The sequence below is a fragment of the Planctomycetaceae bacterium genome (assembly GCA_039680605.1).
Classification (GTDB): Bacteria; Planctomycetota; Phycisphaerae; order SM23-33; family SM23-33; genus JAJFUU01.
Genome location: JBDKTA010000045.1, coordinates 57,672 through 112,155, shown reverse-complemented (window position 1 = coordinate 112,155; position 54,484 = coordinate 57,672). Strand labels below are relative to the sequence as shown.

Annotated in this window: 40 protein-coding genes and 1 tRNA gene (1 of these 41 running past the window's edge); 27 read left to right on the top strand and 14 right to left on the bottom strand. The window is 65.1% G+C overall.

From position 1 onward, the window contains the following. Nucleotides 1-239: 239 nt before the first annotated feature. From hisI to ABFD92_14165, 4 genes are all read left to right on the top strand, one after another. Nucleotides 240-641 carry a phosphoribosyl-AMP cyclohydrolase gene (gene hisI, locus ABFD92_14180; GenBank protein ID MEN6505686.1) on the top strand — a complete coding sequence of 134 codons (402 nt, stop codon included), beginning with the start codon at nt 240-242 and terminating at the stop codon, nt 639-641. 8 nt (nt 642-649) lie between these two features. Further along, nucleotides 650-2,434: a potassium transporter TrkG gene (locus ABFD92_14175; GenBank protein ID MEN6505685.1), complete on the top strand. Its 1,785-nt coding sequence runs from the start codon at nt 650-652 to the stop codon at nt 2,432-2,434. 62 nt (nt 2,435-2,496) lie between these two features. Then, nucleotides 2,497-4,332: a potassium transporter TrkG gene (locus ABFD92_14170; protein ID MEN6505684.1), complete on the top strand. Its 1,836-nt coding sequence runs from the start codon at nt 2,497-2,499 to the stop codon at nt 4,330-4,332. A 4-nt stretch (nt 4,333-4,336) separates the two neighbouring features. Next, entirely contained in the window at nt 4,337-5,014 is a 678-nt protein-coding gene (locus ABFD92_14165) for a TrkA family potassium uptake protein (GenBank protein MEN6505683.1), read from the top strand. 75 nt (nt 5,015-5,089) lie between these two features. On the opposite strand, the gene rpiB is transcribed toward ABFD92_14165, so the two are convergent. After that, nucleotides 5,090-5,581, bottom strand: a complete 492-nt coding sequence (gene rpiB, locus ABFD92_14160) for a ribose 5-phosphate isomerase B (GenBank protein MEN6505682.1) — start codon at nt 5,579-5,581, stop codon at nt 5,090-5,092. Next, nucleotides 5,578-6,696: an L-threonylcarbamoyladenylate synthase gene (locus ABFD92_14155; protein MEN6505681.1), complete on the bottom strand. Its 1,119-nt coding sequence runs from the start codon at nt 6,694-6,696 to the stop codon at nt 5,578-5,580. Before ABFD92_14155 ends, rpiB begins: the two co-directional genes overlap by 4 nt. Before the next feature lie 70 nt (nt 6,697-6,766). On the opposite strand from ABFD92_14155, the gene ABFD92_14150 reads away from it, so the two are divergent. The 6 genes from ABFD92_14150 to purN are packed head-to-tail and all read left to right on the top strand — an operon-like array spanning nt 6,767 to nt 11,568. Then, entirely contained in the window at nt 6,767-7,384 is a 618-nt protein-coding gene (locus ABFD92_14150; GenBank protein ID MEN6505680.1) for an HAD family phosphatase, read from the top strand. Next, nucleotides 7,381-8,589, top strand: coding sequence for an ABC transporter permease (locus ABFD92_14145; GenBank protein MEN6505679.1), 1,209 nt, complete (start codon nt 7,381-7,383; stop codon nt 8,587-8,589). The genes ABFD92_14150 and ABFD92_14145 overlap by 4 nt, the downstream gene beginning before the upstream one ends. Further along, nucleotides 8,586-9,263 (top strand): ABC transporter ATP-binding protein, encoded by a 678-nt coding sequence (locus tag ABFD92_14140; protein ID MEN6505678.1) that lies wholly within the window; start codon nt 8,586-8,588, stop codon nt 9,261-9,263. Before ABFD92_14145 ends, ABFD92_14140 begins: the two co-directional genes overlap by 4 nt. Then, the gene (locus tag ABFD92_14135) at nt 9,238-10,050 is read left to right on the top strand and encodes a hypothetical protein (protein MEN6505677.1); all 813 of its coding nucleotides are present in this window, start codon (nt 9,238-9,240) and stop codon (nt 10,048-10,050) included. The genes ABFD92_14140 and ABFD92_14135 overlap by 26 nt, the downstream gene beginning before the upstream one ends. Beyond that, a complete protein-coding gene (locus tag ABFD92_14130; protein MEN6505676.1) occupies nt 10,050-10,877 on the top strand; it encodes a hypothetical protein in 828 nt (275 codons plus the stop codon). Before ABFD92_14135 ends, ABFD92_14130 begins: the two co-directional genes overlap by 1 nt. A gap of 52 nt (nt 10,878-10,929) precedes the next feature. Beyond that, the gene (gene purN, locus ABFD92_14125) at nt 10,930-11,568 is read left to right on the top strand and encodes a phosphoribosylglycinamide formyltransferase (GenBank protein ID MEN6505675.1); all 639 of its coding nucleotides are present in this window, start codon (nt 10,930-10,932) and stop codon (nt 11,566-11,568) included. On the opposite strand, the gene ABFD92_14120 is transcribed toward purN, so the two are convergent. Together ABFD92_14120 and ABFD92_14115 are read right to left on the bottom strand one after the other, a co-directional pair. Further along, on the bottom strand, nt 11,569-12,039 hold the full coding sequence (locus ABFD92_14120) for an SWIM zinc finger family protein (protein ID MEN6505674.1): 471 nt from the start codon (nt 12,037-12,039) through the stop codon (nt 11,569-11,571). A gap of 417 nt (nt 12,040-12,456) precedes the next feature. Next, entirely contained in the window at nt 12,457-15,198 is a 2,742-nt protein-coding gene (locus ABFD92_14115) for a DEAD/DEAH box helicase (GenBank protein MEN6505673.1), read from the bottom strand. A 264-nt stretch (nt 15,199-15,462) separates the two neighbouring features. Here ABFD92_14115 and ABFD92_14110 point away from each other — a divergent pair, with 264 nt between their 5' ends. From ABFD92_14110 to ABFD92_14090, 5 genes are all read left to right on the top strand, one after another. Next, complete coding sequence (locus tag ABFD92_14110) at nt 15,463-17,070, top strand: thiamine pyrophosphate-dependent enzyme (protein MEN6505672.1); 1,608 nt, start codon at nt 15,463-15,465, stop codon at nt 17,068-17,070. Further along, a complete protein-coding gene (locus tag ABFD92_14105) occupies nt 17,067-17,537 on the top strand; it encodes a 2-oxoacid:acceptor oxidoreductase family protein (GenBank protein ID MEN6505671.1) in 471 nt (156 codons plus the stop codon). The genes ABFD92_14110 and ABFD92_14105 overlap by 4 nt, the downstream gene beginning before the upstream one ends. Before the next feature lie 140 nt (nt 17,538-17,677). Further along, nucleotides 17,678-18,994 (top strand): phenylacetate--CoA ligase, encoded by a 1,317-nt coding sequence (locus tag ABFD92_14100; protein ID MEN6505670.1) that lies wholly within the window; start codon nt 17,678-17,680, stop codon nt 18,992-18,994. 11 nt (nt 18,995-19,005) lie between these two features. Continuing rightward, nucleotides 19,006-19,449 carry an ACT domain-containing protein gene (locus ABFD92_14095; GenBank protein MEN6505669.1) on the top strand — a complete coding sequence of 148 codons (444 nt, stop codon included), beginning with the start codon at nt 19,006-19,008 and terminating at the stop codon, nt 19,447-19,449. A 188-nt stretch (nt 19,450-19,637) separates the two neighbouring features. Next, nucleotides 19,638-20,393 carry an SDR family oxidoreductase gene (locus tag ABFD92_14090; GenBank protein ID MEN6505668.1) on the top strand — a complete coding sequence of 252 codons (756 nt, stop codon included), beginning with the start codon at nt 19,638-19,640 and terminating at the stop codon, nt 20,391-20,393. A 13-nt stretch (nt 20,394-20,406) separates the two neighbouring features. Here ABFD92_14090 and ABFD92_14085 read toward each other — a convergent pair whose 3' ends face one another. After that, nucleotides 20,407-21,582, bottom strand: a complete 1,176-nt coding sequence (locus tag ABFD92_14085; protein MEN6505667.1) for a substrate-binding domain-containing protein — start codon at nt 21,580-21,582, stop codon at nt 20,407-20,409. 225 nt (nt 21,583-21,807) lie between these two features. Between ABFD92_14085 and ABFD92_14080 the strand changes: the two genes are divergently transcribed. From ABFD92_14080 to ABFD92_14060, 5 genes are all read left to right on the top strand, one after another. After that, nucleotides 21,808-23,229: an autotransporter-associated beta strand repeat-containing protein gene (locus ABFD92_14080; protein MEN6505666.1), complete on the top strand. Its 1,422-nt coding sequence runs from the start codon at nt 21,808-21,810 to the stop codon at nt 23,227-23,229. Nucleotides 23,230-23,420: 191 nt separating this feature from the next. Next, entirely contained in the window at nt 23,421-26,747 is a 3,327-nt protein-coding gene (locus ABFD92_14075; GenBank protein ID MEN6505665.1) for a PQQ-binding-like beta-propeller repeat protein, read from the top strand. A 40-nt stretch (nt 26,748-26,787) separates the two neighbouring features. After that, nucleotides 26,788-28,347, top strand: a complete 1,560-nt coding sequence (gene guaA, locus ABFD92_14070; GenBank protein ID MEN6505664.1) for a glutamine-hydrolyzing GMP synthase — start codon at nt 26,788-26,790, stop codon at nt 28,345-28,347. Nucleotides 28,348-28,492: 145 nt separating this feature from the next. Further along, the gene (locus ABFD92_14065; protein MEN6505663.1) at nt 28,493-28,666 is read left to right on the top strand and encodes a hypothetical protein; all 174 of its coding nucleotides are present in this window, start codon (nt 28,493-28,495) and stop codon (nt 28,664-28,666) included. A 23-nt stretch (nt 28,667-28,689) separates the two neighbouring features. Further along, the gene (locus ABFD92_14060; protein MEN6505662.1) at nt 28,690-29,466 is read left to right on the top strand and encodes a YdcF family protein; all 777 of its coding nucleotides are present in this window, start codon (nt 28,690-28,692) and stop codon (nt 29,464-29,466) included. A 6-nt stretch (nt 29,467-29,472) separates the two neighbouring features. On the opposite strand, the gene ABFD92_14055 is transcribed toward ABFD92_14060, so the two are convergent. From ABFD92_14055 to ABFD92_14045, 3 genes are all read right to left on the bottom strand, one after another. Further along, nucleotides 29,473-30,372, bottom strand: a complete 900-nt coding sequence (locus ABFD92_14055; GenBank protein MEN6505661.1) for a DUF58 domain-containing protein — start codon at nt 30,370-30,372, stop codon at nt 29,473-29,475. Between the two features lie 163 nt (nt 30,373-30,535). Next, nucleotides 30,536-34,093 carry a carbamoyl-phosphate synthase large subunit gene (carB, locus tag ABFD92_14050; protein ID MEN6505660.1) on the bottom strand — a complete coding sequence of 1,186 codons (3,558 nt, stop codon included), beginning with the start codon at nt 34,091-34,093 and terminating at the stop codon, nt 30,536-30,538. A 220-nt stretch (nt 34,094-34,313) separates the two neighbouring features. Then, nucleotides 34,314-36,047, bottom strand: coding sequence for a cation:proton antiporter (locus ABFD92_14045; GenBank protein ID MEN6505659.1), 1,734 nt, complete (start codon nt 36,045-36,047; stop codon nt 34,314-34,316). A 102-nt stretch (nt 36,048-36,149) separates the two neighbouring features. Between ABFD92_14045 and ABFD92_14040 the strand changes: the two genes are divergently transcribed. Beyond that, nucleotides 36,150-37,655, top strand: coding sequence for a PAS domain S-box protein (locus ABFD92_14040; protein ID MEN6505658.1), 1,506 nt, complete (start codon nt 36,150-36,152; stop codon nt 37,653-37,655). A 120-nt stretch (nt 37,656-37,775) separates the two neighbouring features. Here ABFD92_14040 and ABFD92_14035 read toward each other — a convergent pair whose 3' ends face one another. The 4 genes from ABFD92_14035 to nifJ all read right to left on the bottom strand — a co-directional run bounded on the left by ABFD92_14035 (nt 37,776) and on the right by nifJ (nt 43,915). Continuing rightward, a complete protein-coding gene (locus tag ABFD92_14035; GenBank protein MEN6505657.1) occupies nt 37,776-39,359 on the bottom strand; it encodes an MFS transporter in 1,584 nt (527 codons plus the stop codon). Nucleotides 39,360-39,580: 221 nt separating this feature from the next. Then, entirely contained in the window at nt 39,581-40,015 is a 435-nt protein-coding gene (locus ABFD92_14030) for a PIN domain-containing protein (protein ID MEN6505656.1), read from the bottom strand. After that, a complete protein-coding gene (locus tag ABFD92_14025) occupies nt 39,991-40,233 on the bottom strand; it encodes an AbrB/MazE/SpoVT family DNA-binding domain-containing protein (protein ID MEN6505655.1) in 243 nt (80 codons plus the stop codon). The genes ABFD92_14030 and ABFD92_14025 overlap by 25 nt, the downstream gene beginning before the upstream one ends. A 130-nt stretch (nt 40,234-40,363) precedes the next feature. Further along, nucleotides 40,364-43,915, bottom strand: a complete 3,552-nt coding sequence (gene nifJ, locus ABFD92_14020; protein ID MEN6505654.1) for a pyruvate:ferredoxin (flavodoxin) oxidoreductase — start codon at nt 43,913-43,915, stop codon at nt 40,364-40,366. A 388-nt stretch (nt 43,916-44,303) separates the two neighbouring features. Here nifJ and ABFD92_14015 point away from each other — a divergent pair, with 388 nt between their 5' ends. From ABFD92_14015 to ABFD92_13995, 5 genes are all read left to right on the top strand, one after another. Then, nucleotides 44,304-45,722, top strand: coding sequence for a sulfatase (locus ABFD92_14015; protein ID MEN6505653.1), 1,419 nt, complete (start codon nt 44,304-44,306; stop codon nt 45,720-45,722). An 8-nt stretch (nt 45,723-45,730) separates the two neighbouring features. Next, nucleotides 45,731-46,354, top strand: coding sequence for a hypothetical protein (locus ABFD92_14010; GenBank protein MEN6505652.1), 624 nt, complete (start codon nt 45,731-45,733; stop codon nt 46,352-46,354). A 230-nt stretch (nt 46,355-46,584) separates the two neighbouring features. After that, on the top strand, nt 46,585-47,799 hold the full coding sequence (locus ABFD92_14005; GenBank protein ID MEN6505651.1) for a hypothetical protein: 1,215 nt from the start codon (nt 46,585-46,587) through the stop codon (nt 47,797-47,799). A gap of 4 nt (nt 47,800-47,803) precedes the next feature. Further along, a complete protein-coding gene (locus ABFD92_14000) occupies nt 47,804-49,957 on the top strand; it encodes a hypothetical protein (GenBank protein ID MEN6505650.1) in 2,154 nt (717 codons plus the stop codon). Further along, nucleotides 49,954-51,162: an STN domain-containing protein gene (locus ABFD92_13995; GenBank protein MEN6505649.1), complete on the top strand. Its 1,209-nt coding sequence runs from the start codon at nt 49,954-49,956 to the stop codon at nt 51,160-51,162. The genes ABFD92_14000 and ABFD92_13995 overlap by 4 nt, the downstream gene beginning before the upstream one ends. A gap of 69 nt (nt 51,163-51,231) precedes the next feature. Here ABFD92_13995 and ABFD92_13990 read toward each other — a convergent pair. Together ABFD92_13990 and ABFD92_13985 are read right to left on the bottom strand one after the other, a co-directional pair. After that, nucleotides 51,232-51,314: transfer RNA gene (locus ABFD92_13990), tRNA-Leu, on the bottom strand. A 105-nt stretch (nt 51,315-51,419) separates the two neighbouring features. Beyond that, a complete protein-coding gene (locus ABFD92_13985) occupies nt 51,420-52,511 on the bottom strand; it encodes an ATP-dependent 6-phosphofructokinase (protein ID MEN6505648.1) in 1,092 nt (363 codons plus the stop codon). A gap of 171 nt (nt 52,512-52,682) precedes the next feature. Here ABFD92_13985 and ABFD92_13980 point away from each other — a divergent pair, with 171 nt between their 5' ends. Continuing rightward, nucleotides 52,683-54,484 carry the 5' portion of a sugar-binding domain-containing protein gene (locus ABFD92_13980; protein ID MEN6505647.1) on the top strand. 1,069 nt of this gene lie beyond the right edge of the window, so only the first 1,802 of its 2,871 coding nucleotides appear in the window; its start codon is at nt 52,683-52,685; the stop codon falls past the right edge of the window.

Here is a 54,484-nt window from a genome sequence, read left to right as displayed (position 1 = left end):
ACCTGCCGTCGAGGATGAAGATCATGCCCCCGCCGCTGACTGCTTCGTAGCGATGTAGTGAAGACTTTCAGGGCGCTGCCCTTGATAATAAAGCACTTACGTCGCCAACTGCGGAAGTTGGGCTAACCCGGAAACTTCACGCACCGCAGTATCCCGAATCAGCCCAGTCGGAGGGCGAGCGGATGTTGCAGGCGGCGCATCGCCACGATAGCATGCATGTTTAACAGAAGGAGTCTGCTGTGACAGAACTGGAAAAAACCGTCAATGCCCTCAAGTATGACGCCTCAGGTCTGATTCCGGCCGTCATCGTCGACGCCCAGACCAAGACCGTCCTGATGGTGGCGTACATGAACAACGCATCGCTGCTGGATACCATTCGGACCGGCAAGACGCATTTCTGGTCTCGCAGCCGCCAGAAGTACTGGATGAAGGGCGAAAGCTCCGGTCACACGCAGCAGGTACACGCGGTTTACACCGACTGCGACCTGGACACGCTGGTGATCGAGGTCACGCAGACCGGGGCCGCCTGCCACGAAGGGTACCTCTCGTGCTTCTTCCGCCGCCTCAACGACCAGGGTGGATGGGACATCATCGGTGAGAAGCTCTTCGATCCGGAAAAGGTCTACAAGGACAAGAAGTAGCCGCCTCCATGAGCCCGCGCACCATACCTTCGCAGTCCGCCCCGCCGGCCCGCCCCGCCGCCCTGACGGCGGTGACGGCGCTGGCGGCGGTCGTCGCCGCCGCGGTGCTGGTGCTGCGCTACGCGTTGCGCCCGCCGCTTCCAGTGGATGAATTTGCGCTCTTTTCGGCCGCCGTAGCGGCCCTGGGCGTGTTCGTCTTCGACCGCCTGCTGCGCGTAGTGCTGACGAGCGACCACGCCACCGCCCTGCGAGAAAACAGCATCGACCTGCTGTTGATCGTGGCGGCCGCCGCAGCGGCCATCATTGTCAGTCTGCGCGGCGAGGACTTCTGGCCGGTCCTGGCGCTGTCCCTGCTGTACGTGATCATCACGCAGGCGGGCCTGCTGGCCTCGTGGACCATCCGCCGCCTGGGCCAGGGCCGCGCCTCGCCCGCGGCCACGCTGGTAACGATCTTCCTGGCGGCGATCGTCGCCGGAGCGGGCCTGCTGATGCTGCCGGCCGCCACGGGCGAAAAGTCGAGGTTCTTCTTCAGCGACGCGTTGTTCACGGCCGCCAGCGCATTCTGCGACGTCGGCCTGGTTGTCAAAGACACCGGCGTCGACTTCACGCCGCTGGGCCAGGGGGTGATCCTGGTGCTGGTTCAGGGCGGCGGTCTGACAATGATGTTCTTTGCGACGCTGCTGGTGATGCGGGTCATCGCGCCGCAGCGGGTGGCCGGTTCGCGGGACCTGCGCCGCCTGGGCGCCTCGGTCGTGCTGGTGGCATTGGCGCTGGAGGCGCTGGGGGTCGTGCTGTTATATCCGATGTTCGCCGCCCGCCAGGGCGCCCACCTGCCCACCGAAGGTCAGGCCCTGTGGGACAGCATCTATTGCAGCGTCTGCGCGTTCTGCAATGCCGGATTTTCGACGTATCGCGACAACCTGACGGCCGGCGTGGCCGAGGGCTGGCAGCAGCCGCTTCGGTCGCACTGGCAAGTGCCCGGCGTGATTGCGCCGCTGGCGGTGCTGGGCGGGCTGGGCCTGCCGGTGCTGCTGGACCTGGGGCGATGGGTGCGAGGCGGTTTGCGGGGCAAACTGGCGATGCACAGCCAACTGGTGATCGCCGTCAGCGTGCTGCTGCTGATCGGGGGCGCGTGCGGGCTGCTGCTGATCCAGCGAGCCGACACCGCCGGCCAGTCGGTTGGGCGCCACGCGGGCTTCAACACCGCCGGCGCCTCCGAGAGCGACTGGAACACCCTGACGCCGCCCCAGCGCCTGGCGTACTCGGTGTTTGAAAGTGCCACGGCGCGCACGGGCGGGTTGACCGTCCTGAACGTCTCACAACTCAGCGACGCCGGCAAGTTCTGGCTGTGCGGGATGATGACCATCGGCGGCAGCCCCGGCGGAACGGCCGGGGGCATGAAGACGGTCACGCTGGCGGTGCTGCTGGCGGCGGCATGGGGATATCTGCGGCGGCGCGATGATCGGGCGGTTCTCGACGGGGCGGCGGCGCCACTGCTGTCGGCAGCCCTGCTGGCGGCGATCTTCTTTGTCCTGCTGATCGTCGCGACGACGATCCTGCTGTGCATGGTCCAGCCGAAGGGCCAGTTGTTTATCGACCTGCTCTTCGAGGCCTGCAGCGCCTGCACGAGCACGGGGCTGTCCGCCGGGCTGACCGGTCCCTCGACAGGGATCAACGAGTCCGGAAAGCTCATCCTAACCGCGGCCATGATCGCCGGTCGGATCGGCCTGCTGACGATCCTGCTGCGTCGCATCGGCGCGACCCAGAAACCTGAACCACTCGCTATCGCCTGAACGCCTGCCGACGAGGCAACGCGCTGTTGCCTCCGACCGCCATGTCGGCTAGCATTCCTCTTATGAATCGCCCATCACTCGCTGCCCCCGTCCCGCAGCGCCACGGCGCGATCCTGCTGGGGCTGAACATCGTGCTTGCGTTGGCCGCCGCGGGCGCCGTGGCGGTGCTGGTGCTGGAATATGGATTCCGCCCGCCGCTTCCGGTCGGGCGTGATCTGCTTCACCTGTGGGGCATGGTCATCGTGGCGATCTTCGTTTTCGACCGCCTGGCCCGCCTGTTCCTGGCACGCAATCGCCGCGCCTACCTGCGCGAAAAGATGCTCGATTTCATCCTGATGGGATTTGCCGCGGCCGGGATGCTCGTGGCGGCATGGTTAGGCAACTCGCCGCGGGCGATCGTATCGGCCGGCACATTGTACCTGGTGATCACGCAGGTTTACCTTCTGGCGTCGCTGCTGGCGCGCGGGGCGAGCCTGAACCTCCGCTTCGCCGCCAGCGGGATCGCCCCGCCGGTGCTGCTGGCGGGCAGTTTTCTGGGCCTGTCGCTGCTGGGGTCGGGTCTGCTGATGCTGCCGACGGCCCGGGCCGAAACTGCCGCTCCCCTGTCCTACATAGATGCGTTGTTCACCTCCGTCAGCGCCACGTGCGTGACGGGGCTGATCGTCAAAGACACCGGGACGGACTTCAGCCCCTTCGGCCAGGGGGTGATCCTGGCGTTGATCCAGACCGGGGCGCTGGGCATCATGCTTTTTGGAACGGTGCTGGGCCTGGTGGGCCGGCGAGGCCTCTCCCTTCGCAGCAGCGGCGTGCTGGGCGAGATGCTCTCCAGCAGCGACGTCGGCCGCCTTCGCAAGATGGCTCTGTTCGTGGTGCTGGTGACCCTGGCGATCGAGTGCGTCGGGGCGGCGGTGCTGTATCCGATGTTTTCCGCAGCCCACGGCGGCGGCGCGCCCGCCGCGGGTAAAGCCCTCTGGGACAGCGTCTTCCACAGCGTGTCGGCTTTCTGCAATGCGGGGTTTTCGCTGTACAGCGACAGCCTGCGGACGGGGGTTTCGCAAGGCTGGGCCCTGCCTCTGCGGGCCCATTGGCAGGTGCTGGGGGTGCTGGCGCCGCTGATCGTGCTGGGCGGGCTGGGCTTTCCGGTGCTGATGGACGTGTCCCGCTGGCTGCGCGACCGCGCGGGCAGGCTCATGAGCCGCCCGACGCGCGCGGGAGCCCGGGCACGCCTGACGCTGCACTCGCGCCTGATCCTGGCGACCACCGCCGTCCTGCTGCTGGGCGGCGCGGGCGTGCTGCTGCTGGTGCAGCATGACTGGGACGGCGCCGGACCGCTCGGTCGCGTCGGCGCCGCACTGTTCCAGAGCGTCTCGGCGCGCACGGCCGGCTTCAACACCATCGACATGGCCAAGCTCAACAACGCCGGAAAGTTCTGGATGAGCGCGCTGATGATCGTCGGCGGAAGCCCCGCCAGCGCCGCCGGCGGCATGAAAACGGCCACCGTCGCAATGCTGTTCGTGGCCGTCTACTGCGCCATGCGCCGCCGGGAAGAGCTCGAAGTGTTCCACCGCAGCATCCCGGCCCAACTGCTGCGCCGCGCCATCACCGCCGCCACGTTGTACATGACGCTGGTGGGCCTGGTGACGCTGCTGCTGTGCGTCGCTCAGCCGGCGTCGCAGTTCGTCGACCTGCTCTTTGAGGCCTGCAGCGCCTGCGGAACGGTCGGTCTGACCACCGGCGTTTCAGGACCCGGCGCGCCTTTGACCGAGGCGGGCAAGGGCATTCTCATCGCGGCCATGTTCGTCGGACGCGTTGGGCTGCTGACGCTGCTGCTGGCGCTGACGAGCGGCCTGAGGCACGCGGACTACTCTTACCCGGAAGAAAACGTTATTATCGGATGACATCATGGAACGATTCGCCATCATCGGACTGGGACTGTTCGGCAAGAGCCTGGCCACCCGCCTGGCTGAGGCGGGGGCCGAAGTCATCGCCATCGACAAGAGCCGCGACCTGGTCGACGACGTGCGAGACATTGTCGCCGTCGCCGTCAGCCTCGACAGCACCGACGAGCAGGCGCTGATCGCCCAGGGCGTCGACAAAGTCGACGTGGCCGTCGTGGGCATCGGGACGCACTTCGAGTCCAGCGCCCTGACCACCGTCATCCTCAAACAACTGGGCGTGCCCCGCGTCATCAGCCGCGCCACCTCGCGCATCCGCGCCGATATCCTCACCCGCATCGGCGCCGACGGCGTCATCAGTCCCGAGGAAGAATCCGCCGAACGCTGGGCCGGGCGACTGCTGGCCCCGTCGGTGCTCGAACGCTTCGCCATCGCCGAAGGCTTCAGCCTCGCCCAGGTGACCGCCCCCAGGGATTTCTGGAACAAGACGCTGGCGGAACTGGATTTGTCCAAGAAGCACAAGGTGCTGGCCGTGGCGATACGCCGCACCACGCCCGGCGAGGGCGACGCCGTCGCCCGCGAAACCGTCATCTCCGCCCCCGGGCCCGACACGGCCATCCGCGAAGGCGACCTGATGGTCGTCATCGGTCCCGACGCCGCCATCGCCGCACTGCCGCAGTCCTGAGCTGAGCAATTCTCCAAGAAGAAACAACCGACGACGAGGACGAGGCCCCGCACTCCCCGTCCCCGGGCTCTTAGATTACGCCTCGCCCTGCAGACCGTTGTTGGGGTCGTACTGGGTGGGGTCTTTGCCTTCTTCGATCATTCCCAGCTTGCGCACGCGGCGTTCATGGCGACCGCCGCCTTCGAACTGCGTCTCGAGCCAGGCGATCACGATCCGGCGGATGAGTTCGTCGCCGAGCACGTCGCTGGCCAGGCAGAGGATATTGGCGTCGTTATGCCGCCGCGACATCTGGGCGGTCAGTTCGTCATGGCACAGGGCGGCGCGGATGCCGTGGATCTTGTTGGCCGAGATGGTCATGCCGATGCCGCTTCCGCAAACGAGAATCCCGCGCTCGACCTGGTGCTGGGCCACAGCGACGGCCGCCGGATACGCCAGATCGGTATAGTCGCAGGGTTTGGAGCTGTTGGTTCCCATGTCGATGACGTCGTGCCCGAGTTCGGACAGCAGGACTGCGACCATCTCTTTGACGGCATGACCGCGATGATCGGCGGCGATGGCGATTTTCATAGTTGTCCTTTTTCCAGGCGCTGGGCCAACGCCCGGGCAATTTGCCGCGCCGCCTGGCGGTATGTACCGGACCCACCGCCCAGTGGGTCGGAAACCGGCTGGTCTTCGTCCAGCAATTCGGTGCGGCTCACGGCAGACGGGGCGATGCGGCGAACCTCGTCCACGTGCATAGGCGACATGCACAGAAGTATATCGGCCGACGAGGCCAGCTCGCCAGTCAAACTTGTGCTTCGATGGGCGGAGATGTCGGCGCCGAGTTCGGCGGCGGCGTCGATCGCCTCGGGCGTCGCCCTCGCGCCATCGGGCGCCACGATGCCCGCCGAGAGCACGCGATAGCCGCGGCGCGGGAGTTCCTCGCAGCGGCAGCCGAGCTTTGCGGCCAGCATCATCCTGGCCAGGCCCTCGGCGATGGGACTTCGGCAGGTGTTGCCCGTGCAGATGAACAGGATCGTTCGGCTGGTCAGTTCGGCCAGCGTCGCCTCGTCCACGACGCCCTCTCGCAACATTTTCCATCCGCCGGCGGATGAGAACTGCACGATGGTGCTATCCTTGGCGTAGCGAGTGGGCCCGGAGTCGATCAGCAGGTCGATTCTTCCGTCGAGGGTCTCCAGCGCGTCCTGGGCCGTGGTGGCCGACCGCCCGCCGGCCAGGTTCGCGCTCGAGGCCACCACCGGCTCAGCCGCAAGCGAGAGCATCCGCCGCGACAGCGCTGAACTCGGGCAGCGCAGGCCAATCGTCCCTTCGCTGCACAGGACGTCGTAGAGCCCGCGTTCCTGCAGGGAGCCATCGGCCAGACGAGACCCCGCCGGCAGCACGAGCGTAACGGGACCCGGCCAGGCGCGGTCGATCAGTCGCTGGGCGTCGGGCGGCACGTCGGTGACGTACCGCCGCAGGTCCTGGGGCGAGCCCATGTGGACGCTGAAGGGGCGCTTGGGGCGGTCCTTGAGAATGCGAAGGCGCTCCATCGCGTCGGGCAGCGTCGCCAGGGCGGCCACCCCGTAGACGGTCTCGGTGGCAAAGCCCACCAGCCCGCCGGCCTGAAGCACCTGCACGCCTTGCAGGGCGGCCTGGTCGATCTGAGCGTGGCTGTCGTGATGGATGATGTCCGTCTTCATGACCCAGGGCATTGTAGCTTGAGAATCTATCATGTTAAACACTCGTTCCAGCGGGTAAATTGGACAGACGATGAACGGCGCGAGCAACATGGCCTGCCAAGGCGTGATCTTCGACATGGACGGCACGATCGTCGAGCCGCTGCTCGATTTCGACGCCATCCGCGCGCGGCTGGATATCGCGGCCGAGGAGGGAATCATCGAGGCCATCGCCGCCATGCCCGCCCCCCGTCGCCAGCACGCCACGGACTGGCTGGAGGCACAGGAGCTGGACGTTGCCCGCAGAGCCCGTCTGATGCCCGGGGCCGCCGTGACGCTGGCAAGGATTCGCGCCGCGGGGCTCAAGACCGCCCTGCTGACCCGCAACACCGCCGCGGCGATGCGCACCGTCCTGGGGCGCTTCCCCGACCTGGCGTTCGACCTGACGATGTCGCGCGAGGACGCAAAGATCAAGCCCGAGCCCGACGGGATTCTGCTGGCCTGCCGTAACCTCGGCATCGATCCGCACTACACTATCTGCGTGGGCGATTTCCTCTATGACCTGATCGCCGCCAAGGCCGCCGGGGCCGTGGCGGTCCTGCTGGCCCCGGACCGCCGTCCCGATTTCGCCCATCGGGCCGACCACGTCATCGCCAGCCTGGCCGAACTGCCCGCCCTGCTGGGCTCGAACTCCGTGGTGGGACGCACATGATCTACCTGCCCCTGGCCAACATCCTGCACCACTCGCTGCGCAGCGTCCTGTCGGCGCTGGGCATCGGCGTGGGCGTGTGCATGCTGATCGCCCTGGCGGGGCTGGCCAGCGGCACCGTCGGCGAAGTTGCCGACCGATGGGAATCCGTCGATGCCGATCTGATCGTCTTCCCCAGAGGCTGGGGCGACAACGCCGTGAACAAGTCCGGCTCGGCCCTGAGCGACAAGCTGGTCAGCCTCATCCTCGCCTCTCATGGCGACATTGTCGAGCGGGCCGTTCCAGTCTTCACCGACAACGTCAAGTTCGGCCGCCAGAACCAGATGGTCGCCGGCGTGGACCCGCACCAGTGGGACATGCTGTCCGGCGGGCGGCGGTTGTCGGCAGGGCGCCTCTTCGACCGCGACAACCGCTTCGCCGCGTGGATCGAGCAGCAGCTCCTGACTGAGCGCGCGGAGGAGTTGAGCATCGAACCGGCCGACCTGTCATCGCCGCAGCACAACGGGCTGGAGATCGTAATTGACGAGCGTCTGGCGGCCGTCGAGGGCTACCGGGTGGGCGATGTCGTCTCGGGCGCCAATCATCAATGGACGGTCACGGGGATCGTGCCGGCCGGGGCGATGACGCGGGTCTTCATGCCCCGCCGCACGGCGCAGTACCTTTTCGGCAGCGGCAACATTTCTCGCAGCACGCTGATCTTCATCAAGCTCAAGCGCGGCGTCAACGCGGGGCCGGCGGCGCGGGCCATCGAGGCCACTGTCGAGAACGACGTCAAGGGCATCAGCGAATACCGCGGCATGCTGCTGCGCACGTGGAAGATGATGTTCACGTACATCAACATCGTCAACGGGATCGCTGTGGCAATCGCATTCCTGTTCACCATGATCACGCTGTACACGATGGTGCTCCAGCAGCGGCGCGAGATCGCCATCCTCAAATCCTGCGGCGCGGGGTGGGCGTTTATCCTGCGACAGGTGCTGGGCGAGGCGATGCTGCTTGCGGCCGGCGGAGCGATCATCGGCATCGCCCTGAGCTTTGCCGTCAAGCTGGCCATCGAGCGATTCCTCCCGCTGATGACGATCACCATCACCTGGCAGTGGATCGCTATTGCCCTGGTCGCCGCGGCGGCCGGCGCGGCCATCAGCGCCCTGTACCCCGCCTGGCGGGCGGCACGCGTGGACATGATCGAGGCCTTGGCACTGGAATGAGCACGGGCGACTACATCCTGGAAGGGCGCGGGCTGCGCAAGAGCTTCGGCAAAGGCGCCGCCCGAACCGACGTGCTGCGCGGGCTGGACCTGGACGTGCGACGCGGGGAGTTCATCGCCGTCATGGGACCCTCCGGTTGCGGAAAGAGCACCCTGCTGCACGTGCTGGGGCTGATGGCCGTGCCCGACGAGGGCACGGTGCTGCTGGACGGGCTGCCCGTGCCGACCGCCAACGCCGCCCGCACACTACGCCGCCGGCAGGATATCGGGTTTGTTTTCCAGCGGTTCAACCTGCTGGGAACGCTCTCGGCGGCGGACAACATCGCCATCTCGCTCAAGGTGCGCGGGATCGCCCGCGACGGGCGGGCGGCGGAACTGTTCGAGGCCCTGGACATCTCGCACGTCGCGAGGCGAAAGCCTTCGCAGATGTCGATCGGCGAGCAGCAGCGCGTCGCCGTCGCCAGAGCCCTGGCGCACCGCCCCAAGCTGCTGCTGGCCGACGAACCGACGGGCAACCTCGACTCGGCCAACGCTGAGGCGCTGCTGAAACTCTTCCAGACGATCAACCGCCAACAGAACCAGACCATCGTGATGATCACGCACTCGGCAGAGGCGGCCGCCGCGGCCGACCGCGTCGTGGGGATGAAAGATGGACGCATCATTGAAACTCCCTGACGGGACCGCCCATCCGCCGGTGCTGGGGTGGTTCGTCTTCTACGCCATGTGGGTGGCCGCACTGTTCGCCTTGGTGGCGCTGGTGGCCTGTCACGCGCAATGGTCCTGGCCAGGATGGCCCGGCGGTTCGTGGGTGCAGATCAAAACCTGGGCCGCGACGCAGTTCCGCGCCATGGACTGGGACCTCAAGCTGGCCATCTACTTGCTGTACGTGTCGGTGGCCTGCACGTTCGTTCCGCTGAACGTCAACATCATCGCCTCGTTGCTGGCGATGCAGCAGGCGGGACTCGCCCCGGCTGTCCTGGGGCCGCAACACGACGCGTACGCCCTGCCCCTGGTGGTGACGGTGCTGCTGGTAAGCGTTCTCGGCGCCGTGGGCTCGACGGTTGCCAACCTGACTGACTACCATATTTACATGCTCATCTTCCGCAGCAGGCGCGTCGCGAGAATCCGCTCCACGCGGTTGTACGAAAAGGCTTCGCGATGGTTCGCCAAGTCGCCCTTTGGACTGCTGGTGCTGTTCAATATCGCACCGATCCCCATCGACGTGGCGCGCATCCTTGCCGTCGCCGACGCCTACCCGCGCGTGCCCTTCGCAGTCAGCAACTTCGTCGGGCGGTTTATCCGCTACGCCGTCATCGCCGCCGTGACCTTCGTTCTCGGCAAGGAACTCGGGTGGATCGCGCCTGTAAGCCTTTTGGCGGCCGCGGTCGTAATGGTATTATTAAAGCTGATGAAGTCGCTGCTGTGGCGGCCCGCCCGCCGAATAACCCGGGAGACCCTCTGATGATCAATCGCATTGCAATCGTGTCGCTGGCATTGGCGCTGATCGCCGCCTTCGCCGCCTCGCCGCGCCCCTCCGCCGCCCAGCAGGCCGCCGCGGGACCCGCCTCGGCCCCGGCGACGCGCGCCACCGATCCGCGAGCCATGGCCGTTCTCCAGATGCTGGAGAAAGCCGACTACACTGCCCTCGAATGCGACCTGAACTACACCGTTCTCAACCGCAAGCTCGGCGACACCGAGGTCCGAACCGGCAACGTGCTGTATCAGAAGGAAAGCGGCGATAAGGGCGCGATGTTCCGCGTGAACTTCCGCACCTTGGCGCAAGGCAAGGGCCCTGCCGCCAAGGAAGAAGTCGACTACGCCTTCGATGGCAGATGGTTCTGCCTCGCGCGCGGACGAACCAAGACGATCAACTGCGTCGAAGTCGTCGCCGAGGGCGAAAAGCCCCAACCGCTGAAACTGGGCAAGAGCCCCTTCCCCATGCCGTTCGGTCAGCAGGCCGCCGACGTGGTGAAGCTTTTCGACGCTACCACCCGCGAACTGCGCACCGGCGAACCGGCAGGCACCATATACCTGCGCCTGATGCCCCGGGCGGACCAGGCCAAGAACCTCTCCTTCACGCGCCTGGAGATGTGGATCGACCCGGCTCGCAACCTGCCGGTGAAGATCGTTTCGCTCGATCACGCCCGCAATGAGGTGACGGCCCTGTTCAACAACATCAAGATCCTCGACACGCCCATCAAGGACAGCACCTTCCGTATCGGGCGCCGCGCCGGGTGGAACTACACCGAAGAGACCCTCAAGGACGCCCAGAAAAAGGAACCGAAGTAGTTCCCGCGCCACGCCGCTTGCAGCGCAGCATCGTTTGCTGTTTAATCCTGTCGTGAATACGCGACAGGACAGTTCAAACCGCATCCGCATCGGAGTGCTTCTCTCCGGCGGCGGGCGGACGCTGACGAACATTCTCGACCGCATCGGCCGCGGCGAACTCAACGCCCAGGTTGTCGTCGTCATCGCCAGCCGCCCGTGCAACGGCATCGCCCTGGGCGAGCAGTCGAAGATCCCCACGCACCTGATCCCCTACAAGCAGATGCCCGATGTGCAGGCGTACTCCGACGAAATCTGCAAGCTACTCGACGCCGCCAACGTCGACCTTGTCGTCCAAGCCGGCTTCCTCTCACTCTGGCACGTGCCGCCGCACTACCAGGGGCGCGTCATGAACATCCACCCCGCCCTGCTGCCGTCCTTCGGCGGCCACGGAATGTACGGCCACCACGTGCATGAAGCGGTGCTGGCCGCCGGGTGCAAAGTCTCCGGCTGCACCGTGCATTTCGTGACCAACGAGTACGATCGCGGCCCCATCATCGTGCAGAAATGCGTGCCCGTCGAAGAAGGCGACACTCCAGACGCCCTGGCCGCGCGGGTCTTCGAAGCCGAATGCCAGGCGTATCCCAAGGCTATCTCGCTCTTCGCCCAAGGCCGCCTGACCATCGACGCCAGCGTGGTGCATATCCGCGACTGACTAGTCCTTCCGTGCCTTCCGCTTGGCCTTCACTCGCTTCTTCGTGACCTTGGTACGGCTCGTCGCCTTCTTGCTCTTGCGTTTTCCATCTTCAACCTTCCCTTTGACAACGGACGGCACGGGCGAAGGTTGCGATCCATCAATCTCGATGCCGAATACATCGGACAGGTCCGCGTCGGCAATCGTTTTGCTTCCCGAGTCCGCCGCGGATGCCAGCGATTGGCCCGCGGCCGCCTGTTCGACCAGTTCCAGGTGGTCCACGTTACGTAGGACAAACAACAGTTCCGGCTTCTTGTCCAGACGAGCCCCCACGCCGTAGAGAACAGCCGCTACATGCTTGCACATGTCCGCCCAGTCGGGGCACGAGCACTGCAGCGATATCTCCGGCGGGTCGGGGAACAAGCCGTTGTCGCGGTGGGTGATGATCTCCATGACGCCTTGAGAAAGCCGCCCCTGGAGCAGTTCCAGCACCGAAGCGATCTTTCCCGCGCACAGGGCGCTAGGGTCTGCCAGCGGGGCTTGCTCAGCGGCTTGATCTTGACGTCGATGGTGTAGAGGCTCGATCCGCTGACCTTCGCCGTGACATGTCCGGGTTTAATTTCCAGATGCACAACGGACCCATTGCGCACGTAGGTGCGCCCGCGCGGGAGGCGGTTCGCGTAGTCGCTGTACGACTCGAGGTTCTCGCACCACGCCTTGCCCCAGAAGGTGGTGGCAATCTTCCGCCCTTCAATAACCACCGGCGCGATTACATGGCCTTTCTTGGCGAGCTTGGCCATTTCCCGCCTGGCATTGGCGCGCCGGCGAGCGACGGGTACGTAAGGGGCAAAGCCGTAGTAACTCACCATAACTCCTTTCAATGGATCGGCGGATTATACCTCTTGGGCGTCAGACCTCGGAAGTCTTTGATATATCCAACGCGACGAACCGCAGCAATTCGTCATTGCTCATCTCGGTCAACATCCGCTCGGCGCCGCCCTTGCCCAGCAGGTCGTTGGCCAGGCTGACCTTGCTCTCGATCAACTCGTCGATCTTCTCCTCCACAGTTCCGCGGCAGATGAACTTGTGGACCAGGACGTTGCGCTTCTGCCCGATGCGGAACGCGCGATCCGTCGCCTGGTTCTCCACCGCCGGGTTCCACCAGCGGTCGAAATGAATCACGTGCGTCGCGGCTGTCAGGTTCAGGCCGACCCCGCCGGCTTTGAGTGACAGCACGAAGAACGGCGGACCATCCTCCTGCTGGAAGGCATCCACCATCTCGCGACGCCTGGCCACGGGCGTCTGGCCGTGCAGCACCAGCCCCTCTCGCCCGAAGACGCCCTGCAGATGCCCCGCCAACGGGTCGGCGATCTCGCGAAACTGCGTAAAGATCAGGGCCTTCTCCTGCCGCTGGGCCAGTTCCTGACAGATGTCCGCCAGGCGCTGGAACTTGCCGCTGTCGGCCGCCGCGTAGGCGTTGTCGCCCAGCCACTGCGAGGGGTGGTTGCAGATCTGCTTAAGCCGCATCAGGAACGACAGCACGGCCCCCTTGCGGGCGATTCCCGCGCTGATCTCCAGCAACGTCGAAAGCTCCTTGACCGACTGCTCATAGATCGCCGCCTGCCGCGGGCTCAGGCCACAGTACATCTTCATCTCGGTCTTGTCCGGCAGGTCGGCGATGACGCTCTTGTCGGTCTTGAGTCGCCTGAGGATGTATGGCTGAACAAGCGATCGCAGCGGCGCGTAGGAATTGCGCTGCCGCTGCTCGAGGGCTTTGGCGTATTGCCCGAACTCCTTTGCGGAACCCAACAAGCCCGAGTTGAGAAAGTCAAACAGCGACCACAGGTCCCCCAAGCGGTTCTCCACCGGCGTACCGGTCAAGGCGATTCGCGCCGCGGCTTTAAGTTCCTTGACAGCCCGCGTCTGCCGCGTGCCGGAGTTCTTGATCGCCTGGGCTTCGTCGAGGATGACCAGGTTCCACTGCCGCCGCAGCAGCCACTCCAGGCGGGCGGCCATGCCGTACGTGGTGATGACCAGGTCCTGGCGGTCCAGCGCCGCGCCGGGGTCGCTCATGCAGTCCGGCTGTTCGCTGGGGTGGGCAACCCACGCCTCCAGCGAGGGAGCGAATCGCTCGATCTCGGTCCGCCAGTTGGCGATCAGCGACGCCGGAACCACCAGCACGCTGGGGGACAAGGGCTCGCCGCTCTGCCGCCGCGAGCGGACCTCCAGCAGCAGCGCCAGCACCTGCACCGTCTTGCCCAGCCCCATGTCGTCAGCCAGGCACGCGCCAAGCTTGAGTTGCGACAGGAACTCGAGCCAGCGCATCCCGACGTGCTGGTAAGGTCGCAGCGTGGCTTTGAGGTCGCGCGGGGCGCCGCCATCAAGGCGCTGCGGATTGCGAAGAGCCTCCAGCGTCTCGGCCAGCCACGCTCCGGCGGTCACGCGGCTCCACTGCTCCAGCGACTGTTGGGGCGCGTCTTCGGCGCCGTCGCCGGCGCCCACGCCCGACAGCAACCGCATGCCCTCAAAGAACGTCAACCCGCCGTCGCGCACCCGCTGCTCGATGCCTTTCCAGTGTTCCAGTGCGGCGGAAAGCTTCGCCCGATCCACTTCCACCCACTGCCCCTTGAGCCGCACGAGGCCTTCCTCGTCCGCAAGCAGCGCCTGGATATCCTCCTCGCTGAGCGACTGCCCGTCGAGGCAGACGTCAACGCTGTAGTCCAGCAGCGCATCGGCGTTCAGCGCCGCTGTCTTGGCCTTGCCGATGGTCGCGTTGACAACCGGGCGGGGCGGGCGTTTGGCTTTCCACCAGTCAGGCACGCGCACGACCAAACCGGCGTCTTCCATCGCCGGAATCTCCTGCAGGAAAGCGTGCGCTTGACGCGGCGTCCAGGCCAGCGGGCGGTAGATGTCGCCGGAATCCACCAGCGCTTTCACAAGGGCGATCTTCTCGCTGGCCGCCTGGATCGGCGACAGCAGCGCGATCAGCGCCTGGCGGTTCTTCGCCCCGGCGTACTCCTGCAGCGCTTTAGCCATCGGAAGATGCTGAAGCCGACCCTGTGCCGAGAGATGGCTGACATAACTGGCCATGAAAGCGAACGGGTGCTGCTCGTCGCGCTTGTTCTCGGCCAGGTGGAACGTCACGCGACCCACCAGCCGCCACAGCGGGTTCTTCTGCCGAAGGTACGCCTGCGCCCCGCCCGGGAAGAGACGAATCTCGCCGCGCACGAACTCGTCCAGTTCCGTCCACCACGCCGCCAACGCCTCCCCCGAGACATATTCCAGCCCCGTCATCGGCGGGGCCTGCAGACGCCGAAACGCCAGCGCCTCGGCCGGCGGCGCCGCCACCGGCGGCAGTTCCGCAGACGTGTCAAGCCCCGACGCGCGGCACAGGCAGGCCAAGTAGTCGCGAGCCAGATCACGGGCATAGCTCAGCGATGCAGGCAGTGGTGTCTGGAGTTCCGCCGTCGCCAAATGCAGCAGTCCCTGTGGAGCCCCGGCCACAAATGCCGCCTCCACCCGCGAGGCGACGGCCGCCGGCAGCGCCGGCGCCGCGTCGCTTTCGGCAGCAACTTCCACATGCGGGCGCCCCAGCGGCGAAACCGCCAAGGCAATGCGCAGCGCCGGATTATCCGCATCAACCGCAGACACTCATGCTCCCTCGAACCGGAGCAGTATACGGGGTCTTCATCGCCCAGCGGCAACGAATCCTGTCCGTGCGCGTCGCTGCAAGGCATCCGTCGCATCGAGGCGGCGTTGTTGTTTTATGCCGCCCCATGTTGCGCCCCCGACTATTTAGATGCGATTACCCTGATTCCGCCTCAGTCACGTTGATTTTTGTCTGCCAATCCGCTATGTCTTGAGAACGGATCCCGCGATGTCAGCGGGCTTTTCTTTTGACGGAAGTGGCGAACGATGGCCGATGCGGAACGGTTATTGCTCAGCGGCAACGAGGCGATCGCCCTGGCGGCTTGCGACAGCGGCTTTGCGCTGGGAGCGGGCTATCCCGGAACGCCTTCGACTGAAATCCTCGAGCGATTCGCTGAACTGGGCGGCAAGGCACAGTGGTCGCCGAATGAGAAGGTGGCCTTGGAAGTCGTCCTCGGCAGCGCCTATTGCGGGGCTCGGTCGCTGGCGACCATGAAGCATGTCGGGCTCAATGTGGCCGCCGACGTGCTTTTCACGGCCGCCTACACCGGGGTCAGCGGGGCGCTGGTAGTCGTCTCGGCGGACGACCCGGGCATGTGGTCCAGCCAGAACGAGCAGGACAACCGCCGCTACGCCGTCGCCGCGGGCGTGCCGATGCTTGAGCCGGCCGATTCGCAGGAAGCGTACGACTTTCTCTTCGCGGCCGCCGAGGTCTCCGAGCGATGGCGCCTGCCGGTGATCCTGCGCCTGACGACGCGTGTCTGCCATTCCAAGACTGTCGTGCGCCCCGGCGCACGGATCGCGCCCCAGCCGCCCACATACGAGCGCGACTATCGCTCGCGAGTGATGATCCCGCTGCATGCACGTCCGGCGCATCGGCGGCTGCGGGCCAAACTCGTCGAGATCGACGCCTGGAACGAAACCTCACCGCTGAACCGCCGCGTCGTCGGCGAGACATCGCTGGGCATCATCACCTCGGGCATCAGCTTCATGCACGCCCGCGAGGCGGCGCCGCAGGCGTCGATCCTCAAGATCGCCATGACCCATCCCCTGCCGATGAAAATGATCCGCGATTTCGCCGCCTCGGTCGATCGCTGCGTGGTGATCGAGGAAGGCGACCCGGTTCTGGCCGACGCGATCCTCGCAGCCGGTATCGCCATCGAAGCCAAGAGCGAGATGTACCGCTTCGGCGAGCTCAACGTCCCACGCGTGCGGCGGATCCTGGCCGGCGACAACTCGCCCGAGCCGCAGCCGGCCAAGGGTAAACCGCCCGAACTCTGCAAAGGCTGCCCGCACCGCACGGTCTTCGAGACGCTCAAGAAGCTCGACTGCCTCGTCAGCGGCGACATCGGCTGTTACACGCTGGCCGCCCTGCCTCCGCTGGAGGCAATGGACAGCATGATCTGCATGGGCGCGGCCATCGGCGTGGGGCTTGGGATGCGACACGTGCTGCCTGCCCACCAAGCCAAGCGCATCGTCAGCGTCATCGGCGACAGCACGTTTGTACACAGCGGAATAACCGGCCTGGTGGAGATGATCTACAATCCACCGGCGAGCGGCCACGTGCTGATCATTCTCGATAACGGCATCACGGCGATGACCGGTCTCCAGGAGCACCCCGGCACGGGGCGAACACTCGACCACAAAGCCACCGGCCGCGTCGTGTACGAAGACCTCGCCCGCAGTCTGGGTGTGAAGCAGGTTCACGTGATCGACCCGATCAAGGATCCTCAGCGGCTCGAGGACGTGCTGCGGCAGTGCCTGGCCGGCGACGAGCTTTCCGTGATCGTCGCGCGGCGACCTTGCCTGCTGGCGGCCAAGAAGATCGAGCAGTGGTCGGCCGACAACGCGGCGGCAAAGGCGGTGCAGCCATGACGGCCGCAGTGACGAACGTCGTGCTTGCGGGCCTGGGCGGCCAAGGCGTGATCAAGGCCTCGGACATCCTGGCTCAGGCTGCCTTCGACGCCGGGTTCGACGTCAAGAAGAGCGAGATTCACGGGATGAGCCAGCGCGGCGGGTTCGTTGCAAGCGACGTGCGATTCGGCGAGCAGGTGCTCAGCCCGATGATCCCCGCCGGCGAGGCGGACATCCTGGTCCTGATGGCCGTCGACCAGCTCGAAGCGGCGCGCCCGTGCCTCAAGGCCGGCGGCCAGTTGATCATGGGCGCCGAGATCGACATCAAGGGCATGCCCCCGCGGTGCCTGAACGTGGCCGTGCTCGGGGCCTTGAGCTCGGCGCTGGAGATCCCGCGCAAGAGTTGGCACGCGGCCATCGAGGCGCTGCTGCCGGCGAAGTCTCATGAAGAAAACCTGCGGGCGTTCGAAGCCGGCCGGCGAGTATGACGTGTCGCGAACGTCTCGTCCGCGCGTGCCGCGGGCGTCTCGCCCGCGTAGCGTGAAATATACGACTGACCGGGAGGCGAGGGCAAGATGCCCTCGCTACGCGCGGGCGAGACGCCCGCGACACGATCAGAGGATGATTCATGATTCGAGGCAATGAGAACATCAGCGTGCCGGACTACCTGCCGGCGGAGGAATTGCGGCAGCTTCAGTTTTCGCGCCTCCAGGCGATCGTTCGGCGGGCGTACGACCGCGTGCCGCTGTTCCACCAGCGGATGCAGGAGCGCGGTCTCACGCCCCACAGCATCGCGCGGATAGAAGACATCGCCCACCTGCCCTTCTCGGTCAAGGCGGACCTGCGCGACACGTATCCCTTCGGTCTCTTCGCCAGTGCGATGGAGGATATCGTGCGCCTGCACGCCTCCAGCGGCACGACGGGTAAGCCCATCGTCGTGGCCTATACGCAGGAAGACGTGAATGTCTGGACGAGCGTCATCGCTCGGACTCTGGCGGCGTGCGGCTGCCATCGCGGCGATATCGTGCAGAACAGTTACGGTTACGGCCTGTTCACCGGCGGGCTGGGTCTGCACTACGGCGCCGAGGCGTTGGGGGCGACGGTGATCCCCATGTCCGGCGGCAACACCGAGCGTCAGATCATGCTGATGAAGGACTTCGGCGTGACGGCGATCTGCTGCACGCCCAGCTACTTCGTACACCTGGTCGAGCGGGCGGCGGCAATGGGGATAGACGTTCGTAATTTGCCCCTGCGCACGGGCATCTTCGGCGCCGAGCCCTGGTCCGACGCGATGCGCCGCCAGATCGAGCTCACCGGCGGTATCAAGGCGTACGACATCTACGGCCTCTCCGAGATCGTCGGCCCGGGCGTGGGCATCGAGTGCCCCTGCCAGAACGGGCTGCACATTTTCGAGGACCACTTCTATCCCGAGATCGTTGACCCGCAAACGTGCCAGCCGCTGCCGGACGGCGCCGAGGGCGAACTGGTGCTGACGACGCTGAGCAAGCAGGCCATGCCGATGATCCGCTACCGCACGCGCGATATCACGGCGATCATCCCTCAGCCCTGCCTCTGTGGGCGCACGATCCGTCGCATACGCCGCATCGGCCGGCGCAGCGACGACATGATCATCATCCGCGGCGTGAACGTCTTTCCCTCGCAGATCGAGGCGGCGCTGCTGGCGGTGTCGCCCTCGCTGCTGCACTACCAGATCCACCTCACCCGCGAGGGCGGGTTGGACCAGATGCAGGTGAATGTCGAGCTCACCGGCGACCTGTTCAGCGACGAGGTGCGGGCGGTGGAAGAACTCGCCGCGCGCATCGACCGTTCCATCGAGAGCGCGCTCGGCCTGCGCGTCGGCGTACGGCTGGTCGAACCGCATTCCATCCAGCGAAGCGAAGGCAAGGCCAAACGCGTTTTCGACAACCGTCAATTGCCAGCCTGAAAGGTGATGCCATGAAAGTCATGCAGCTTTCGGTCTTTCTCGAAAACAAGCCCGGCGAGTTGAGCCGGCCGTGCAAGGCGCTCTCTCAGGCGGGCGTCAACCTGCTGTCGGTCTGCCTGGCGGACACCGCCCAGTTCGGCATCCTGCGGATGATCGTGCCCGACCCCGACACGGCCAAGGCCGCCCTCGAAGCGGCGGGATACGTCGTGAATCTCGCGCAGGTAATCGCCGTGGATATGTCCGACCGCCCGGGCTCACTGACAGCCATCACGACGATGCTCGGCCAGGCCTCGATCAACATCGAGTATCTCTATGCATTCTGCTCGCGCATCGCCGGAAACGCGGTGCTCGTCATGCGGTTCGAAGACCCCGACGCGGCCATCAGCGTCCTGCAGTCCCACAGCGTACGGGTCCTCAAGGCCAAGGAACTGCTCGACCGCGTACAGGAACATTAATATGGAGTGTGCCAATATGGACTGCGGCAGCCTTAGCTGCCGCTTTGGAAGTTGTTCGAATATCCTCAAGACGCCATGAAATTGCAGTCCACAGGCAATGCTGATTCATCACCATATTCCAACCCTGGTGCGCACCCCAAAACTCTTAAAGCGGCAGCTAAGGCTGCCGCACTCCAAAGGAACAGCCCATGATCCCGATTGATCTCTCAGGCCATACAGCCGTCGTCACCGGCGCCAGCGGACAGCTCGGCCGCGCCATGGTGCGGACACTCGCCCGCGCCGGGGCGGATGTGGCGGTCTGCTATCTCAACAACCGTTCCAAAGCCGACGAACTCGCCGCGCAGGTCCAGGCCATGGGCCGCCGCAGCATCGTGGTACAAGTGGACGTGACAGCCGCCGATGCCATCAATGCATTGCGCGATCGAGTGGCCGCCGAGCTCGCCTCGGCCGACATCATCGTCAACAATGCGGTGATCCAGTACCCCTGGAAGAGCATCCTCGATCAGCCCTCGGCCGACTTCGAAAGCCAGTTCCGCTCCTGTGTGATGCACAACGTGCTGATGGCCCAGGCGTTCGTACCCGGGATGGTCGCCCGCAAGTGGGGCCGCGTGATCGGGATCAACACCGAGTGTGCCATGCAGTGCGCCGCCGGCCAAGGCGCTTACGCCTCAGCCAAGCGCGGGATGGACGGCGTGCTGCGCGTGCTGGCGCGCGAGGTGGGCCAGCATGGCATCACCGTCAATGAGATCGCCCCCGGCTGGACGATCAGCGAAGACCAGGCCGATGGCTCGCCGCAGGCCTACCGCGACACGCTGCCCCTGCGCCGCCGGGGGAGCGACCAGGAGATCGCCAACGTGGTGGCCTTCGTTGCCAGCGACCTGGCATCCTACATCACCGGCGCCTATATCCCCGTCTGCGGCGGCAACATCATGCCGGCAATCTGAGCCCGCAGATCGCCTAGCCGCCATCGCCTCCGGGATTCTGCTTTCGCCAGGCGCGGGGGGACAGGCCCGTGCGTCCGCGCAGCGTCGAGCGCAGGTGCTCTTCGTCGCGATAGCCGCACAGCGTGGCGATCTCCTTGACCTTGCGGCGGCTGTTGCCCAGCAGATCCATGGCAGCGGTCAGGCGTTTGTGGCGTATCTGCCAGCCGATGGGCGTCCCCAAGTGCTGCTTGAAAGCGTTGTTCAAGGATGAAACGGAAATGCCGGCGAAGGCGGCCACCTCCGTCACCGACAGTCGCGAGTTGGTGATGTTCTGCCAGATGTACCTCAGCGCCTTGGCGACGGTCACGTCGGGGACAGCCAGGATGTCCGTACTCTGGCGATGCACCACGCCCAGCGGCTCGATCAGCAATGGTCCCTTTGGCGCCGCCCGGCCGCTCATCAGGTCGTCCAGCACTTTTGCCGATTCGTACCCGTGGCGATAGTCATCCAATCGGACGCTCGATATCGGCACCGGCGCCAGTTCGCAGCTCATCTCATCGTTTCCGGCCCCGATCACCGCCACCTGCTCGGGAACCGCCAGGCCGACCAACCGGCACGCTCGCATGACGTAGGCGGCGTCACTGTCGCCAAAACCCATGATTCCCAGCGGCTTGGGCAGTTGGATAAGCCGGCGGCCCAGATCGGCAAGATTGTCGGCCGAGTGCGAATGCATTTCCAGGACTATCGGCACAGCTCCGCCCTGGCGGGCAGCCCGGCAGAACCCCCTGTAGCGTTCCTTGGCCAGCAGACGCTCCATCGCGGCGGCAAAGGCCACGTGGCGGAACCCTCGCTCGACCAGCGCGGCGGCGCCCAACCGTCCAATGGCGTCGTCATCAGGCAAGACCGTCAGCACGCGCGGAAGATGCACCGGCGACAGGCTGACCGTCGGGACCTTTGCACGCCGCATCAACTCCGCAAGGCTCGCAGGCATGTTGAACAGCAGCGTCAACATGCCATCGACCGGGTTGTCCGGCGAGGGAATCACGGCCTCGGGCGGGGTGCCCCACCAGACGACAAAGGGCGATTCAATCCACCATCCGGCCTGGCGGGCGTATTCCATAGTCCCCCGGGTGATCTGGGGTCTGGACCAGTTCAGCAGCACCAGGACCCGCCGGCCGGGGGTGCGTGTGATGTCTTTTTCGTGAGACATTGTCCGTTCTCCTGAATACTCCGAGGTGTTCTTGAACGCGAATAGACATTCTACTATCGGCCATCTCTGCCGTAAAGGTTTGTTACAGAATATCCACGGTTTTAATGATGAATATGTGGATTGTACATTTTCAGACCCGTGATACAGTGACAGGGTATCAGGGCGCAACGGGAGCATCGGCTCCCACGGGCGGGTCCAATCCAGTCAAGAAAGGAAGAGTGTCTTATGAAGTGGACGTTGATGACGGCGTTAGCGGTTGTGGCGATAGCGGGCTTTGTTCCGGCCGCCAGTGCCGCAGATTATTACCTCCGCTCGGGAACCGCGAGCCTCACGGGCTCGGGCACGTGGGAGTACTACAACGGCAGCAGTTGGGTCAGCGGCACGTTTACGCCGTCTGCCGGCAACAATTACTTTGTTGATAGCGGCGCCACGATCAGCGGCGCCGGGACGTTCGCGGGCAGCTCCCTGCAGATCAACGCCGGCGGCAAGCTGAGCATGACTGGCAGCGCCGTAGTTACCGCCCTGACACTTAACGGCGGGACGCTGGCAGGATACGCCAGTGCGGCCAGCACGTTCACAGGGACAGTCACCCTCACAGGCAGTTCGTTCATTGAGGGTGGAAACTACCTGGTATTGGCTCCCGCCACAATGATCCAGGGCAATAGCGCCTATTCTCTGACCTACGCGTCAGGCAAGATCGACATCCAGTCAAACTATGGCGGCAACGGGTGGATTGATGAAAACGAAGCCGTTGTCTACAGCGGCGACACGATCATCAGCGCCGGCGCCACCGTGACTGGTTTTCGTTACCGCGTCACCACCTTCGGTTCTCAGAAGGGCGACCTGACAGTCGATGGCACCCTGGATATGGGCCTGAACGTCTACGCAAAAGACCAGAACATCAACGGCCTGTATGGCAGTGGCACGATTACCGGTAACGCAACCGGCAGAGACGGCGCCCCTGGGCTGACGGTGGGCTACGGCGATGCCGACGGGAACTTCTCGGGCAACATCATCGCTACGGCTGGGCAGACCGGCAAACTAGGCCTGACGAAGATCGGAAGCGGCACGCAGATCCTCAGCGGCACCAATACCTACACCGGCGCGACGACCGTCACGCTTGGCGCGCTGCTGATCAACGGCGACTCCAGCGGGGCTGTCGGCGTCGTCACCGTTAACTCCGGCGCCACCCTGGGCGGCAGCGGGATTATCGGCGGGGCCACGACCATCCTCAGCGGCGGCAAGCTCTCGCCCGGCGCCTCCGCCGGAACGTTGACCATCGACGACAGCCTGAATATCTCCGGCGCCCTGGGCGGCGCGGCCGGGTCACTGCTCTTCGACCTGGGCGACATGGTCACCCTGACCGGCACGAACGTGCTGACCATCGGCAGCGGCCTGCTGAACTGGGACGACTTCGTCTTCACCGGCACGGTCACCGGGCCGCGCACCTACACGCTCTTTGATACCGGCGCTGCCATCAGCGGCACGCTGGGGACGAATCTAAGCGGGAAGATCGGCAGCTTCGATGGCACCCTGAGCATGAGCGAATCAGGCCAGGACATCCTGCTGACGGTGATCCCCGAGCCGGCGACGATGAGCCTGCTGGTGCTGGGCGGCCTGGCGGCCCTGATCCGCCGCAGGAGATAACGATTTTGTAATGAGTGCAGCCGCTTCACCCGACCGCCGCGTTCTCGCAGATCGCGGCGGTCTTTTTATGCGCCGCGGCCCGCATACCCAGCGTTTGTCTTGGCCATGCTCGGCCGGCGCAAATAGTTCAGACGATTCCGGCGTCACCACGCGAAATGCGTGTTCAACAGATGGGCCCGTGGGGTCCATCCATGATCACCCGACGAACATTGCTGGTGCTGATCGCCTGTGCGGCGCTGCTGGGCCTGGGCGGCAAGCGAGGGCGGCAGTTGCCCGTCGACGCCGAGATGACCCCCTGCGGAAAGCTCGACCCGCTCCCGCGCGACTTCGAGCTGCGGACGCGATGTGAGGCCCTGTTCCGTAGTGACAGCCCCGCCACCAAGGAGCTCCTGCGGCCGGAGGATATCCAGAAGATTCTCGATCTGGGCACCGCGTCGGGTTATGCCTTCGACAAATCGCCCTCGCACTACCTCGCATGCACGCTGGCGATGGACGAGTTGCTGGCGAGGCTGCCCGCCGAGTTCGTGACGCCGCTGCGCGAGTCGCAGGACAAAGCGGCGTTGCGACACGTGGAAGACCTTCGCCACGGCGGCGACGCCGCAGCCATCGCCCGCCTCGCCCGCCGATACCCTTACGCCGCCTGCGTCCACGAACTGCTGCTGGAGAGTGCCGAAAGGGACCTGCGCCGCGGCGGCACCGCCCCCGCCGGGGCAGCGCTCCATGACGTGCTTGTTCACGCACCGCCTGGAGCGCTTCGCGATCACGCTCAGGCGGCGGCGTGGTTAGCTTTGGCCCAGGAAGACACGCCGCAGGCCCGGGCGGCCCTGGAAGAGCAACTCGCTGCAGCGGCCGGACCGCCCATGACTTGGCGCGGCAGAAGCGCTGCACCGCAAGAGATCCTCAAGGAGTTGCTGGTCGGGCTGAGCTCTCAGCCGCCGCGGGCGATGGCAAGCCTGCCGCGAAAACCCCTGCGCCTGCCCGCCTCGTGGCCCAGCGAGCAGCGCAAGGGCGACGGCCCCTTGCTCGACAGCATGCTTCACGTGCCTTGGCCGGTGATGGGGATCACTTCAATCGGCGGCGCACCGGTGCTGGTGGGGCGCGGCGTCATCGCCCGCTGGCGCGATGACAGCGCCGGGCCGGTGTGGACTCGCCCTACGTGCATCGAGGACAAGACCTGGGATCCCCTGGCCGCTGCGCGATTCCTCAAGAGCAATCCCGCGGCGGACCTGAGCCTACGTCCGGTGATGACCAGCCTCGCCGTGTCGGCCTCGCCGAATGGAAAGGCCTTGTATTGCCTGACGTCTCAGCCGCCGGCCGTTGCGGGGCTGGACGCCCAAACCGGCAACACGCTCTGGAGCACGGACCAGCGCGCGGACTGGAAGGACCTATCGCCGATGTCGCACCCGGCGATTTGCGAGGGACGGTTATACGTTCTTGCCGTGCCGGCCAATTTGCCGCCGGACGCGGGCGCCGGCCCGCTCAAGGAGGTCGGCGCGCCGGTTCTGTGGCATCTGGTATGCCTGGACGGCCGCGACGGGCGGCTGATCTGGAAGCAGCCGCTGGCCTGGCAGCCGTACACGCTGCTGGACCTGGCCCGAGCAACACCGCCGGTGACGATCAGCCAGGGTAGCGTCTACTGCAATACGAACATGGGCGTGATCGCCCGCTGCGATATCCGCGACGGCGCCCTGCTGTGGCTGCGGGGCTACGCCTGCACGGTCTCGGTGGCCATGCTCTCGCCGAACTTCAGCCGCGAGGGCTCCTCGCCCATCGTCGCGGGCAAGACGATCCTCGTTGCCCCGCGTGACTGCAGCGGCATCCTGGCGTTCCACCGCGACAGCGGCCAGGAACTCTGGGATAGCGACGAACCATCGCAGCGTCTCGTTGGGACATCCGCCGGAGTATTGATTGCCGCGGCGGATCAGAGCCTCGCCGGCGTCGAAATCGCCACGGGCAACACCCTCTGGAAGCGGAGCTTTCCCGCCGGTGGCGCCACGCGCGCAACCATCGCGGCCGGTGAAGTGCTCCTCCTGGAAGGCAGCCCCGCCACGGCGAACCTCCAGATGCACCGCATCGCCGCCGCATCGGGCAAGAACATCGAACAGGCCGCCCCGCCCGGTGCGGGCGCGGATGAAATCCTGCTCCTGCGCGACGGCACGCTGGCCGAATTGCATCTGGCGCCGGCGATGGAACCCGCGACGGCGATGGCCTCGCGCCCGGCCGGACAGCCGGGCAATGTTTATGAAGAGGTCATGCTGCTGCCCATGGCGCGCCCGGATGTCATGTGGCCCACTGCCCCGGGCGAGGGCCAATTCGTCGTCTGGTGCGGGCGGCGCCTGGCACGCATCGCCGCCGGACCGAACTGGAATGTCGCATGGCAGCGGGTCTTGCCCCGTCAGCTATGGCGCGTGGCGCTGCAGGGGAACCTCGTCGTCACGGCCGCCGGAAGCAGTCTGAACGCCTTTAGCGCTGCCGACGGGTCTGTGAAATGGTGCGTCAATCTGCCATTCGTCCCCAGTGCCGTCGGCAGCAACGGCGATATCTCCTTTGCCGCCGGCGCCGGCGCAGCCGCGTGCGTTGACGCGGCGGGCAAACTGCTCTGGAGCGGTTTGCCGGCGGAAGGCTCGCGAGTGCAAGGCCCGCCCGCCCACGCAACCCTCAAGGGGGGCGGTCAGCAGGCATCGCTGCACCTGATCTTCCAGGCGGCCTCCTTCCCCGATGGCGGGACGTTTCCGGCAGAGATGGTTCTCGATGCCCGCACCGGTCAACTGCGTGAGTTCAAGCGTTTCCTCCCGCAGGAGCCGGGCTGGCCGCCGCACATCGTCTTCGACGGCGAGACGATCCGCTGGGTCGGCCGCGACGGCCGCGCGCACGTCACCTCGCCCGCCGGCGGCCATGACGCCGCCGCCAAGTGGCGTCGCGGCGCCAACCTGCAGGGGTACCCGCAGCATCCATCGTTCGCCTTCGGCATCAGCACAGCGCCCTCGGGCTTGTATCTGCGGTCGATCAGCCAACTGGCGCACTACGACCTTTCAAGCGACAAGGAGATGGTCTATAACCTGCCGCGCAATCGTTTGCCGCGGCGCACGCGCGTCGAGCAACCGCCGACGAACTTGATCTTCGATCTGCGCGAGGAAGGTAACCTGCTGCTGGTGCTCTCAGGCACCACGACCGCCGGCTACGAGGACTGGGGCAAGTACTGGCGGGACGTGTTCAACCCTGACTGGGCCCGCATGTTCATCGACGTCTTTGACCGCACCACCGGCGCCCACCAAGGACGCCAGCAGTTGGGCGATCTGCCTTACTGCACATTCGGCAGCGACGGCATGGACACGCAGGCGAGGTTCGTGGGAGAGACCATCGTGGTGACGGCCCCGGATGGCGTGCATGTCTTCAGGACCAAGGCCGGGGCAGCCAAGATCGAGAACCCCCCGCCCCCGCCTCCGCTGCCGCCCAAGGAACCGCCCAAGCCCAGAGCTGCGCCGGCCAAACGCCCCAGGAACCGCTTGGCTCACTAGCCAATTGCTTTCGCCCCAAACCGCCCGTAAGATGCGCCCGATGACCACAGCACAAGCGCAATCGGAAACGATCGTCATTCTCGATTTCGGCAGCCAGTACGCCCAGCTCATCGCCCGGCGCGTGCGCGAAAACGGCGTCTACAGCGTGCTCGCGCGGCCCGACGTTACGCTCGACGAAATCACCGCACTCAACCCGCGCGGGCTGATCTTCACCGGCGGGCCCTCAAGCGTGTACGAAACCGGCGCCCCCCGCTGCCGACCGGAAGTCTTCAATCTCGGCGTGCCGATCCTGGGCATCTGCTACGGCATGCAACTCGCCTGCCAGATGCTCGGCGCCCAGGTCCGCAGCGCCCCCTCGCGGGAGTACGGCCGCACCGCACTGAACGTCACAGAACCCGGGCATTTTCTCAAGGGCGTCCCGGCCGAAACCACCGTCTGGATGAGCCACGGCGACCAGGTACGCGAGCTCAACGACGACTTCGTCTCGCTGGCCGCCACGCCGACCTGCCCTATCGCGGCGGTGCGCCACAAGACTCGCCCGTTCTACGGCGTGCAGTTCCACCCGGAAGTCACGCACACGCCGCACGGGCGAGAGATCTTCGTCAACTTCCTCTATGACATCTGCAAGTGCCAGGGCCTGTGGAAAATGGGCTCGTTTATCGAGGCCGTCGTGTCGGACGTACGCTCGCGCGTGGCGGCCGACGAACGCGTCATCTGCGGGCTCTCGGGCGGGGTCGACTCCTCCGTGCTGGCGGCCCTGCTGCACAAGGCCATCGACGCGCGGCTCTCGTGCATCTTCGTCGACAACGGCCTGCTGCGGCTCAACGAAGTCGAGCTCGTCGAGACGACGTTCAAGGATCACTTCAAGATCAACCTGACGACCGTGCGCGGGGCGGATGATTTTCTGACGAACCTCAAGGGCGTGATCGACCCGCAGCAGAAGCGCCGCGTCATCGGGCACACGTTCATCGACATGTTCAAGCGTGCGGCCAAGAGCATTCCCAACGCCCGCTACCTCGCCCAGGGCACGCTGTACCCTGACGTGATCGAGTCTGGCCATTCGCTGGCCGGGCAGGCGGCCAACATCAAGCTGCACCACAACGTCGGCGGCCTGCCCGCCGAGTTGGGCTTCGACCTGATCGAACCCCTGCGCGACTTGTTCAAGGACGAGGTGCGCCAGGTCGGCGAACTTCTGGGCCTGCCCGAGCAGGTCGTCTGGCGGCACCCCTTCCCCGGCCCGGGGCTAGCCGTGCGGTGCCTGGGCGAAGTGACGCCCGAGCGGCTCGAAGTCCTGCGCAAGGCCGATAATATCGTCATCGAAGAAATCACCGCCGCCGGTCTGTACCGCAAGACCGCCCAGACCTTCTGCGTCCTGCTGCCGGTCCAGTCGGTGGGCGTGATGGGCGACGGCCGCACGTATGAAAACGTGGTTGCCGTGCGGTCGGTAGACACATCGGACTTCATGACGGCCGATTGGTCGCGCATCCCCTACGACGTGCTGGCGACAATCTCCAACCGCATCATCAACGAGGTCCGCGGGATCAACCGCGTGGTCTACGACATCAGCTCCAAACCCCCAGCCACCATCGAGTGGGAATGACCCGCAAGAGCGCCAATCCGCCCAAGGCAGTCATCATCGCCGGCCCCAACGGGGCGGGAAAGTCGACAACGGCCCCCGCCATTCAGACAAGTAGTGCAACTGTTTCAAGTGCTGTGCTCTGGAAGTCACTCAGGGAGGCATACGAATGACGGCCCGCAAGAGCAAGTCGGCAGCGTTACGTCAATATCAACCTATTATCCAGGCTATGCGCAAAGCCGTTCGAGAAGCATTGCTGCGGCATAAGAAACTCGGGTTTCCTGTCGTTGTCGAGAAGAACGGCAAGGTGGTCTGGATTCCGCCGCAAGATATTCCTGAATAAGCCCCTGCCTCGCCGGGTTGAGCATGTTCTACAAACTCGTCAAATCACTGGTCCTGCCGTTGAGCGTGATCCTGATTGCCATGATCATCGGCCTCGTGCTGACGCGCCGCCGGAACGCAGAAAAGCGCCGGCGGTTCCGCGCGGGGCGCATCCTGCTGATCACGGCGGCTGCGCTGCTGTATCTGCTGAGCGTCCCGCCGGTGGCGGACCTGCTGGTGCGGCCGCTGGAATCCAGCTACACCCGCCCCGACGCGGCGGCGCTTCAGGGCGTGCAGGCGGTGGTCGTGCTGACGGGCGGCGCGGGCCAAGCCAACGCCCTGCGGCCCGAGGCCGCGCCCGGAGCCGTAAGCCTGGCCAGGATCGTCTACGGCGTGGAAGTGTTTCGCGCCTCCGGCGCGCAGCACCTGGTCATCACCGGCGCCGCGCCGGACCAGGCCGTCAGCGAAGCGGCGACAATGAAGGCCGTCGCGGTCAAGATGGGCGTGCCAACGGACAGGATCGTTCTGGAGGAGAAGGCCACGAATACCGCCGAGCACGCCCCGCGGGTGCTGGAAGCGATGCCCGAATTGGCCGGCATGAAGATCGCCCTGGTGACGTCGGCCCTGCACATGCCGCGGTCAGTCGGGGCGTTCCGCAAACACTTCCGAAGCGAGCAACTAGTGCCCTGCCCCGCTGACTGGCTGTACAACCCCGAGCCCTGGACGCTGCGTACCTTCGCTCCCAGCGCCGACTCGCTGGCCAAGAGCACCAATGCCTGCGTGGAGTACATCGGGCGGATGTGGTACTGGCTGCGAGGCTAAAACCAACTACATCGTCGCCTGGCGCTGAATGAGGAACTCCAGCAGGGCCTTGTCGAAGGTCATGGCGTTGTGGACGGTCACGAAGTCGGCCCGCACGGCCAGGCACTCCTTCTTGTACTCGTCGATGAATGCCTGGATGGCTTCGAGGTATCGCGAGCGGATGGACTGCGGGTCCACGTCGATCTTCTCGTGCGTCTCGGGCTCGCGGAACCGCACCTGGCCGTCGAAGTCGAACGTCACCTCGCTGTAATCGAGCACCTGGAAGATGATCAGGTCATGCCCGCGGAACCGCAGGTGGTGCAGCGCCTTGATGACCTCCTCCGTGTCGGCCAATAGGTCGGACATCAGGATGATCAGCCCGCGCTTGCGGACGCGGTCGGCCACCTCGTGCAGGGCGGCGGCCAGGTTCGTCTTGGCCGACGGCGCCGTGCGGGCCAGCGTGCCCAGGATGTTCATCAGGTGGGAACGCTTGCTCTTGGGCGGCAGAAACGTGCGGATCTTCTCGTCGAACGTGACCAAGCCCACCGAGTCCTGCTGGCTGGTCATCATGTATCCCAGAGCGGCCGCAAGGCAGATGGCGTAGTCCATCTTGCTCATCCGCCCGCCGGTGGAGTAGCCCATCGACGCCGAGCAGTCCATCAGCAGGAACGAATCGAGCGTGGTCTCGGCCTTGAACTTCTTAATGTAAAACCGGTCGGTTTTTGCGAAGACGGACCAGTCAATCTGGCGGATGTCGTCGCCCGGCGAATACTTGCGATGCTCCGAAAACTCGACCGAGAACCCCTGAAACGGCGAACCGTGCAGCCCCGAGAGAAATCCCTCGACGATAAAGCGAGCCTTCAGGTCCAACCGCTGGACCGTCTGGATCACCTCCGGACGAAGATATTCCTCGATGCTCAGGGACACGGATCAACCCTTCTTGGCCTGCGACGGCGGGCCATGACCTAATCGTACTATTCCCGCAGGACAGGTTCAAAGGAATAGGGCACGCACCGGCAGCCTTAGCTGCCGCTTTGGCAGTTGTTCGGTAAGCGAAAAACTACGAAGCTAGCGATGCCGCACTCCATAGTCACTTCTTCGGGAAATATTCCTGCAGCGGATGCACGTCGTAGGCCTGGGCGGCGGGGCGGTCTTCTCGGGCGTTGGCTCGCAGGGCGGCGATGGCGCCGGCGGCGGCGCGGGCGGCTGTCACGGTCGTGATCAGCGAGATCTGGTATCGCGTCGCCAAGGCGCGGATCTTGCCCTCCTCGGTCGCCGGGCCTCGCTTCGTCGGGGTGTTGATCAGCAGCACGATCTGGCGGTTGGTGATCAGGTCGCCGATGTTCGGGCGCCCCTGGCTGAGCTTGGGCAGGAGCCTGGCCGTCACGCCCGCCTCGGTCAACACGCGGTGCGTGCCGTCGGTAGCGATCAGTTCGAAGCCCATCTCCGCCAACCGTCGCGCGACGGGCACGATGTGCGGCTTGTCATCGTCGGCCACCGAGATGAAGACCGTCCCTGCGGTGGGCAGCGGGCTGCCGGCGGCCATCTGGCTCTTGGCGAAGGCCATGTCGAAGTTCATGTCGATGCCCATCACCTCGCCGGTGCTGCGCATCTCGGGCCCGAGCACCACGTCGACGCCGGGGAACTTGGTGAACGGGAAGACGCTCTCCTTGACGGAGGTCTGCCGCGGGCGCGGCGCCTCAGTCACCTTCAGTTCATCCAGGCTCATGCCCGCCATCACCTTGGCGGCGAGCTTGGCCCATGGCACGCCGGTGGCCTTGGCGACGAACGGCACCGTGCGCGAGGCACGGGGATTGACCTCGAGGATATACACCTGGCCGTCCTTGACGGCGAACTGCACGTTCATCAGCCCGCGCACGTCGAGGCGCTTGGCCAGCAGCAGCGTCTGTCGCTTGATCTCGGCAACGATCGGCTCGGGCAGCGAGTACGGCGGCAGGGCGCACGCCGAGTCGCCGCTGTGGATGCCGGCGCATTCGATGTGCTCCATCACGCCGCAGATGACCGCGCGGGCGGCCGGGTTCCGCTGACCCTCGGGGCCCGGGCCGTAATCGGCGATACAGTCGACGTCCACTTCCGTCGCGCGGTCGAGGAACTTGTCGACGAGGATCGGGTGCCCCCGCCCGACGGTCGAGGCGTCGACGGCTTTGGCCATGTACATGTCGAGTTGCTGCTCGTCGGAGACGATCTCCATCGCCCGCCCGCCCAGCACGTAACTGGGGCGCACCAGCACCGGGTATCCGATCCGCTGGGCGACCTTGCGGGCGCCCTCGACCGAAAACGCCGTGCCGCCCTGGGGGCAGGTAAGCTTGAGCTCGTCGAGAATGTCGCCGAAGCGCTTGCGGTCTTCGGCCAGATCGATCGACTCGGGACTGGTGCCGATGATCGGCACGCCGGCGGCCTCGAGACCGCGCGCGAGGTTCAGCGGCGTCTGCCCGCCGAACTGAACGATCACGCCGTGCAGGAGGCCTTTGGATTGCGGATTGGGGATTTCGGATTGCGGATTTCCCCCGGTTCCCGGCTCCCGGTTCCCGGTTCCCGGTTTCTCCAGCGGCCTGCCGTTGAGCTTCTCACAGATGTTGATGACATCCTCGAGCGTCAGGGGCTCGAAGAAGAGCATATCGGAGGTGTCATAGTCGGTCGAGACGGTCTCGGGATTGGAGTTGACCATCACGGCTTCAAAGCCCAGCTCGCGCGCTGCAAACGCGGCATGCACGCAGCAGTAGTCGAACTCGATCCCCTGCCCGATGCGGTTGGGCCCGCCGCCAAGAATCACGATCTTCTTCTTTTCGGTCACGCGGACTTCGTCGTCGATGAACGATTGCGGATTTTTGATTTCGGATTGCGGATTAGATGTCGCAACCCGCGTGATGGGACTCTCGTACGTCGAATAGTAATACGGTGTGTAGGCTTCAAACTCGGCGGCGCACGTATCTACCAGCTTGTACACCGGCTCGACGCCCAACTTCTTGCGCAGGGCGCGAAGCTTCTCGGGCGTCATGCCCCAGATGGTCGCCAGTTGCACGTCGCTGTAGCCCAGTTGCTTGGCCCGGGTCATCAGAGCGGCCGGAATGTTGTCCGCGGCGGTCCCGGAAAGCTCGGCCTCGAACTCGACCAGCTCCCGAACCTGCGTGAGGAACCACCGGTCGATCTGCGTGAGTTTGAAGACCTGCTCGACGGTCCAACCCATCTTGAAGGCGTACCGCACGTAGTACAGCCGCCCCTGAGACGGCACGCTGAGCTTGCGGGTGAGCTTACCCTCGTCGATGGGCCACTCGATGATGCGCTTGTGCTCGTCGACGGGCACCGACTCGCCCTCGGCTGTCGTCTGGCGAACGTCTTTGTCGGTCTTGAGGCGCTGCCCGTCGCGCTGGGCGGCAAGCCACTTGTCGTTGCCGTCCATGCCCAGACCGAACCGCTTGACCTCCATCGAGCGGATGCCCTTCTGGAGGCTTTCCTTGAACGTACGGCCGATGCTCATAGCCTCGCCAACGGACTTCATCTGCGTCGTCAGCGTCTCGTCGGCGTCGGGGAATTTCTCGAACGTCCATCGCGGGATCTTGGTGACGCAATAGTCGATGGTCGGCTCGAAGCAGGCCGGCGTCTCGCGGGTGATGTCGTTTCGCAACTCATCCAGAGTGTAGCCCACGGCGAGCTTGGCAGCGATCTTGGCGATGGGAAAGCCCGTGGCCTTGCTCGCCAGCGCCGAGCTGCGGCTGACGCGCGGGTTCATCTCGACGACGATCATGCGGCCGGTGTCGGGCTCGATGGCAAACTGGATGTTGCTGCCGCCGGTCTCGACGCCGATGGCCCGGATGATGGCGATGGAGGCATCGCGCATGAGCTGATATTCTTTATCGGTCAGCGTCTGGGCGGGAGCGACGGTGATGGAGTCGCCGGTGTGAACGCCCATGGGGTCGAAGTTTTCGATCGAGCAGACGATGACGACGTTGTCGGCCTTGTCGCGCATCACCTCGAGCTCGTATTCCTTCCAGCCCAGGACCGATTGCTCGATGAGGATCTCGCTGATGGGCGAATACTCGAGGCCGCGCGCGGCGATGGTCTCGAACTCCTGCACGTTGAAGGCGAAGCCCCCGCCCGTGCCGCCCAGCGTGTACGCCGGGCGGATGCAGACGGGCAAGCCGACTTCCTGGGCGATGCGGCGGGCGTCGTCCATCGTGTGGGCCACGCCGCTTCTGGGCACATCCAGGCCGATCTTGAGGCAGATGTTCTTGAACTCGGTGCGGTCCTCGGCGCGGTGGATGACCTCGCGCGTCGCGCCGATCATCTCGACGCCGTACTTCTCCAGCGTGCCGTTGTCCGCCACCGCCACGGCGGTGTTCAGCCCGGTCTGCCCACCCAGGGTGGGCAGCAGCGCGTCGGGGCGCTCGGCGGCGATGATCTTGGCGATGGCGTCGGGCGTGATGGGCTCGATGTAAGTCGCGTCGGCAAACTCCGGATCGGTCATGATGGTGGCCGGGTTGGAGTTGATCAGGATAATGCGATAGCCCTCTTCGCGAAGGGCTTTGCACGCCTGCGTTCCGGAGTAATCGAACTCGCAGCCCTGGCCGATAACGATCGGGCCCGAGCCGATAATCATGATGCTCTTGAGATCCTTGCGTCGCGGCATCGCACCAATTTCCCAGCCGCCCTGCCCGGCAGCCAACCTTAAATTCGACGGACAATACCACGTCCAACCCCCGACTGCAAGCTTACGTCATCCGGCGTTGCGCCGCAACGGAGGCAGGGAGTTACGTCCACGAATGAACAACGGGAGAGAGGAAGAGTGGAAGATTGGAATGATGGCTATCCCCGTCCCATTCGTGTCATTCGTGACATTCGTGGACGTATCAGGTTTTCGCCGGGATTTGCCGGCGGGTGAAGACTTCGCGGAGGATCGCCCATGCCGTCGATTCGTCCTTGGCCGCCAGGAGGCGCTGCTGGACCTGGGGGTTTTCGAGCCCGGCCGCTAACGAGCCCAGAATCTGCACCTGCAGCTCGTCCTGCTGCTGGGGAGTCAGGATCATGAAGACCAGGTGCACCGGCAAGCCATCGGGGGAGTCCCAGTCGATACCGCCGCCGGATCGACCAAACACCACCACAGCCCCGCGTAGCTTCGGCAGTCTGGCATGCGGCACGGCAACGCCAGATCCGATGGAGGTCGCGGCAGTTTCTTCGCGCGCTTGCACCGCTTGGGTCACCGCGGCGGCCTCGGGCATGTCGTCCTGCTGGCCGACGGCTTCACAGAGTTCGCTGATGGCGTCAAATCGTGTCGGGCCGGCAAGGTTCAGCCGCATGGCGCGTCGGAGGAACAGGTCAATAACGTTGATCTGTCGCCGACGGCGGATGGACCACGCCATCCAGGGTCCCAGAAGAACCGACGACGCCAACGCCGAAAAGACGATCGCGACGTAGACCGGCGCCGTGATGAGCTTCATCTTGAACGCCACCAAGGCCATCACCATCTCCATGGCCCCGCCGGGCGTGTGGGCGATGGCCACCAACACGCGGTCCCATTTGGTCAGGGAGGTCCATCGCGCGCCGACCCAGGCCCCGGCATAGCGCCCGGCGATACCGACGACCAGGAAAACGAAGATCAGCAGCGGATCGAGGTTCTCCAGAAAGTTGATCTGCAGCGCGATCGTGGCAAAGAATATCGGCACGAAGATCGCGTGGACCATCTGGTTGATGACGCTCCGCGTGCGCTGCGACAGGGCCGGGGCGTCGCCGGCCATGATCCCAGCCAGGAACAGCCCGAACAACGCGTGGATGCCCACCCAGTGCGTCAGCGCCCCGGCGATCAGGCCCACGCAGCAGACGAACGTCAGGACCAGTCCGGCGTCGCCAGCGTGGCCTTTCTGGACGGCCGCGATCCCCGCCGCCACCCACCGCCGCCCCAGCAGAATACAGAACGCGGCGAAGACTACTGTCGCTGTGACCGTCGTCAGCACCGGACCGACCGCCAGTTGCGACTGGCTGGCCAGGCCCAGAACCAGCGTGAAGATCATCCATCCGATGATGTCGTTGACCGTCAGGGCGGAAATCACCAGCAGACCCAGGTCGCTCTTGAGGATGTTCAGATCGTGCAGTGCCTTGACGGTCACCGGCAGGGCGCTGATGGTCATGACCGTCGCGACGAAGAACGCAAATAGCAGCCGCGACTGCGACTGGGGCACGTACCGGTCCGGCAGGAGCATGGCCGCCCCAAACGCCACGGCCATGGGAAGGATCACGTCCAGGATTGATATTTTCAAGGCTTCCCGTCGCTGTCGCCATGCAACGGAGACGTCCACCTCCATCCCCGCAGCCAGCAGCATCAGCAGGATGCCGATCCAGGCGACCGTGTCGATCATGGCGAATTGGATGGGGTCGCGCGGAAAGATAAAAGCATGAACGCTCGGCGCCAGGTGTCCCAGCAAGGTCGGACCCAGGATCACGCCGGTGAGGATTTCCCCCAGCAGCGACGGCTGGCCGAATCGCTGGCAGATGTACCCCAGCCCCCTGGCGATGCTCAGCAGGAGCGAGAGCTGCACGAGAAAGATGAAGATGTTGTGGTCGCTCAATTGAAGCAATGCGTCGGTCATGTTCTTCCACTTATCGGCGCGGCAGCGGCCCCCGCAATATCCTATTCGGTCATCCGCAGGCAAATAGCGGTGGTCCGCCTATGATGAGTAGAGGTAACCCTCATGCCTGAATCCAAACATCCTACCCGCCCTGCCCAGAACCTTGACCGCATGGACGACCCTCGGTGGTTGGCGTCTGTCGTCGAGGCGTCCGATGACGCTATCATCACCAAGTCCCTGACCGGCACGATCCTGAGCTGGAACGGCGGGGCCGAGCGGATATACGGGTATTCGGCCGCCGAAATCATCGGCAGGAACATCAGCGTCCTGATTCCGCCGGAGCTGTCTGAGGAGCTCCCGGCCATCTATCGCCGCCTGTCGCGCGGGCAGCGGATCTCGCACTTCGAGACGCAGCGCGTTCGCAAGGACGGCCGCCGCATCAGCGTGTCGCTGACCGTCTCGCCGCTGAAGGACGCCCAGGGCAAGGTGGTCGCCGCCGCGGCCATCGCGCGGGATGTCTCGGCTGATCGGGCGGCACGGCAGGCGCTGTCGCAGATGCACCGGCGCCTGACCAATGTGCTCGAAAGCATCACCGATGCTTTCTGCAGTCTCGACCGGGACTGGCGCTTCACGTACGTCAACCACGAGGCCCAGCGCATCTTCGCCAGACCCCTGGAGGAGTTGCTGGGGCGCACGATCTGGGACGTCTTTCCCGAGGCCATCGGTTCGCGATTCCAAAACGAATACGAACGGGCGGTCTCGGAGAACCAGACAACCGTCTTCGAGGAGTATTATCCTCCGATGCGGTGCTGGTTTGAGGTGCATGCATACCCCTCGCCGTCGGGGCTGGCGATCTACTTTCGCGACGTGACGCAGCGTCATAACATCGAGGAGGGGTTCCGCAGGTTCTCGGCCGAGCTCGAACAGCGCGTGCGGCAGCGTACAGCCCAGATTCGCGCCTTGGCGTCGGAACTGACGCTTGCCGAACAGCGCGAGCGCCGGCGCGTGGCGGAGGTGCTGCACGACGAACTGCAGCAGTTGCTGGTGGGCGTGCGATATCGAACCGAATCGCTGCGGCGCAGCGGCAATCCTGCCGTCCAGGAGGCCGCCGGCGAGATCGGCGCCCTGGTTTCGCAATGCCTGGACGTCTCGCGGTCGCTGACGGCAGAGCTCAACCCGCCGATCCTCCAGCACCGCAACGCCCTGCTGCCGGCGCTGCAGTGGCTGGGGCAGTGGATGGGCGAGAAGCACGGTTTGACCGTCGAAATCGAGGTCTTCGAGCCGGTGCAGTCGCCCGAGCAGGACGTGACGCTGCTGGTATTCCGTTCGGTCCGGGAGTTGCTCTTCAACGTCGTCAAGCATGCCAAGGTCGACAAGGCTCGCCTGCGCCTGATGTCGTCGGGCGACTATCTCCAGGCCGAGATCGCCGACGATGGCACAGGCTTTGATCCTTCGAATCTGCCCCCAACAACCACGGGCGGGTTCGGCCTGAGCAGCATCCGCGACCGCCTGGAACTGCTGGGCGGGTGCCTGGAGATTCACGCCCAGCCCGGCCGAGGCAGCCGGTTCATCCTTTACGCCCCAGCCCCAGCGCCCGAATTGGCAGCGATAAACGCGGACGGTCGTTAGGGACGCCTACCGAAGGGAAAGGGACCAAAGGGACTGCAGGGACCCAAGCGACCAGGGACCGCAGCGACAGCGATGTCCCTTTTGCCCTTGCAGTCGTTGCAGTCCCTTTGGTCCCTTCCCCTATGAAGCGGGCGAGCGTTCCTGCAGATCCCGCCCTCGGAAGATGAACCACATTGTGCCGATCACGCCGAAAATGAAGGCCGTCAGCAGGTTCACCTCGGCACTGATCGCCCACAGCCATGCCCCGCCGAACGCCGCCACCGAGACAAGCACGTCGCGCAGAAGGTAGTAGAGGCCGAAGATGGCGGCCTTGCGGTCTTCCGGGGCCAGGTCCATGATCAGGGCCTTGCGCGTCGGTTCGCCGAACTCCTTGAGCCCGCGCAGCACGAAAGCGGCTACCAGAGGCCACAGCGACGTCGAGAAGTACAGCGCCAGCGGGAAGAGCGTGAAGAATCCGAACGTGATCGCCACGAACGGTTTCTTGCCGAAGCGGTCGGCGTAGTGGGCCACGGGCACGTAGCACAGGACGGCCGTCACGTTTTCGATCACCGAGAGCACGCCGAACCAGAAGGCGGCCTGCGCGATGGACATGCCGCCGTCTTCCAGGTTTTGCGTGACCCAGAGGATGACAAATGCGTCGGGGATGCGCTCGCAGAAGCGGATGAGGATGTCGCTGGTCAACAGCGCGCGCAGGTCGGTGTTCATCAGCGGCCACAGGCGCCACGGGCTGCGCTCGGCGCGACGGCGTTTGAGGTCGTCGGCCGTCGGGCGGTCGTCCTCGATGAACGCCTGCTGGATAATCGCGGCAACCACCGCCAGCCCCAGAGCAAAGACAAACGCCAGGCGAACCCCGCTGGCGACGCCAAAGGCCAAAACGAACGATCCGCCCACGAACGGACCGAGCGTCTTGGGGATTCGCCGCACCAGCGACTGCACCGAAACGCCCATGGTTCGCTTGGTCTTGGGCACGACCTTGGAGATCAGTTCCATCGTCGCCGGCAGCGAGATGGCCGACCATGAGATGAAGAACGCCGCCCCCAGCAGCACCGCCCACCACGTCGGAACGAGAATGACGATCACGTATCCGATCATCGAGATCATGTTGAAGACCAGCAGGGCGAGCTTCGTGCCCAGGCGGTCAGACAGGTACCCGCCGGGAAAGGAGTACAGCGCCGACAGCAGATCGTCCAGCCCCGCCAGCAGCCCGATCGCCAGCACTGCCAGGGGCATGGCATACGTGCCGATGCTGAAGGCCTCGCGGCCGTGGCCCTGGTACGGGGCGATCTTCTCGGCCCCGCCGTCGGCGCGGGGATGGACGAGCACCTGCATGCCCGGCTTGAGATCGTCCAGGCTGCCGCCTCCATCGACGACGGTAACGGCGGTCTTATCGTCGACTGTGTATTTAGCGGGCTTGTCCTTGCCAGGGACGTTCAGGACGAGATTGCGGACAGGCTTTTTATTTTCATCAGTCTCCCGCACCACGCCCACAACCGTGCCGTACTGGCCGGTCATGGACGTGAGGTACAGCGGCAGATAGCGCTCGGCCATGTGCTCGCCCATGCCCACCAGGACGACCATACCCAGCATGCCCGCGATGCTTCGCTTGAGGCCCAGGAATTCGAACAACCGCTTCAGACGCCCGCGTGCAACAGGAGCGGCCGCAACGGGTATGTCTTTGCCATTCGAGCCATTGTCAGAGGGCATGTATTACCTCGCAGGAATTATTGGGCAGAGTATAGCCCCCGCCCGCGCGCAAGACAACGGGCGGTCCCAAGTGGCATGGCTGTCTCGCCCATGCTCCCTGATTTGAGCCCGGCGCCATGGCGGCCGTTTTCCAGCCGCCATGTCCCTGAACGCCCCTCCGCAAACATGGCGGCTGAGGAACGGCCGCCATGGCACCCGAGGCGCATTTCGCCCAGCTATGTCTAGAGGATGAGCAACTCAATACCTTCGACCTTCGGAAGCTCCCGATCGTTGGTAACGAAGAGCGTCGCCCCCTCGGTCATCGCCGTGGCTATGTGCACAGCATCGGGGACGGATAGGCGGTGAATCCCTCGCAGCTCGGCCGCCAGGTCCGCAATCTGATACGTCAGCGAGACCCAGGACCATTCCGGAAGCTGCATCAGCAGGGCGTATTGCTCGCGGGCCGCCTGGTCGTGCCCGTCGCGGTACAACTTGACCTGCACTTCAAGCAGCGCCATGGTGGACATCACTACCCGCCTTCCGGGGCGAGAGAACTGTTCCAGAAGCCCCGCCGCCGCTGCGCCGAACGCTGGATGGTCCTCCAGATAGTAGATCAGAACGCACGTGTCGATGGCAATCGTCCGGTGGCGTGCTAAGACCGTCTGCTCTTTTCCCACGATGCGCGTTCCTTCTTCAGATATGCCTCTACGTCGCCATACAGACCTTTGGCGCTGCCGCGCAGGGCCTTGAGCACGTTGGGCGGCTTTCGCATCAGAATGACGGTGCTGCCCCGCGGGACGACGATGATCTCGTCCCCGGCGGTAACGCCCAGGGCTTCACGAGCCTCCCGCGGCACCACCATCTGATTCTTGCTGCTCATTTTAACTCGAGTCACGGGGTGGCTCCTTAATGGGATCGCTTTACATTATACGACAAAGTAAAGCGCTGCATCATCAAAAAAGCGAGCCCCCGATCGCAAGATCAGGGGCTCGTTGTCGACAGATGCTACGCCGCAAGCGGCCTGCTTACGGTTTGGCCACGTTCTGCGAATAGTCCATCGCCGCCAGTTGCTTGTAGAAGCTCCAGCGGGCGAGGATGTTCTTCTGCGACTCCGCCAGGAGCGTCTTGGCGCGGTCGGGGTCGCTCATCGCCAGCATCTTGAAGCGGTTCTCGTTGTAGGCGTAGGTTTCCAGCGGGATCGTCGGGTCCTTGCTGTCCAGTTGCAGGGGGTTCTTGCCCTGCTCGGCCAGGCGAGGGTCGAACCGCAGCAGCGGCCAGGCGCCGCTGTTGACGGCCGCCTTCTGCTGCTCGAAACCCTGTCGCAGGTTGAACCCGTGCGCGATGCAGTGCGAATAGGCGATGATCAGGCTGGCGCCGGGGTAGCTTTCGGCCTCGGCGAAGGCCTTGACGGCCTGCACGTCGGAGGCGCCCATGGCGATCTGGGCGACGTAGATGTTGCCGTACGTCATGGCCATCAGGGCCAGGTCCTTCTTGGGCGAAGGCTTTCCGCTGGCGGCGAACTTGGCCACGGCGCCCAGCGGGGTGGCCTTGGAGCACTGCCCGCCGGTGTTGGAGTACACCTGCGTGTTGAGCACCAGCACGTTGATGTCGCGTCCGCTGGCCAGCACGTGGTCGAGCCCGCCGTAACCGATGTCGTACGCCCAGCCGTCGCCGCCGACGGCCCAGACGCTCTTGCGGACCAGCACGTCGGCCAGCGAGGCAAGTTGCGCGCTCTTGTCGTCCTTGCGGGCGGCGAGGGCTTTCTTGAGCTGCTCGATGCGCTGGCGCTGCTGGTTGATCTGCGCCTCGTCAGTCTGCGGGCAACCCAGGATGCCGTCGACCAGTTCGGCCCCGAGGGTCTCTCGCATGCCTTGCAGCAGTTCGGAGGCGAACTGGATCTGCTTGTCGACCGTCAGGCGGAAGCCCAGCGAGAACTCGGCGCAGTCTTCGAACAGCGAGTTGTTCCACGCGGGCCCGCGACCGTCGGCGTTGACGCTGTAGGGCGTCGTGGGCAGGTTGCCACCGTAGATGCTCGAGCAGCCGGTGGCGTTGCCGATCAACGCGCGGTCGCCGAACATCTGCGTCAGCAGCTTGACATACTGCGTTTCGCCGCAACCGGCGCAGGCGCCGGAGAACTCAAACAGCGGCTGGCAAAGCTGGCTGCCCTTGACGGTATTGGTCTTGAGCGTTCCACGGTCGCTGTCGGGAATGCCCAGGAAGAACTCCCAGTTCTCGCGCTCGGTCGCCCGCAGCGGCGGCTGGAACTCCATGTTGATCGCCTTGCGGCTGGGGTTGGTCTTGTTCTTGGCCGGGCACGCTTCGACGCACAGCCCGCAGCCGGTGCAGTCTTCCGGGGCGACCTGGATGGTCCACTTCTGGCCGGCGTATTCCTTGCCCTTGGCGTCGATGCTCTTGAACGTCGCGGGGGCGTCTTTCAGCAGCGCCGGGTCGTACACCTTGCCGCGGATGGTCGCGTGCGGGCACGAAATCGAGCACTTGGCGCACTGGATGCATACGTCCGGGTCCCAGACCGGAATCTCCAGGGCGATGTTGCGCTTCTCCCACTTGGTCGTGTCCGTCGGCCACGTGCCGTCCAGCGGCATCTTGCTCACGGGCAGCTCGTCGCCGCGACCGGCCATGATCGTGGCCGTCACGTCCTTCACGAACGCCGGCGCCTCGTCGGCCACCGTCGGACGCGCCGCGGCGCCGTTGGTGGCCTTGGCGGGAATCTTGATCTCGTGCAGGTTGGCCAAGGCGTGGTCGACGGCCGCGAAGTTCATCTTCACGACCTCCTCGCCCTTCTTGCCGTAGGTCTTCTTGATGGTGTCCTTGATCTTGGCGATGGCCTCGTCGCGCGGGAGCACGCCCGAGAGGGCGAAGAAGCACACCTGCATGATCGTGTTGATGCGGGTGCCCATCTTGGCCTCTTTGGCCACGTGGTAGGCGTTGATGGCGTAGAGCTTGGCCTTCTTGTCGATCAGCTGCTGCTGGACGGCCGCGGGGAGGGCGTCCCACACTTCAGCGGTCTCGAATGGGGCGTTGACCAGGAACGTGCCGCCCGCAAGCAGCGGGCCGACCATGTCGAACCGCTCCAGGAAGCTGAACTGGTGGCAGGCCACGAAGTTCGCCCGGTCAATCAGGTAAGACGAGCGGATCGGCCGCGGACCGAACCGCAGGTGGCTGACGGTCATCGCGCCGGCCTTCTTCGAGTCGTACACGAAGTAGCCCTGGGCGAAGTTGTCGGTCTCTTCGCCGATAATTTTGATCGAGTTCTTGTTGGCCCCGACCGTACCGTCGCTGCCCAGGCCGTAGAACATCGCCCGCACCACGTCGTCGGCTTCGGAACTGACGCTGTGGTCCCACACCAGCGAGGTGTGGGTCACGTCGTCGTTGATGCCGATGGTGAAGTGGTTCTTGGGCGAAGCGGCGTCCATGTTGTCGAACACCGCCTTGACCATCGCCGGCGTGAATTCCTTGCTCGACAGGCCGTAGCGACCGCCGCTGACCTTGATGTCCGTGCGCCCCCCTTCGACCAGGGCGTTGACGACGTCCAGGTACAGCGGTTCGCCGGCGGCGCCGGGCTCTTTCGTCCGGTCGAGCACGCACAGCGACTTGACGCTCTTGGGCAGAGCCGCCAGCAGCGACGCGTTGTCGAAGGGCCTGTACAGCCGAACCTTCAGGACGCCGACTTTCTCGCCGGCGGCGGTGAAGTGCTCGACGGCCTCGTGGGTGACTTCGGCGCCGCTGCCCATGAGGACGACGACGCGCTGGGCGTCGGGGGCGCCGACGTAGTCAAAGAGTTTGTACGCGCGGCCGGTGAGCTTGGCGAACTTGTCCATCACCTTCTGCACGATGCCCGGGCAGGCGTCATAGAACTTGTTGACCGTCTCTCGGCCCTGGAAGTACACGTCGGGATTCTGGCTCGTGCCGCGGATGACGGGACGATCGGGCGACATCGCCCGGGCGCGGTGGGCCATCACCAGCGACTCGTCGATCATGGCGCGGATATCGGCGTCGTCGAGCAGTTCGACCTTGGCCACTTCGTGCGAGGTGCGGAATCCGTCGAAGTACATCAGGAAGGGGATGCGCGATTCGAGCGTGGCGGCCTGGGCGATCAGGGCCATGTCGTGCGCTTCCTGGACGGACCCTGCCGCCAGCAGGGCAAAGCCGGTCTGGCGGACGGCCATCACGTCGCTGTGGTCGCCGAAGATCGACAGGGCCTGGCAGGCCAGCGAGCGGGCGGTGACGTGGAAGACCGTGGAGGTCAGTTCGCCGGCGAGTTTGTACATCGTCGGGATCATCAACAGCAGGCCCTGGCTGGCCGTGAAGGTCGTCGTCAGGGCGCCGGTCTGCAGCGCGCCGTGGACGGCCGCGGCGGCGCCGGCTTCGGACTGCATTTCCGTCACGCTGGGGATGGTGCCCCAGATGTTCTTCCTTCCCGCGGCGGACCATTCGTCGGACAGTTCGCCCATTCCGCTGGAGGGGGTGATCGGATAAATCGCGATTACTTCGTTGACCTTGTGGGCTACCAGGGCGGTCGCCTCGTTGCCGTCGATCATCTTAACCTTGCGTGCCATGTCTGCCATTCCTTTGTGCGTGACCCAATGAATATCCCGGGCTTGTACCCTTTCCCGCCGCGCCTGCGGGGTCGACCGTCTTGCGGCGCAACGGGAATGGCTATTCTCTGCGCCGGGTCAACACATTTCAATGAGATTCCCGTAGCATGGGCGTCCCGCCCATGAGTCGCAGGGGCGTCTCGCCCCTGCTCCCCGTTTTGGCATCAAACCCGAAGACGGTCTCGTCACGACATGATTGATACGCAAAGGCTCGGCATCCTGTTCATCGCCACAACGTCACTGCTGAATCAGGCGAAAGGCACTCGGGGGCAACTGTCAAAGAATATTTGACAGTTCAACATGTGCCCTCGCGTTGACTCCGCTGCCCTCAGCCGGTATCGTCGCGCACATGCCTTGCACAAAACGGCCGAATATTCTGTTCATCCTTATCGACGACCTGGGCTGGCGCGACTTGGGGTGCCAGGGGAGCAGCTTTTATGAGACCCCCGCCCTCGACCGGCTGGCCCAGCAGGGAATGCGGTTTACCGACGCTTACGCGGCCTGCCCGGTGTGCTCGCCGACGCGGGCGAGCATCATGAGCGGCAAGTACCCTGCCGCGCTGGGCGTGACGGACTGGATCGACTGGGGCGGGTGGATGCACCCGATGAAGGGCCGCGTCATCGAGGCGCCGTACGTGAGGCAACTGCCCCTGAGCGAGCACACGGTCGCCGCGGCTCTGCGCGACGGCGGATACCAGACCTGGCACGTCGGCAAGTGGCACCTGGGCAAGGAGCCGTACTGGCCGACGCATCACGGCTTCGACGTCAACATCGGCGGCAGCGACATCGGCTGTCCGATGAGCGGGTACTTCGCCCCGTGGAAGCTGCCCAACATGCCCGAGGCCCCCGAGGGCACGTTCCTGAGCGACTGCCTGACCGACGAGGCCGTCAAGCTCATTCGCAACCGCGGCAACAAACCGTTCTTCCTCAACCTCTGGCACTACGCGGTCCACACGCCGATCCAGGCCCCGCAGCGGTATCTCGACAAGTACGCCGCCAAGGCCGCCTCGCTGGGGCTGGACAAAAAGCAGTGGTTCGAGTTGGGACGCATGCACCACGTCGTCGGGCGCGAGAATCGCCCCGTCAAGCGGCGGCTGTTCCAGTCCGATGTCGCCTACGCAGGCCTGGTGCAGAATCTCGATGAGAACATTGCCCGCGTCCTGGCGGCGCTGGACGAGGAAGGCATCGCCGACAACACGATCGTGTTTTTCACCAGCGACAACGGCGGCCTGGCCACCAGCGAGGGCAGCCCCACCTGCAACGCCCCGCTGGCCGAGGGCAAAGGCTGGATGTTCGAAGGCGGCACGCGAGCCCCCCTGCTGGTGCGCTGGCCGGGCGTCACCCGCCCCGACAGCGTCTGCACGACGCCCATCACCAGCCCGGACTTCTACCCGACGATCCTGGAGATGGCGGGCCTGCCCCCGCTGCCGCAGCAGCACACCGACGGCGTGAGCCTCGCCCCGCTGCTGCGCGGCGGCGACCTGCCCCGCGAGGCCATCTTCTGGCACTACCCGCACTACGGCAACCAGGGCGGAACGCCCGGATGCTCCGTCCGCTGCGGCGACTGGAAACTCATCGAATTTTACGAAGACCGGCACGTCGAGCTCTACAACCTCCGCGAGGATGTCAGCGAAGAACACGACCTGGCGGCCGCCAGGCCCGACATCGCCAACCGCCTGCGGGAGATGCTGCACCAGTGGCTGGCGAAGGTTGACGCGAAGATCCCGCAGCCGAATCCTGAGTACACCGGACCCTGCGAGGCACACTGATGGGCGAGATGCCACGTCCTTTTGCCGTCGAGCCGAAGCGGCCGCCCATGGGGCTGCGACCGGGGACGCTGTACCTGTCGTGGATCTCGATGAACGCCGTGGCCTTGACGCTGGCGGCCCTGATCGGCGGTGCGGTCGGCGCGCCGCTGATGGCCGCTCACACGGAGACGGGCTTCGCGCTGGGCGTGCTGGTCGGCGGGGCGATCATGGGGTTGCTGCAATGGGTCGTCCTGCGAAAGAAGTTTCCCGCCGTGCGCTGGCGGGCGTGGGTCGGCGCCTGCGTCGCGACGGGGGCTCTCGTGGCGGCGTGGTTGGCAGCCGGCGCCGTCGTGCATGCCGAAAAGATTCCGCTGCTGACCTGGCTGGCGCTGCTTGGGTTGGCGACGGGGTTCTTCCAGTGGCTGATCCTCCGCCGCCACGCCGCCCGGGCCGCCTGGTGGATCACCCTCAACGCCCTGGCCGCCCCGGCAGGGTTCGGCGCCTTCCTGCTGATCGTGCTGCTTTCCGGGCAACAACCCGCCGTCGCCCTGCTGATCGGCCTGGCCTGCGCCGGGGCCACCGCAGCCGCCATCCACGGTATCGCCCTGACCTGGATCCTCCAGCCGCTACCAAGGACCCGCGGCGGCAACTGAAGACAGAATTTTTGGAATAACTCAAAAGAAACTTCCAGCTTCTGGCGTCTCATACTAAAAGTGCTGCATAATAGTCTGGCGTTTAGGGCGGTTGTATAATAGCGCCAGTCCGCCCGCCGGGGCTGGCGATGGGTCCTGCTGCTGCAAGGGGAACTGCGATGGCTGCAAGATGCCTCCTGTCAAGGAACGTTTCCGGGGCGACTGGTCGATTCCATCTTTTGGTTGCAACGATGTTATGCGCGGCGGCATGGGCTGCGGCAGATCCGCCCCCTGCCGCTACGGCTCTGGCGGCAACTTCTGCCCCGGCGACGCAGGAGCAGGCCCACGACGCCCGCACGGCGGCGGAGCGGTTGGACAAGATCATGAAGGAGCGAATCAAGGAACTGCACTTCGAAGGCATTGAGCTTGACGAGGTCATCCAGTTTCTCCGCGACGTAAGCGGCGTAAACATTGTGGTCAAGTGGAATGCTCTGGCGGGCGCAGGGATCAAGAGAGACTCCCTGGTCTATCTGGACGTCAAGGACGTGGAGGTGGAAAAGGCGCTGCGGCTTATTCTCGAAAGTCTGGAAAACCCGGACTCGCTGGATTGGGCCGAGGACGACGGCATCATCACGATCTCGTCGCGGGATGATCTGGCCACGCGAACCACGCTCAGGAACTATCCTGCAGGCGATCTGCTTTCGGCCACTCGAAGCGACCTGACGAAGGCGCTCGTGCCGCCAAAGCGAAAGCAAGGACTGAATCACATTGCAGACGTTCCTCACCCCGTTCAAGCCGGCGGGGAAAACAGAGTCCCTGTGCGCGACGAAAGGTTGGCTGAGGAGGCTGACGACACTGTCCTCACCGCGGCCGGACTGGTCGACTTGATCAAGAGCACGGTCAACCCAGCCTCGTGGGACCAGGGGAACACGTCCATTACCATGGCGGACACCACGCTGGTGATTCTGCAGACTTCCCGAACGCACAAGGCAATTGCCAGACTGCTGGAGTCGCTGCGCCAGGCACGCGAGGCCGCGCGGGTGCACTTAGGCGTGGCGGTCGTGCGGATGAAAGACGCCGCAGGCCGGCGCGAACTGCTCCAGGCCGCCGCGGCGGGCAAGGACATGTCGGCGATGCTGGCGGGCGGGGCACAGGAGGGCAAGTGGACGCTTGACCGCTGCCGCATCGAGAACAGTTTTGTCGGCGACAAGATACGCACGTCCTGGCTCGGTCAAGGCCAGAGCGGCTACGACGTGCTGGTACACCTGGCCGGGCGCGACGGGCAGACGCTGGAAGCCACGGCCGTGTTCAAATCGCAGTGGCAGACCAAGAGCGGCGCAGTTGCCCGCAGCGACAGCGCCCGCCTGCGTTTGGCGGCGCGCGCGGCGGAGATCGTGGAACTGGTACCCCCCGACGCCGCCGGCGGCAGCGTGGTCCTGATCCTCTGGCGGGAAAGGACGCCTTAACCCCATGCCCGTTCGAATGACCATCCCGGCCGTCGCGGTGCTCGTGCTGATGGCACACGCCGCGGCGGCGCAGCAGGCGTACCCGGGCGATGACCCTCGGCAGCGGGCGATGATCTCGCAGTTGGATAAGACGATTGCGCAAATCGATCTCAAAGACATCACCCTCAAAGATGCCGTTGCCGCCATAGGCAAGACCATCGGCGTCAGCATCCGCGTGCGATGGAATCGCATCATGGCGAAACCTGATGCGAAGGTCTGTCTCTCGCTCCAGAACGTCGCGGCGCGCGACGCGCTGCAGTTGTTGTTTGAAAACAACTATGCCGGCCCCGTTGCGTTCGACATCGACGCCGCCGGAAATCTGGTCGTGCTGCCCGCTGACGACAGCGCGGCGAGTTCGGTCTACACGAGAGTGTACGACGTGGCCGATCTGCTGTGCGGGCCTCTGTCGGGCTTCGGGAACATGTCTTCACAACCGAGGTGGGGGTTACTGGGCGGCCTGTCGGGGCCATACACCAACAACATGTCGCCGCCGTCGACCGAGCCGGCCGCCTCTTTGTACAGCCTGGAGTTGGCGCTTCGGCCAGCCGCTGACATCGAAAGCGGCGGCACGGTCGTTCGACACGCCTCATCGAGCAGCTTCGTGATGCGCCAGCCGGCAAATCGCCACCGACAGGTGCAGGAGGTGCTGGCGGGTCTGCGCGGCGGGATGGCCCGCTCGCGGCTGAAGCTCGGCGCAGCGGTGCTTCGGGTATCCGACGGGCGGCGGCGGGCAGACCTGACGGCGAAGCTCCAGGAGGCGCGCGATCTCGAGGGTGCCATCAACGCCGGCCGCGCGCGGGGCGACTGGACCATCGAATACCTTTCCCTGGCCCCGGCGTACCTGGGGCAAGAGATAGCGGCCTCTCGGGGCGCCGCAGCGCCCCTGGCCAAGAGCGATACCCAGCGGCCCCAGGCTCCGCCCGCGACAGGCTACAAGATATTGCTGCGGGCCGACTGCTGGCGCGGCGAGTGCCTTCAATTCACCGCCGCCTGCTCCGGCACGATTATGGGCAAAGATGGCGCGATGCGCCTGAGCAATACGTATCGGCAACTGCTGCCGCGCCAGCGCGTGCGGGTGATCGACCTGACCCCATCGGCCGCCGGCGCCGGGGGCGGGTTCCTGCTGGCCCTGTGGCATGACCGCCCGCCTGCCCCGCCGCCCGCGCGGGCTCCGGCCGCGGCGCCGACAGGGCCAACGCCGCAGTCGCGACTGGCAAGGAACATCGCCGGCGTCGACCTGGAGAAGATGCCTTTCAAAGATGCGATTCAATGGCTGCAGGATTATTCCGGCTTAAGCATCTTCGCTCACTACAATCAGCTCACGATCGACGAAGATACCCCGGTGAATCTGCACCTGCGCAACGTGACGGTGGCCCAGGCCCTGGAAAGCATTCTCGAAGATGTCGCCCAACCCAGACGGCCTCCCGTCCACGTACTGGAGGGAAGCATCGTGCATATCCGGGACGCCAACTGGAACACTGCCCCGCCGTCGCGTCTTGCTTTTCTTGACGTGCATGACCTGCTCGTGCCCGCTCGACCGACGCTCATCGTCGATCAAACAGGCGACTGGGAGGCCTCGGATGAGGGCGGTTCGAGCTGGGAAGGGACGCTCATGCTCAAGCTGCCCCAGCAAGACATGGAAGGATCGCAGGAATTGATAGCCGCCGCGCGGGCACCGCACGAGGCGGGCGCCCTGGACCTGGGCGTGGCGGTCGTGCATTTCAACGGTACCCGAAGCCGGACCCGTCTGGCGGCTGCGCTAACCAAAGGCGGCGACATTGCCGCGGCGCTGGCGGCCGGGGCCGATGCACAATCGTGGAGGCTTGACCGCTGCGGCATCGAGCACACGGCTGTCAATGACACGATCCTTTCACTATGCACCGGCTCGGCCGCCTATCGTGCGGTGATGCGCCCTTCAGGGCGTCACGGCGGCGCGGTGGAAGTTGATATCGCCCTGGGCGCCTCGTGGCCGGACAAGACAGGACGGAATGCGGCAAGCTATACCCCTCGCGTTACATTGCAGGCCGGACAGTGCCGGCTGGTGGACATCACGCCCCTTGACGCCCCGGTCGGTATCGCGCTGGTGCTCTGGCGGCCCAAGACAGGAGACTCGAAATGAAGACAGGCATTTGGCTCTGGTCGACGATGGCGATGGCCGCGGCTACCGCTGTCACGCTGATCCCCGCGGCAGGCCAGCAAGCCCCCGCCCCACAAGCTGACACACGCCCTGCGAGCATGGGCGCAAGCGCCCCTGTGAGCGCGGCAGTTCAATTGCAGAAGCTGTTGCCTCGCGTCACATTCAACGATGCTGACCTGAAGGATGTCTTTCAGAGCCTGCGCGATCAGACAGGCGCATCAATCCATGTGCGATGGAACGCCTTGGCGGCCGCCGGCATAACCAAGAACACCGTCGTCACGCTTGAGTCGAACAACGTCACGCTGGAACAAGCCCTGCGACTGGTTCTGGACGGTGTCGGGGCCTCGGCGGCGCTGGATTTTACTGAGGACGGCAACCTCATCATTGTCTCCACCGGCGACGATCTCACCACGCATACCGTCATCCGTCGATACGACGTGCAGGATCTGGTCCGCCAGTCGCGGCCGCGACTGGAGGAGATTCTGACGCCACCCTCGGCGCCCACGACACAGGGCTCAAATATCGCCTCCAATATCGACTATTGCCAAGCATCCAACTCTGACGAAGAAGGCGGCTTCCCGGTCGAGGCTCTCATCAACATGATCAAATCGCTCTGCACGCCGTACAGTTGGAACGACCCCTACCACGTGCAGGTTGCAGCATATGCCAATACACTGGTGATCACCCAGACGGCATCAAACCACAAGAAGATCGAACATCTGCTGACGCTGCTGCGCCAGCAGCGGGAGGCTTCGCGGCTGACGCTGGGCGTGGCGATTGTGAAGGTGCCCGACGGTAAATCCGCCGCCGCGCTGGCTGCCGCCCTTGCCGGCGCCAAAGACATCCCCGCGGACCTTGTGGCCGGGGCGGCCGATGGCAAATGGGTGGTTGAACGTTGCAGCGTCGAAGACACCTTCTCGGGCGACCGCATCCGCATCGCCCGCAGCGGGACAGGCCTGAGCGGCTACGACGTGCTGATCTGCCCGCAGGCCCGCAGCCCTGACGGCGTCCTCACTGCCGGCGTAAGCGTGACCGGCACATGGATGGAAAAGACCGTGTCCATGGCTCGCACCGACACGCTTCGCCTGCAGGTCAAGCCGGCCGCGATGCAGACCGCGACCCTGCTGCCCAGCGACGCCCCCGGCGGCGGAGCGATCCTGGTGCTATGGCAACCAGGCAGCAAATAGACCGGTGGGATAAGCAGATGTTCCGCCGCTTGCGGCTTGGCATCTTTTCAAATGGCTAAGCCCCCGCACTGGCCCGGGTGGGACTTGAACCCACACGTCCCGAAGGACAAGGGATTTTAAATCCCTAGCGTCTGCCATTCCGCCACCGGGCCGATCGGAACACGTAACAGTGTAATGCCGCCGCGGCGGCGAAACAACGCTCCGGGCGACCGTGTGGGCGTCCCGATCATCTTGCCGTCGCGGCGGCTGGCGGGCGGTCAGTCGCCGAAGTGCGTGCTGACGGCCCGGGCGGTGGCGATCAGGTCGCTGTCGAGGGGCACGGTCCGCACCTTGTTGGCGACATCGACAATCGGCACGGAGGTAATCTGCCCCTGCTGCATCACCACGACCCGCCCGAACTGCCCGGTCTGGAGCAGGCGGAAGGCGTGGTACCCGAAGCGCGTGGCCAGCACGCGATCGTACGGCGTGGGCGTGCCGCCGCGCTGAACGTGGCCCAGCACGATGGCGCGGCTGTCCAGGCCGCTGCGGCGTTCGATCTCGTCGGCCACATACTTCGCCACGCCGCCCAGGCGGATCGGGTCGGGCGAGTCTTCGACGATGGATTCGACAAACTGCTGCCCGCCGATGGGGATGGCGCCCTCGCCGGCGGCGATGATCGTAAACCCCCGCCCGCCGCGGCGGCGAGACTGGCAATGCGCGCAGATCTTATCCAGGTCGAACGGAATCTCCGGAATCAGGATCACGTCGGCCCCGCCGGCAATGCCCGCGTGCAGCGCCAGCCAACCGGCGTAACGCCCCATGATCTCCACCACCATAACCCGGTGATGGCTGGAGGCCGTCGTATGCACCTTGTCCAGCGCCTCGGCGGCGGTGGTCACGGCGGTATCGTGGCCGAAGGTTACCTCGGTGGCCCAGAGATCGTTGTCGATGGTCTTGGGAACGCCGACGCAGCGGACTCCGCGCTCGACCAGTTCCGCCGCCCCGCTCATCGTGCCGTCGCCGCCGATAATCACCAGCGCGTCCAGGCCCGCCTCGGCGGCGTTGCGGACGACCTGCTCGCGCACATCGCGAATGTCCCAGCCGCCCTGCCCGTCCGGTACGGCGTATTTGGCAGGGTTGGCCTTGTTGCTCGAACCCAGAATCGTCCCACCGAGGGTCAGGATGCCGCTAACGTCGCGCCAGGTCAGCGGCTGCATGTGCCCCTCGATCAGGCCCAGATACCCGTCGCGGATGCCCACGACCTCCAGGCCGCCGAACAGGGCGGCCTTGGTGACGGCACGAATAACCGCATTGAGACCGGGGCAGTCGCCCCCGCCGGTCAGGATGCCGATACGTCTGAGTATTTTCATTGGACTGCCTCCGCAGCTTTCGCCAACGACGCATGCGTGCTGCAATGCGGCAGAATATAGGTTTGGGCAGTCGTAATCACTTACTTTTCGCGAACTTCTCCGACGGCCGGGGTTACATCTGTGATACGATTCGAGCCCGATTTGAAGACGCTTGAACGGAGCAAGCACAGTATGGCAAAGCGAACGAGCGCGGCAACGAAGACAGCACGGGCATCTGCTCGCCTCTCTCAGCGGTTCGACAAGGACTGGCGGTTCCTCAAGGACGACGCCCCGGACGCCTCGGCGGCGGCGTTTGACGACTCGTCCTGGCGGACGGTCGACCTGCCGCACGACTGGAGCATCGAAGACCTGCCCCCCCTGCCGCCGTCGTGCAATATCGCCATCGGCGGTGGAACGTGGCGGTTCAATAAGGGCGACGATATGGCGTGGAAAGATCCCGCCCTGGACGATTCGGCCTGGCAGGAGGTCCAACTGCCGGCCAATTGGGAAACCCACAGCGATTACAAAGACGACAACGTCTACGGCTGGTATCGGCGGAGGATCGAGATTCCCGTCGAGATGCGGGGCAAAGACATCCGCATGGCCGTCGGTCGCATCGACGACGTCGACGAGACGTTCGTCAACGGCGTGCGGGTCGGCGGCACCGGGAGCTTTCCGCCGCAATACCAAAGTGCCGCCGACACGGTACGCGTCTACGACGTGCCCGCGGCGCTGCTCAAGGGCGACGGCAGCGACGTTGTGGCCATCCGCGTCTTCGACGGCTTGGGCGTCGGCGGGCTGGTCGAGGCGGCCATGCCGGCCGTGCGGGGCGGCCCGTTCGATTCACAGGCCGAGGGCGGCGGCTCGCAGGGTTTCACGCTGGGCGGGGTGGGCTGGTATCGCAAGACGTTCTCGGCGCCTCGTAATTGGCGTGGGCGACGCGTGTGGCTGACCTTCGACGGCGTGTACATGAACTGCCGCGTCTGGTGCAACGGCACGCTGGTCGCCGAGCACCCGTACGGGTACACGAGCTTTCACGCCGACCTGACGGCGCACCTCAAGCCCGGCGAGCCGAACACCATCGCCGTGCGCGTCGACGCCTCCGGACGCAACAGCCGCTGGTATCCCGGGGCGGGCATCTACCGCCACGTGACGCTGACGGCCGCCGATGCAGTCCACGTCAAGCCCTGGGGCATCGCCGTGACGACGCCCACGGTTTCGCGCACCGCAGCGACAGTTCGCGTGCTCACTACCGTCTGCAACGACAGCGATCAACCGCAGCAGGTCACGCTGGAGTCGCTGGTGCAGAACCCCGCCGGCAAGAAAGCCGGCGCGGTCACGGCGAAGCAGACGATCCCCCCGAAGTCCGAAGCCGTCTTCGATCAGACAGTCTCGGTTCGCTCACCGGCGCTCTGGTCGCCCGAATCGCCCGATCTGTACCAGCTTGTCAGCACAATCAGGTGGGCACAGCCTTTCCAGGCTGTGCGGATACAGAGTCGGCCACAGGCTGGAAAGCCTGTGCCACCGGCCGATTCAATCGCGACGACGTTTGGCATCCGCAAGGTGGAGATCGACGCGGAGAAGGGCCTGCGTATCAACGGCAAGAGTGTCAAGCTTCGCGGGGCGTGCGTGCATCATGACAACGGGGCGCTGGGCTCATGCACGTACGACCGCGCGGAAGAGCGGCGCGTCGAGGTTCTCAAGGCCGCCGGCTTCAACGCGATCCGCACGGCGCACAACCCGCCCTCGCCGGCGTTCCTGGACGCGGCGGACCGCCTGGGCGTGCTGGTGATGGACGAAGCGTTCGACACGTGGTTGTGGCCCAAGAACGCCAACGACTTCGGCAAGTACTTTGCAGCATGGTGGCCTCGCGATCTGGCTTCGATGGTCCACCGCGACCGCAATCATCCGAGCATCATCTTCTGGAGCATCGGCAACGAGATCAACGGCCAGGACAAGCCCGAACTGCTGCAGTACACCGAGGTGATGAGCGA

What these genes read in the sequence shown, in the direction of transcription:
- ABFD92_14175 (MEN6505685.1), top strand. Translation starts at nt 650, where the DNA reads ATGAGCCCGCGCACCATACCTTCGCAGTCCGCCCCGCCGGCCCGCCCC.
- ABFD92_14170 (MEN6505684.1), top strand. Translation starts at nt 2,497, where the DNA reads ATGAATCGCCCATCACTCGCTGCCCCCGTCCCGCAGCGCCACGGCGCG.
- ABFD92_14165 (MEN6505683.1), top strand. Translation starts at nt 4,337, where the DNA reads ATGGAACGATTCGCCATCATCGGACTGGGACTGTTCGGCAAGAGCCTG.
- rpiB (MEN6505682.1), bottom strand. Translation starts at nt 5,581, where the DNA reads ATGAAAATCGCCATCGCCGCCGATCATCGCGGTCATGCCGTCAAAGAG.
- ABFD92_14155 (MEN6505681.1), bottom strand. Translation starts at nt 6,696, where the DNA reads ATGAAGACGGACATCATCCATCACGACAGCCACGCTCAGATCGACCAG.
- ABFD92_14150 (MEN6505680.1), top strand. Translation starts at nt 6,767, where the DNA reads ATGAACGGCGCGAGCAACATGGCCTGCCAAGGCGTGATCTTCGACATG.
- ABFD92_14145 (MEN6505679.1), top strand. Translation starts at nt 7,381, where the DNA reads ATGATCTACCTGCCCCTGGCCAACATCCTGCACCACTCGCTGCGCAGC.
- ABFD92_14140 (MEN6505678.1), top strand. Translation starts at nt 8,586, where the DNA reads ATGAGCACGGGCGACTACATCCTGGAAGGGCGCGGGCTGCGCAAGAGC.
- ABFD92_14135 (MEN6505677.1), top strand. Translation starts at nt 9,238, where the DNA reads ATGGACGCATCATTGAAACTCCCTGACGGGACCGCCCATCCGCCGGTG.
- ABFD92_14130 (MEN6505676.1), top strand. Translation starts at nt 10,050, where the DNA reads ATGATCAATCGCATTGCAATCGTGTCGCTGGCATTGGCGCTGATCGCC.
- ABFD92_14110 (MEN6505672.1), top strand. Translation starts at nt 15,463, where the DNA reads ATGGCCGATGCGGAACGGTTATTGCTCAGCGGCAACGAGGCGATCGCC.
- ABFD92_14105 (MEN6505671.1), top strand. Translation starts at nt 17,067, where the DNA reads ATGACGGCCGCAGTGACGAACGTCGTGCTTGCGGGCCTGGGCGGCCAA.
- ABFD92_14100 (MEN6505670.1), top strand. Translation starts at nt 17,678, where the DNA reads ATGATTCGAGGCAATGAGAACATCAGCGTGCCGGACTACCTGCCGGCG.
- ABFD92_14095 (MEN6505669.1), top strand. Translation starts at nt 19,006, where the DNA reads ATGAAAGTCATGCAGCTTTCGGTCTTTCTCGAAAACAAGCCCGGCGAG.
- ABFD92_14090 (MEN6505668.1), top strand. Translation starts at nt 19,638, where the DNA reads ATGATCCCGATTGATCTCTCAGGCCATACAGCCGTCGTCACCGGCGCC.
- ABFD92_14085 (MEN6505667.1), bottom strand. Translation starts at nt 21,582, where the DNA reads ATGTCTCACGAAAAAGACATCACACGCACCCCCGGCCGGCGGGTCCTG.
- ABFD92_14080 (MEN6505666.1), top strand. Translation starts at nt 21,808, where the DNA reads ATGAAGTGGACGTTGATGACGGCGTTAGCGGTTGTGGCGATAGCGGGC.
- ABFD92_14075 (MEN6505665.1), top strand. Translation starts at nt 23,421, where the DNA reads ATGATCACCCGACGAACATTGCTGGTGCTGATCGCCTGTGCGGCGCTG.
- guaA (MEN6505664.1), top strand. Translation starts at nt 26,788, where the DNA reads ATGACCACAGCACAAGCGCAATCGGAAACGATCGTCATTCTCGATTTC.
- ABFD92_14065 (MEN6505663.1), top strand. Translation starts at nt 28,493, where the DNA reads ATGACGGCCCGCAAGAGCAAGTCGGCAGCGTTACGTCAATATCAACCT.
- ABFD92_14060 (MEN6505662.1), top strand. Translation starts at nt 28,690, where the DNA reads ATGTTCTACAAACTCGTCAAATCACTGGTCCTGCCGTTGAGCGTGATC.
- carB (MEN6505660.1), bottom strand. Translation starts at nt 34,093, where the DNA reads ATGCCGCGACGCAAGGATCTCAAGAGCATCATGATTATCGGCTCGGGC.
- ABFD92_14045 (MEN6505659.1), bottom strand. Translation starts at nt 36,047, where the DNA reads ATGACCGACGCATTGCTTCAATTGAGCGACCACAACATCTTCATCTTT.
- ABFD92_14040 (MEN6505658.1), top strand. Translation starts at nt 36,150, where the DNA reads ATGCCTGAATCCAAACATCCTACCCGCCCTGCCCAGAACCTTGACCGC.
- ABFD92_14035 (MEN6505657.1), bottom strand. Translation starts at nt 39,359, where the DNA reads ATGCCCTCTGACAATGGCTCGAATGGCAAAGACATACCCGTTGCGGCC.
- nifJ (MEN6505654.1), bottom strand. Translation starts at nt 43,915, where the DNA reads ATGGCACGCAAGGTTAAGATGATCGACGGCAACGAGGCGACCGCCCTG.
- ABFD92_14015 (MEN6505653.1), top strand. Translation starts at nt 44,304, where the DNA reads ATGCCTTGCACAAAACGGCCGAATATTCTGTTCATCCTTATCGACGAC.
- ABFD92_14010 (MEN6505652.1), top strand. Translation starts at nt 45,731, where the DNA reads ATGCCACGTCCTTTTGCCGTCGAGCCGAAGCGGCCGCCCATGGGGCTG.
- ABFD92_14005 (MEN6505651.1), top strand. Translation starts at nt 46,585, where the DNA reads ATGTTATGCGCGGCGGCATGGGCTGCGGCAGATCCGCCCCCTGCCGCT.
- ABFD92_14000 (MEN6505650.1), top strand. Translation starts at nt 47,804, where the DNA reads ATGCCCGTTCGAATGACCATCCCGGCCGTCGCGGTGCTCGTGCTGATG.
- ABFD92_13995 (MEN6505649.1), top strand. Translation starts at nt 49,954, where the DNA reads ATGAAGACAGGCATTTGGCTCTGGTCGACGATGGCGATGGCCGCGGCT.
- ABFD92_13985 (MEN6505648.1), bottom strand. Translation starts at nt 52,511, where the DNA reads ATGAAAATACTCAGACGTATCGGCATCCTGACCGGCGGGGGCGACTGC.